The sequence below is a fragment of the Cellulomonas iranensis NBRC 101100 = JCM 18110 genome (assembly GCF_001552375.1).
Classification (GTDB): Bacteria; Actinomycetota; Actinomycetes; order Actinomycetales; family Cellulomonadaceae; genus Cellulomonas; species Cellulomonas iranensis.
Genome location: NZ_BCRB01000017.1, coordinates 1 through 55,610, shown reverse-complemented (window position 1 = coordinate 55,610; position 55,610 = coordinate 1). Strand labels below are relative to the sequence as shown.

Here is a 55,610-nt window from a genome sequence, read left to right as displayed (position 1 = left end):
GGCCCGGCGGGCGCGAAGCCACGACGGTCCGCGTCGATGGTATCCGTGCAGGGCGCCGGACGGGTGCCCGGGCTGCGGGGCGCCTGGTCGCGCCGCCGCGTGTCGGCGCGACGCACCGGGTGACTGGTCGCATATGTGCCCACTTGCGTGCCCGATGGGTCCCTCCGTGTCCAGTTCTCTCGCGTGCGCGCGCGAGAGAACTGGAGTGCGTGGGCGCGCGCGAGGTGGCGGGCCCGGGGCCGGTTCGTCGGTGGGGGCTGCTGCGTGCTAGCGTTCTCCAGCGCGCGCGAGTGGCGGAACGGCAGACGCGCTGGCTTCAGGTGCCAGTGTCCGAAAGGGCGTGCGGGTTCAAATCCCGCCTCGCGCACAGAGACAGGACCCCCGGTCGGAGAACATCCGGCCGGGGGTTCCTGCATCACCCGGTACCCCGCGTCGGTGCGAGACGTTCGTCGCCGTGAACGCGACGCCCATGACGACGGCGGGCTGCCGTTCCTCGTCACCACGCCGCTCCGTCCGCTGTCAGCTCCGGCCAGCGCCGTGCACACCGCACAACTGTCGCGCATCCTCCACCACTCACGGAGCGTGTCGCTGGTCCTTGCTCAGTGCTCGCGTGCTCGCTCGCTGCGAATCAACCGATGAAGTTGTGCAACAGGCAACATATCCACGATCTTCTTGCGTGCGGATGGTGTTCTCATGACAACGCGCGCACACCTACCAGGCGATGTGCCTTGTTGCTCGGTTATGCGTTCATCTTTTCGCGCTACTGACAGGTGGCTCCGAGGTGGGGGATCCTCGGTGCGGGGCAGATGTGAACACCCCACTCTTCAGTGCCTCTGGTGCCCTTTCGAGAGGCGTCGAAGGCATCGCTCGGGAGGAGATCAATCTTGAGAGACCGATCACGGGTCTCAGCAGTGGCGGTTCTCGCCGTCTTGCTGGCGGGCGCGTCACCGGCTGGGGCCAACGCTGATCCCGGCGCGACCAACGAGCAGGCGCTTGCGGTCGCCGAGGGAGTCTTCAGCTCCTTCGATCCGCTGGCTGCTGCGAGCGAGTTGAGCGCTTTCGAGGCGGACTTGCTGATGCAAGGGCTGACTCTCGACGCCGAGACCGTTGCTGTCACGGTCTCGCCGGTCAGTGAGGTCGTCGCGCGAGAGGCCTTCATCGCGGGCGGCCAGCATGCGGCTGCGGCGGCGAGCTATGACGCCTGCTTCTCTCGCGAGGCGGCTGGCGCCGGGAAGAACCTCCTAGGTGGCGTGCTCTACGACTACTACACGACGCTCTACTACTGCTCGAAGGGCGGGAAGATTGCCACGGCAAAGTGGACTCGCCAGACGGGTCAGGTGCGATTCCCAGGTTGGTACTACGATGGTAAGGTCACTGATCAGATCGACTTCTCTGCTCGCAACATCGGTGGTTTCACTCAGTTCAAGTTCCACGCCGGTCCTGTCTCCCAGTTGCCGATCCAGAACGCCTATCCGTGCTTGCGGACCCGAGTGAACAGCTCGGGTGGAGTCTCCACCTCGAGTTCCTGTTCCGTGTGAGGCACGTGGCAGCCCGGTAGCGCAGTCCTTGCCTGCCGGGCTGCCGACGCCCGCTATCGTGAACCCGATGCCGACCGCCACCCGCTCCCAGCATGGGGCCCGATCGATGGGCGCCACGAGCGTCGCATTCGCGGCTGGTTCGCTCGTGCTCGCACTGCTGAACCCCTTGTGGGGTGCCCTGGCAGGTCTCGCGGCGATGGCGTTCGCACTGACGCAGCTGATCGGGTGCACGGGTTCACGTCGATGGCACCTCGTCGGGGTGGCACTTGCTGCCCTCTCGCTCGTCGCAGGCCTGGTGTACGGGTTGACCTCCGTCCCGGTCGATCACGAGACCACGGTGGTCACGAGCCAGGATCTCGGAGCGCCTGGCGTCGGTACGAGCGAGTGAGCAGCCCGACCTCTCGCGCGGCCAGGCGGGTGAGCGGTCCAGGCGCCGGTGCGATCCGGCCGACGTGACCGCCGTCGACGCCGGTTCGCGCCGTCCGGAGGCGTGGTGACTGCGGCGTCTACCGTCTCCGCCGGCCGATCACGACGGGCGCGTCGTATCCTGGAGGCTGATCAGGGGCAGTCTTCCGTGTGTGGGGTGGGGCGCACGGGTTCCCGACGTCCCCGGAGACTGCCGTGTCGTCCCAGATCGTCGCGCCCTCGAGCGCGCCCACCCGCACGCCCGGCCCCGCGCCGCAGCCGTCGCTGATCGCCGTCGGCGGGCTGCCGTTCCTCGTCACCGCGCTGCTCGGCCGGCTGCCGGCCTCGATGATCCAGCTCGGCCTGCTGATGATCGTCGCGTCGTCCGGCCTCGGCGTCGGCCTCGGTGGTGTCACCGTCGCGGTCGTCGGCGTCGGCACCGCGCTCGGGGCGCCGCTCGTCGGGCGTGCCGTCGACAGGTGGGGGCCGCTGCCCGTGGTCGTCGTCGCGACGCTCGTGCAGGTCGGCGCGCTCCTCGGGGTGCTCGCCGCGACCACGGGCTCGACGTGGACGCTGCTGCTGTGCGCGGGGCTCGTCGGTGCGGCGAACCCGCAGGTCGGGTCGATCGCGCGGTCGCGGTGGTCGTTGGTGGCGCGCCGCAGCGGGCAGGAGCGGGTGCTCGGCCGCGCGATGGGCTACGAGGTCGCGGCCGACGAGGTCGGGTTCGTCGTCGGGCCCGTCGTCGCGGGGCTGCTCGTCGCGCTGCTCGGGCCCGTGACCGCGCTGTGGGTCCTCGTCGCGGCGGCCGTCGTCGGGCAGGGCGCCTTCGCGGCGTTCCTGCGCACCGAGCGGCACGCGTGGCCGCGGCACGCCACCCGCGTCGTGACCGACCGACCCGCGCGCCTGCCCATGGGTGCGCTCGTGCTGCCGATGCTCGTCGCCGGCAGCGTCGGCATCGCGTTCGGCTCGACGCAGACCGGTCTCACCGCGGTCAACGCCGCCCGCGGCACCGAGGAGCTCACCGGGCTGATCTACGCGTGCTCCGGTGTCGGCAGCGCGATCGCGAGCGTCGTGGTGTCCCGGCTCCGGGGGGCGAGCGTCGCCGCGCGCGTCGTCGCCGGTGGTGCCGCGCTGCTCACCGGCGCGCTCGGCCTCACGGCCGTCCCCGGCCCGTGGGTCGCCGCGGCCTGCGCGGTCGTGCTCGGCGTCGGTGCCGGCACGCTCCTGGTCAGCGGGTACGCGCGCGCCGAGCAGGTCGCACCCGCCGGGCGCGTCGCGTCGACCATGGCGCTGCTGGCGACGTCGCTCGTGCTGGGGGTTTCGGCCGGTGCGGCCGCCGCCGGGGCGCTCGCGGGCACGCCGGCGCACGCGTTCTGGCCGACCGTCGCGGCCGGTGCTCTGGGGATCGGCGCGGGCGTCGGCCTGCGCGCGCGACGCCGGGCCCCGTCCGCCGTCTGACGCCGAACCGCGCCCGCGGCGCGACGTGGTGCGGCATGCTCGTCCGCATGGCGACGACGCGACCCCCGTCCGAGGCGCCCGGTGCCGCGGCACGCCGGCCGGGCGCCGCCACCCTGGTCGCCGCGGTCGGCGTCCTGCTGCTTGGCGGCTGGGCGTGGTTCGCGCTGCACTGGGCGACCCCGGTGCAGGGCGTGTGCGCCGCGATCTACCCGGCACCCCCCGGGTGCTCGCCGGAGCGGGTCGGCGTGGCACGCGTGTGGTCCGGGGTGCTCGTCGCGGGGGTCGTCGTGGCCGTGCTGCTCGCACGCCGCAGCACGCGGTCGCGGGCGGTGACCGTCGCCGTCGCCTGCGCCGCGCTGCTCGCCCTGGTGCTCGTCGCCGCGGCGGTGCTGCGCGGTGCGCCGGTGTAGCCGGTCGGCCCGGTCACGGCCGCCACGCCGTCCGCACCGCCTGGCCGTCGGCGGCGCCTGGGCGTCGGCGAGGCACCCGCGCGCCCGTGACGGGACCGCACCACCGGCCTAGCGTGGCCGCATGACGCGCGCGCACCGCCTCACGCCCGCCGACGCCCGTCGCGTCGCGGTCCGCGCGCAGCTGCTCACCGCGCCACGGCCCACCGACGTGCTCGACGTCGTGCGGCACCTCGCGGTGCTCCAGCCGGACCCGACGAGCGCGGTCGCGCCGAGCGCCGACGTCGTGCTGTGGAGCCGCATCGGCGTCGGCTACGACCCGCGCGAGCTGCAGGACCTCGTCGACGGGCAGCGCCTCGTGCACCTGCGCGGGTTCCTGCGCCCCGCCGAGGACGTCGCGCTGTTCCGTGCCGAGATGGCGGCCTGGGACGTCACCGCGCGCCCCGGCGTCCGCGAGTGGCTCGCCGACAACTCCGCCGCCCGTGACGACGTGCTGGACGTGCTGCGCGCCGACGGGCCGCTGCCCGCCGCCGCGATCCCCGACACGTGCGCGCGCCCGTGGCGGTCCAGCGGGTGGAACGACGGCCGCAACGTCCGCATGCTGCTCGACGTCCTCGTCGCGCGCGGGGACGTGGCCGTGGCCGGCACCGAGGGCCGCGAGAAGCTCTGGGACCTCGCCGAGCGCGCCGACGTCGAGCAGGAGGTGACCGACCTCGCGACGTGGCTCGAGCTGGACCTCGTCGACCGGCGCTGACGGGTCGGGCGGTCGCACGGCGCACGCCGACGGCCGCCGGTCCGGGAGGACCGACGGCCGTCGTCACCCCGGGGAGCGCCCCGGGTCGTCCCTCAGGAGCAGGCCGCCCCGTTGACCGTGAAGCCCGTCGGTGCGGCGTTGGTGCCGCTGTACGAGCCGTTGAAGCCCAGGCTCGTCGACCCGCCCGGTGCGAGCGCGCCGTTCCAGGCCGCGTTGGTCGCGGTGACCGTGGCGCCCGTCTGGCTCCAGGTCGCGCTCCAGCCCTGCGTCACCTGCTGGTTGCCGGGGAACGTGAACCCGAGCCGCCACGACGTCCACGGGGTCGAGCCCGTGTTGGTCACGGTCACGGCCGCGGTGAGGCCCGAGCCCCACGAGCTCGCTGAGTAGGTGACCTGGCAGGACGCCGACGGGGTCGGGGTGGGGGTCGGGGTCGGCGACACGGTCGGCGTCGGCGTGACCGTGGGGGTCGGGGTGGGGGTCGCCGTGGGGGAGACGGTGGGCGTCGGGGTCGGCGTCGGCTCGGGCGTCGTGCCGCCCGCCTGCTCGGCGGCCCAGGTGCTCAGCCACACCAGCGCCGAGTTCCAGTTGATCGCCACCTCGTTCACCGAGTACGCCTCGATGTGGTCCACGTAGCACTTCTGCGGCGCGCAGCCCGCGAGCTGCGCGGCCGCGAGCGGGTCCTGCAGCTCGCTGTTGGGCCCGCCGGCGAGCGACCCCGGGGGAGCCGTGGGCAGCGACGCGTCGGCCTGGTGCGCCCAGAACCGGTGGTGCACGTTGCGCACCGGGTTCTCGCCGTAGCCCGCGATGTACGACTGGTTGAGCGGGTTGCGGCCCTGCAGGTAGTCCAGCGCGCCGTACACCGCGGTGCGGTACTTCGCCTGGCCCGTGAAGTCGTACGCGAGGGCCAGCGCGTTCGCGTTGTTCACGACCTGGCCGTTCGAGCCCCAGTAGTACACGGTGCCCGCGTTGTTGGGCGCGGGGTACGCCTGGTTCGCGAGCCGGCCCAGCGTCGCGTCGGCGAACGCCACGATCGCGGCGCGCGTCGCGGCCACGTCGGCCGCGGGCAGATCGGTCGGGACGAGCGCGAGCGTCGTGTCGCCCAGCCCGCCGGTCCAGCCCCAGTCGTAGCCGCGCTCCGCGAAGCTCGTGCCCCGGTAGAACGGCGAGCCCGTGACGTCGGCGCGGTACGCGGCCTCGCCCGTGGTCGCGAACAGCTCGGCCGCGGCCCAGTAGAACTCGTCCGTCACCGACGGGTCGCCGTAGGCGCCGCCGCCCGTGCCGTCCGCGTCGGACGCGATGCGGTTCGGGTTCGCCTTGGCCGCGGCGTACGCGGTGCGCGCGGCCGACAGCGCCCGCGCGGAGAACGCCGCGTCGTACGGCGCCCACAGGCGCGACGCCTGCGCCGCGACGGCCGCCATGTTGAGCGTCGCCGCCGTGCTCACGGGCGCGAGGATGCGCCGCTGCGCGTCCTGCGCGGGGATCGTCGGGATGCCCGTCCAGTTCTCGTCGTGCATCTTGTGGTGCACCATGCCGGCGTCGGTGCGGCCCGCGGGGACCTGCATGCGCAGCAGGAACTCGACCTCCCACCGTGCCTCGTCGAGCACGTCCGGGACCCCGTTGGTGCGCTCCGGGATCGCGGCCTTGCCGTCGCCCAGCGCCGCGCGGTCGGCACCCGCGACGTGCAGCGTGCGCTCGTACGTGTTCTGCAGCTGCCACGTCGCGATGCCGCCGTTGACGACGTACTTGCCGTGGTCGCCCGCGTCGTACCAGCCGCCGCGCACGTCCAGGCTGTACCCGCACGACTGCCGGCACGGCACGCTCGTGTCGCCCTGGTTGGGCGCCACGCCCAGGTGCCCGGCGGCGCGTGCGTACGTGCTGCCGACGTACTGCGCCTCGATCGCGATGCCCGAGCGCTGGTGGTAGAAGAACGCGAGCGAGTCGGACCGCAGCTTCTTCACCGGGTCGGCCGAGATGTCGAACGGGTGGCTGCTGGCGCCGCCCGCCGACAGCACGTAGCCGGTGCCGGCGGTGTCGTACGACGAGAAGTCGATGAGGTGCGTGCGGTCGCCCGACAACGCGTCGGCGCCCTTGACGGTCGACGTGCCCTGCGCGACGGTGCGCCCGGACGCGTCCTTCAGGGTCCACGCGACGGGCGTGGTCGACGTGCTCACGAGCGTCGCGACCTTCGCGACGCCGGGCACGTACGCGACCTGGTTGACCTTGACGGGCGTGCCGGGGTCGGGTGCGGCGACGGCCGCGGGGGCGGTGACGCCCGCGACCGTGAGCGCGGTGGCGACCGCGAGGCCCGCGGCCCAGGCGCGGCGCCGCGCGCGCCGTCGGGTGATCGGTGACATGGCTGTCCTCTGGTGGCGACGACGGGTGACGTGCGCGCCGCGGGCCACCCCGACGCTGGGGACTGGCCGTGGCGGGAGCGCTTCGACCACGGTAGGTGGGGGAGCGCGCCGCGCCCGGGGGTCGGTGCGGTCGGAATCGATTAGGCACCGCCGGGCTCGCCCGACGCGCCGACGGCGGGGCTCCTGCCTACCCTGGCCGCATGGCGTGCCGCATCAGCGAGCTGGTCCTCGAGGCGTCCGACCACGAGCGTCTCGCGGCGTTCTGGTCCCAGGTCCTCGGCTACGTCGAGCTGGGGCGGGAGGACGACGACAGCATCGAGATCGGGCCCGCGGACGCCGGGTTCGGGGGGCCGCAGCCCACGATCATCGTCAGCCCCGTCGAGCAGCCCCGGCCCGGGAAGCTGCGGCTGCACGTCGACGTGAGCCCCACCGACCGTGACCAGGCCGCCGAGCTCGAGCGGCTGCTCGCGCTCGGTGCCCGACCGGTCGACGTGGGGCAGGGTCCCGACGCGACGTGGCACGTGCTGGCCGACCCCGAGGGCAACGAGTTCTGCCTGCTGCGGCGGCGGCTCGACCCGGTCTGACCGCGCTACGCGTCCCCGGGCGCGACGGTCCCGTCCGCGAGGACCGACACCTCGTCGTCGTCGACCACGACGAACCCGCCGGTCACCGTGACCTCGACCGGGTCGCCCGTGGCCGGCCGCACCCGCACGACCCCCGCGGCCAGCACGGCCGCGACGGGCTCGTGCCGCGGCAGGATGCCCAGCGACCCGGACACCGACGGCACGGTGACGCCGCGCGCGTTCCCCGACCAGCGCACGCCGTCCGGTGCGACCACCTGCACGGTCAGCAGGCCCGCGGCGCGGTGCTGCGGGGTCGGGGACGGCGAAGCGGCGACGGACACGGGACTCCTCGGTGTTGCACGGGGGCGGAGCCTTCGGAGTCTGCCCCGCGTCCTGGGCCTCGACCTCGTCCTTCGGTCCCAGACGACGCCTGCCGGGGGGTGGGACGCGTCACGTCACCGCCGGAACAGGCCCGCCCACAGGAAGTCCTCGCCGAACGTGTCCCCGGACGTCACCGTGCGCATGCGCCGCAGCTCGACCTCGGTGAGCCCGGCCAGCGAGCGCCGGAGCTCGTCGGCGGTGTACGCGAGCCCGCCGCTGAGGCCGCCCGCGCGGTACAGGTCGAGGTCGTCGGCCTCGGTGCCGCCGCGGCCGTCGTGCCCCGCGGCGAAGCACGCGATGCCCAGGTGCCCACCGGGTGCGAGGGTCCGCTCGAGCAGCGCGCGGTAGGACACGCGGCGGTGCGGCGGCAGGTGGTGGAAGCAGCCGGAGTCGACCACGAGGTCGTAGGGCCGGTCCGTCCGCCACGTGAGGACGTCGGTGCGCACGAACCGCACGTCGACGCCCGCCTGCGTGGCGCGCTCACGGCCCCACGTCACGGCCGTCGCCGAGAGGTCGAGCGCGTCGACCCTGCAGCCCTGCTGCGCGAGCCACACCGCGTTGCGCCCCGGCCCGCACCCGAGCTCCAGCACGCGCGTGCCGGGCCCGAGCGGCAGGCGCCCGTCGGCGTGCCACGCGACGAGGGACTCGTCGGGGACGGCCCGGAAGAAGGGGACCGGTCGGTGCCGGTCGGCGTAGAACCGGTCCCAGAAGTCGGTGCCACCGCGCTCGGACCACCGGTCGGCGCGCTCGTCGAACAGCTGGTCGAGCAGCGCGAGGACGTCGTCGACCGACTGGATCGAGCGGCCGCGGCCGACGGTTCCGGGCATGGCGTGCACCTGCGCTTCCGCGACGACGACCGGGGGTGCGGCGACGCTACCGGTGCGCCCGGGAGGGCCACGGGACCTCGGTCTCGTGACGCGTGACGACCCGCGGTGCGGTGGTGGGCGCCGGCCGGGCCGACACAAAGCGTTCGGGTCCCGACGCGCCCGCCCGGCAGGATGGGGGCATGAGTGCGACCCTGCAGGTCCGTGGCGTCGCCGCGGCGTTCGGCGACCGCGAGCTGTTCTCGGGCCTGGACCTGGTGGTCGCGCCGGGGGACGTCGTGGGGCTCGTCGGGCCCAACGGCGCGGGCAAGACGACGCTGCTGCGGATCCTGGCCGGGCAGCGCGCGCCCGAGGCGGGGTCGGTGCAGCTCTCGCCCGCGACCGCGCAGGTCGGGTACCTCGTGCAGGAGGTCGAGCGACGCGACGACGAGTCCGTGCGGACGTTCCTCGAGCGGCGCACGGGCGTCGCCGCCGCGCAGGCCGCGATGGACGCCGCCGCCGACGCGCTCGCGGCCGACGCGGCCGGTGCGGCCGACGCGTTCACCGACGCGCTCGAGCGCTGGACGTCGCTGGGCGGCGCCGACCTCGACGCGCGGCTCGGCGTCGTCGCCGACGACCTGGGTCTCGCGGTCGACCTCGCCCTGCCGATGACCGCGCTGTCCGGCGGGCAGGCCGCGCGCGTCGGTCTCGCGGCGCTGCTGCTCTCGCGGTTCGACCTGTACCTGCTCGACGAGCCGACCAACGACCTCGACGCCGACGGCCTCGACCGGCTGGAGGAGTTCGTGGAGCGCGCGCAGGCGCCGATCGTGGTGGTCAGCCACGACCGCGAGTTCCTGGCCCGGACCGTGACGACCGTCGTCGAGATCGACCGGTCCCTGCAGCGCGTCGCCACCTACGGCGGCTCGTACGACGCGTACCTCGACGAGCGCTCGACGGCGCGCCGGCACGCACGCGAGGCGTACGAGGACTACGCCGCGCGGCGCGACCAGCTCGCCGCGCGGGCCCGCACGCAGCGCGCGTGGATGGAGAAGGGCGTGCGCAACGCGCGCCGCAAGGCCACCGACGGCGACAAGCACGTCAAGCACCACCGCGGCGAGGTGGCCGAGAAGCAGGCCGCCAAGGCCCGCCAGACCGACCGCCTGATCGAGCGGCTCGAGGTCGTCGACGAGCCGCGCAAGGAGTGGCAGCTGCGCATGACGATCGCGACGGCCCCGCGCTCGGGCGAGGTCGTCGCGACCGCGCGCGGCGCCGTGGTGCGCCGCGGGGACTTCACGCTCGGGCCGGTCGACCTGCAGCTCGACCGGCAGGACCGCGTCGCGGTGACCGGGCCCAACGGGTCGGGCAAGTCGACGCTGCTCGGCCTGCTGCTGGGGCGGCTGGCGCCGGACGAGGGCGCGGCGTCGCTCGGGTCGGGCGTGCTGGTCGGCGAGGTCGACCAGGCCCGCGCGGTGTTCGAGGGCGACGAGCCCGTCGGTGACGCGTTCGCACGCGAGGTCCCCGACTGGCCGACCGCCGACGTGCGCACGCTGCTCGCGAAGTTCGGGCTCACGGGGCACCAGGTGGGGCGGCCCGCGTCGTCGCTGTCGCCGGGCGAGCGCACGCGCGCCGCGCTCGCGCTGCTGCAGGCTCGTGGCGTCAACCTGCTCGTCCTCGACGAGCCGACCAACCACCTGGACCTGCCCGCGATCGAGCAGCTCGAGCAGGCCCTGGAGTCGTTCGACGGCACGGTCCTGCTGGTCACGCACGACCGACGCATGCTCGACACCGTGCGGCTGACGCGCCGCTGGCACGTCGAGGACGGCGTCGTGACCGAGGTCCGGCCGGACTGACCGCGGGCGTCAGGCGGGTGCGCGCACGTCCCCGTCGACGTACTGCCAGCCGTCCGGGCCGCGGCGGAACCGGCTGACCTCGCGCATCGACCCGCGCCCGCCTGGCGAGCGCCAGAACGCCTCGAACTCGACCGTGCCAGTCGTGTCGAAGACGCCGCCGCCGGCGGTCGCGAGCACGTCGAGCCGGTACCAGCGCACGTCGTCGTCGAGGTCGAGGTGCGCCGGGCGCGTGGCCGCGTGCCACGTGCGGCGCAGGTACGCCGCGTCACCGACGGCGAACGCGCTGAACCGCGACCGCATGAGCTGCTCGGCGGTGCCGGCCGTGCGGTCGCCCGCGTGCAGGGGGCCGCAGCACTCGTCGAACGGCAGGCCGCTGGAGCAGGGGCACCGGGTCATCGCCCCAGCATCGCAGGGTCGCGCCGCGCGCAGCCCCGCCCCCCGGGGGAACCCGGCGGGCGGGTCCGCCCGTTGGGAGGGGCGAGACCGCCGGGAGCACGTCACCGGTGGACCCGCCGAGGACCCAGGGAGCCCCCGCATGAGCCCGACGCCCGCCCGCCTGCTCGCCGCGACCGTGGGGGGTGCCGCGACCGCGGCCTACTACGCGACGCCCGACGTGATCCGCTCGCGCACGGCGCGCGGCTGGGCCAAGGCGGCGCTGCTGCTCGTCGCCACGGCGGCCACGCTGCCCGACGCGCGCGCCACGTGGCAGCACAAGCGCACCGCCGAGCCGACGCCGCTCACGTCGCTGACCTGGCAGGACGCCGCCGACGAGGTCGAGGCCCCCGGCGACGGCGCGCCCGCGCCGACGTTCCGCTCGCTGCCCGCCCGCAAGCAGGCCGTGATCGCGGGCGTCGGGGCCGCCGTCATGGCGGGCAGCGTGTGGGCGACCGTGGCGACCGAGCGGTGGCTGTACCGCCGCGCCGAGACGCGTCGCGTCGCGGGTGCCCGCTGGGCGCACACCCGCACGGGACTCGTGATGGGCGGGGTCGCGGCCGCGCTCGCGCTGATCCCGGACCCGCCGGAGGGCTCGGACGCGCCGACGGGCGACGCGACCCGCTGACGGCCGGGCCGGTCCGGGCGGTCGCGCGACGCGTCAGCCGTGCTCGGTCGGCTCCGGGTCGTCGGCCGACGGGGGCGGCGGGACCGGCTCGCGCGGGTCGGGCTCGTCGTTCGTCGGGAGGTCGTCGAAGTTCGGCGCGTCCGGCACGGCGCCGGGGTCGGGGATCGGGCTGCTCATGGCACCTCCTGGTGGGTGCTGCCGACGCTAGCCCGGGCTGCTCGCCGTCGCCGGTCGAGGGGTGCGGACGACGTCAGACCGTCTCGGGTCGCTTCCTGCGCGCGAACCGCGCGGGCGTTCCGGGCCCGTCCCACACCTGCACGGCACCCCAGACCGACGCCGCGATCGGCACGGCCAGCACGGCGCCCGTGATGCCCGCGAGCACGGTGCCCGCGGTCAGCGCGACGAGGATGACCAGGGGGTGCAGCTGCAGCGAGCGGGCCATGACGACGGGCTGCAGCAGGTTGCCCTCGAGCTGGTTGACCGCCACGACCACGGCGACGACGACGAGCGCCTGCACGGGCCCGAGCGCCACGAGCGCGACCAAGGCGGCCAGGGCGCCCGCGAGGGTCGCCCCGACCAGCGGGATGAACGCGAGCAGGAACACGAGCACCGACAGCGGGAGCACGAGCGGCACCCCGACGACCGCGAGGCCGATGCCGATGCCCACGGCGTCGACCGCCGCGACGATCGCGGTGCCCCGCACGTAGCCGCCGAGCGTCTGCACGGTCCGGGTGCCGACCCGCCGCCCGCGCTCGTAGCGCTCGCCCTCGAACGGCCGCAGCAGGAACTCCCAGATGCGCGGGCCGTCCTTGAGGAAGAAGAACAGCACGACGACCATGAGGAAGAACCCGGTGACGAAGTTCGCGGTCGCCGACAGCCCGGCCAGGGCGCCCGCGCCGACGGCGTCGGACGCGAGCAGCCCCTGCAGCGCGTCCTGCGCCTCGCGGACCTGCGCGTCGGTGATCTCGAACGGCAGCCCGGACACGAGCGTCTGGAGCTCGGCGATGCCGTCGACCGCGGAGTCGGCGAGCTCGTCCCACTGCGCGACGACCGCGCGGACGACCGCCCACACGACGAGCGTGAGCACGCCGACGAGCGCCAGGAGCGACACCCACGTCGCGAGCATCGAGGGTGCGCCGCGGCGGCGCAGCCACGACACGAGCGGGCTGATCGCGGCGGCGAGCACGAGCGCGACGAGCACGGGGATGACGATGAGCGTGAGCCGCGTGATCGCGAGGACCGCGACCGCGACGACGGCGACGACCGCGAGCACCTGCAGCGCGCGGGTGCCGGCGCGGCCGAACCCGTCGGCCCACAGCGCGCCGGCGCCGCGGGCCGGTGGCGCCGGGGGAGCCGGTGGCGCTGCCGGGGGTCGGGGGGCGGCCGTCTCGCGGCGTCGTCCGAACAGGCCCATGCGCGTCTCCCGTCGTCGCGGTGCCGGGTGGCACGTGCGCCCGAGGCTACGGTCAGCGGGAGCGGGCGGCGCGGCGACCCGCCTGGTCAGGCGGGTGAGAGCGGGCGGTCAGGCCGCGAGGCCCAGGGCGGCGTCGAGCGAGCGGGCTGCCGCGTCGGGGTCGACGCGCACGACGAGCAGCGCGGCGACGACGAGCGCGGTGCACGCCTCGGCGAGGCGTGCACGCTCGTCGTCCGGCAGGGCGGGGTGCGCGGCGTCGACGCCGCGGCCGATGCCGGCGCGCAGCTCGTCGCGGTAGGCGGCGATGGTCGCGCGCACGTCGGCGTCGTGGGCGACGGGCGCGCCGGACGCGTTGAGCAGCAGGCAGCCGTGCGCGGCGGCCGCCGAGCCGGTGGCGGTGAGCGCGTCGCGCAGGCCGCGCAGGTAGCGCGCCAGCGCGTCGGGGGCGACGGGGTCGGCGGTGAGCACGCGCAGGCGGGGGCGCACGACGTCGGCGAGGTAGCTCGCGACGGCGGCGTCGAAGAGGCCGCGCTTGCTGCCGAACGCGTGGTAGATGCTCGACCGGCTCAGGCCCGTCGCGGCCTCGAGCGCAGGCAGCGACGCGTCCTCGTAGCCGTGCGCCCAGAAGACGTCGCGCGCCGCGCGCACGACGGCGTCGGCGTCGAAGGTCGGTGCGCGTCCCATGACCACCCTCACACTTTCTGTATCGGTCGATCCAGTATAGGTTGTGGAACGTCCGGTACAGAACGGGTCGGCGCCGCCGGCCGGGAGGGGGAGGTCGCCATGGTCGTCCTGGGTCTCGTGCTCGCGGGGGTCGCCGCGCTGCTGCACGTCTACATCTTCTGGCTCGAGTCCGTGGCCTGGACCACGCCCCGCGCCCGCGCGACCTTCGGCACCACCGAGGACGAGGCGCGCCACACCCGCGCGATGGCCTACAACCAGGGCTTCTACAACCTCTTCCTCGCGATCGCCGTCGTCGTCGGCATCGTGCTCGTCGCCGCCGGGTCGACGGGCGCCGGCGCCACCGCCGCGCTCGTCGGCACGGGCTCGATGCTCGCCGCCGCGCTCGTGCTGCTGCTCTCCGACCGCACCAAGGCGTCCGCCGCGATCAAGCAGGGCACGGTCCCGCTGCTCGCCGTCGTCGCGCTCGTGATCGGGCTGCTCGCGGGCTGAGGGCTCAGCCCAGCACCCGCAGCGAGCCCGAGGTCTCGCCCGTCGGGTCGTCGACCACGACGACCAGCAGCCCACCCGTCGTGGTGACCCAGCCGTGCTCCGGCAACGGTGACCGCCACCGCTCGTCCCCGTCGGCCACGTCCAGCGCGACGAGCTCCCCGCCGTCGCCGCGATCGTCGAGCCGTACCAGCAGCACGACCCGGCCGTCCGACAACGGGGACGTCGGCACCAGGTCCGGCGGCGAGCGCCACAGCGTCCGCCCCGTCGCGGCGTCGACGGTCACGACGCGGTCGGACGCGAACAGGTGCACGCGCCCCCGCAGCACGATCGCCGTGTGCACGTCGCGGTCCAGGTCCGCCGTCCACCGTTCCTCACCGGAGCGCGCGTCCCACGCGCGGACGGTGTCGCCGGACGTGAGCACCAGGCCCGGCGCGCTGCCGTCGTCCGCCCACCGAGGGACGGCGCCGCCCTGCACCGTCACCTCGCGCTCGGCGGTGACCAGCGTGGTCACGTCGTTCACGACCGAGACCACCGCACCGTTCGTGCGGTCCGTCAACCACCAGAAGCCGACCCCATCCGCTGTGTCGACGCCCGCGAGCTCGTCGTACCGGCGCAGCACCACGCCGTCGTCCGAGACCAGCGTGATCACCTGCCCGTCGTGCACCGCCACCGTCGACGCGTCGATCGCCTGGACGTCCGCGCGGTCGAGCGCCGAGGACCTGCCGCCGTCGTCGTCCGGCCCGGGCAGGTCGAGCCGCCACCGTGCGGCACCGGTCAGCGGGTCGAGCCCCGCGAGCCGCACCGTCGTCTCGAGCGGGGTGGCCACCACCGCGGTTCCCCCGACCATCGCGAACGCCGTCGGCGCCTCCTCGAGCGCGACGTCCCCGACCACCTCACCCGAGCGGACGTCCACGGTCCACAGGTGCGCCGCCCCGTCCGTCCCGGTGGTCGGCGGACCCGGCTGCCGCCAGCGTCCCGTCCGCAGGCAGCTCAGTCGTCCCGAGCCGTCGGGTGCGGCCTGGCACGTCACGGGCTCGGGCCGCGCCCCGGGCGGGCTGCCACCCGTCCCGCCCGCGAGGACCCGCCGCCAGAGGGTGTCGCCGGTCGCGCTGTCCATGCCCTCCAGCGCCACGCCACCCGGAGCCTCGCGCTCGCTCACGAGCACACGGCCCTCGGGTGTCATGACGTCGACCGACGACCCCGCGTCGGCGCGCTCCCACCGCACCCCCACCCCCGGGTCCAACGGGTCGAGCAGTCCCTCGACGCCCCTGAGGTCGGCGAGCGCCGAGCGCTCCCGGAGGTCGACCACCACCTGCGCAGCGGTGAGCGCGAGCACGACGACGCCGACGACGCCGACGGCCCACCACCGACGGTGTCGCGCGGCCCGCGGAGCGGGCGCGGGCGGGGCGGCATCGCCGTCCCGGCGGTCGTCCCCGTCGTCGTGCAGCTCGACGTCCAGCCGTCCCCCGTGGCGCGCACCTCGCGGCGCGTCCGGACCGGTCACCGGGAGCCCGAACCCAGCACGGTCGCCGGCCCGTCGGCGGGGCCGTCGCCGGTCGTCGCCACCAGCACGCCCCCCGCCGCGGTGACGTCCTGCACGCCCGCGGGGAGCCGCGCCCGCCACGCCACGGCGCCGTCCGCGCGGTCCAGCACGAGCACCTCGCGCCGGCCGTCCGCGAGTGGCCGCAGACCCATCGCCACGAGGTGGGCGCCGTCGGTCACGACCGGGCCCTCGCGCACCTGGTCGGAGCGCCACACGTCGGCGCCCGTGCGGGCGTCGAGCGCGACCATGCCACCACCCGTCCCCGAGTAGACGCGCCCCGCGAGCACGGCCAGGCCGGAGGCCGCGCCCGAGTCGCGCGACCACAGCTCGTCGCCCGCGGCGTCCAGGGCCGTCAGCCGCGTCCCGTCGGGCGACGTGAGGAGCAGCCCCGGCACGCTGCCGTCGTCGAGGGCCAGCTCGACGACCTCCCCGTCGACCGTCTGCTCGCCGTCGGCGCGGACCACCGTGGTCGGTGCGTTCACGTCCGGTCGGGTGTAGTCGCGCAGCAGGACGGCGTCGTCCCCGTGCTGCAGCGCGAGCGCGCTCTCGGGGAACGGCAGCGTGCGGACCGCCGCCCCGGCGTGGTCGAGCACCGTGAGCTGGTCGCCCGCGCCCGCGAGGACGTGGTCGTCCAGGCGCGCGAGGAACGTGCGCGCACCGGCGGTCGAGGACGGCAACGACGCGTCCCACGCCGCCGCACCGTCGGTCGTGACCGCGTCGACGCGCAGCGCGCCGTCGACGGGCGTGCTCGTCACCACCAGGTCACCGACCAGCTCGGACGCGGCGGGAACAGGGTCCGTGCCACTCGTGGTGCGCTCGGCGAGGACCGTCCCGTCGTCCGCGTCGAGCACCACCAGGCGCGAACGCGCCGACACCGGCACGGGCGCGTCGCCCTCGTCGGCGCCGAGCGTCGAGACGGTCTCCACGACCAGGCAGACGACGACGTCCCCGACGTCGCAGCGGCCCGGCGGCAGGTCGAGCACCGTCCCGGCCGGCGGCGCCGACGTCGCGTCGAGCAACGGCACCCGCCAGCGGACCTCACCCGTCGTCGCGGCGCGCGCGGCGACCGCCGGCCCGCGGGGCCCGGGCTCCGTGACGACGACCGCGCCGCCCGCCGTGGTCCCCACCAGGTCGGCCGTCGTCACGCCGTCGGGCAGGGTCCAGAGCGCCTCGGGCGGACCGTCCAGCAGAGGCACCGCGCCCGGGAGCCGCGCGACCGCGTCGAGACGCGCGCGCTCGCGGGCGTCGACGACGAGCTGACCGACGACCGCGCCCGCCACCCCGAGGGTGACGACGAGGGCCAGCACGGCGGCCAGGCGTCGGGGGCGTCGCGGACGCCACCCTCGACCGCTCGCGCCCGTGGTCGTCTGCGCGACCGGGGCCTCGGCCGCGGCCTCGACGACCTCGACGTCCTTCCGTGACGCGTTCCCCATCGCCGCAGGCTAACGAGGCAGCGCCGCGCCGCGGGCGGGTTCGGGGCCCAGGATCAGCCGTCCCCGGCCAGCACGTGGTACGTGGTCGGCCCGTCGTCGGGTGACTCGACCGCGAGCAGGAGCCGCGCCTGCACCATGACCAGATCGGTGCCCACCGGGAGCGGAGCCCGCCACGCGACGGTCCCGTCGTCGCGGCGCAGCGCGACCAGCTCGGGGCCGATGGCGTCGGAGGTCGTGGGATCCGCGAGGCCGAGGAGCAGCCGCCCGTCCGTGACGACGTCCCCCGAGCCCAGCGCGTCCGACCGCCACAGCTCGCGCCCCGTACGGGCGTCGAGCGTGACCAGCAGACCGGGGCCGGCCATGTGCACGCGCCCGTCGAGCACGGTCGTCGAGGTCCGGCTGTCCCGGAACCACGACGCGACGCCGTCGAGGTCCCACGTCCACGACCGCTCGCCGTCGCCGTTCCACGCCTGCAGGGTGCCCGTGTCCACGAGCGTCAGGAGCAGGCCCGGCACGCTGCCGTCGTCCGTGGCCGGGACCAGGGTGCCGTCCAGGGCGACGTCGGAGTCGGCGGTGACGAGTCGGACGCCAGAGGGCGTGGGTGCCGCGCCCTGGAGCGCGCGCACGTGGGCCTCCCACGACGGGACGATCACCACCTGCCCCGTCGTGGTCTGCTGCGCCGACTCCGTGGGAGCCAGCGGTGCCACCCGGAGGTCCGCGCCGTCGGGCCCGACGACGTGCACCGACTGCGGGGTGAGGAGCGCCGTCGTCCGCGTGTCGAGCGGGCCGACCCAGGCCGGCGCGCCCTCGGTCGCGGGTGCCTCGAGCGTGCGCTCCCACTCGACGCCCCCCTCGGGCGTGAGCGCCCGGACCCGCAGCACGTCGTCGGCGTCGTCCCACACCGCGAGGTCGGCGCCGGCCGCCGCGAGGTTCCGCGGCAGCGGGCGCGGCAGCGCGTCGGTGAGGTCGGTGAGCACCCGCCCGTCACGCGCGTCGAGCACGAGCAGACGCGCGACGGTCGGGGGCAGGCTCTGCCACTTCTCGCCGTCCGTGTACCCGGCGGCGTCGGTGGCGAGGCACGCGACGGCGTCCGGGGTCACCGGGTGCGCGACGCACGTCCCCGCGAACCCGAGGATCTCTGCGTCGTCCGGCGCGTCGCGTGCGACCGAGGCGAGCGCCTCGACCCGCCACCGTTCGCTGCCGTCGGTCGCATCGACGGCGACGACGTCGGCGCGCTCGTCGAACCCCGTGCGGATGCTCACGAGGACGTCGCCGACGGGCGCCACGAGCATGTCGAGCCGGCCCTCGGGTGCGGTCCACGCCACGCGGGGCGGACCGTCGAGCGGTGCCGCCACGAACGGCAGGTCGGCGAGCGACGCGAGACGTTGGCGCTCGCGGGCGTCGGCCCGCACGTGGACGACCAGCACCGCCGCGAGGACGGCGAGGGCGGCGAGGGCGGACGTCAGCACCGTGCGACGTCGACGACGTCGGTCGGCGGCGGGTGTCGCGTGTGGTGGCGCCGCGGCGGAGGTCGACAGGTCCGGCGCCGGGGCGGAGCCCGCACGTGTGGTGCCGTCGTCCTCCACGAGGTCGACGTGCTGCATCTGCCCCCTGCGTGCCATGAGGCGCAGGCTAGCGAGCCGGACGCCGCGGCGTGGGTCTTTCGGGATGCCACGTGCGCGGTGCGCGTGCCGGTGCCATGCGCACGGTGCGTCCGGGCGCGCGTCACCCCTCGGCCGGGGGGGGGAGGGCCGAGGGGTGACGGCACCGTGCCGCGCGGGGAAGTGCGGCGGTGCGGACGGGCGCGGGGGCTGCGCCCGTACGGTCAGCGTCCGGCCGGGGAGGGGGAGGCCGGCGCTGAGGTCAGTGCTGCGTCGTCGCTGATCAGTGCTGCGAGCGGTGACGACGGCGAGCCAGGACGAGCGCGGCGCCGCCGGCGATCGCGGCGACCCCGGCGAGCAGACCGAGCGCGGCCTGCGTGCCCGTGGCGGCGAGCGTGTCGTCGTCGGTCGCGGAGAGCACCTCGGCCCGCTCGGTCGGCGTCGGGGAGGCGGCGGGCGTGGGGGTGTCCGCGGGGGCCGGGAGCACCTCGGAGCGCTCGGTCGGCTCGGGGCTGGGCTCGGGGGTCGGCGCGTCGTCGACGTCCTCGGTGGGGGTCGGCTCGGGCGTCGGCTCCTGGCTGGGCTCGGGCTCCGGCACGACGCTCGGCTCGGGCTCCGGCGTGGGCTCCGGGGTCGGCTCGGGCCGCGGCGCCGGCGGCGTGCACAGCGCGGTGACGTCGACGACCTCGGTCAGGTCGTAGTGGCCGTAGGCCGCGAGGTTGTCGGAGGAGAAGCCGCCGTTCGGGGGCGTGATGACGGTCGGCATGACCTGGGTGAGGTCCTTGCGCTCACCGTCCTTGCCGTTGCCGATGAGGTCGACCTGCAGCCCGAACGCGCCGGGTGCGGCGCAGACCGCGGCGGTGTCGGCGGCGTCGAGGACCAGCTCACGGACCTCGGCGTCCTTCGGCAGGAAGCCCGAGGCGCCGTGCCGTGCCGCGTCGTCCGCGGTCGGCCACGCCCACACGTCGTGCAGCGCGACGCGGTGCTGCTGGCCGCTGTTGGACCAGTTCGCGGGCTTCGACGCGTCGAGCTTCTGGTACAGGAAGTACCCGGTCGCGCGGTCGCAGGCGTAGGTGGACCAGTCGATGGCGCCGCGCGCGTTGCGGGAGACGCAGCGGTCGGGCTGCCCGGGCTTGTCCTTCCCCTTCCACCACGACGCGGAGTGGCCGGAGCCGCCGGACCAGTGGTGGCCCCCGGTGGCGGAGGCTGTGGCGGCGGGCAGGACGACGAGCGTGGCGGCGGACAGCAGGACGACGGGAAGACGGCGGTTCACGGGGGAGGACTCCTCGGCCATGGACGGATGGACGGGTACCCGGCACGGCGGACTCGCCATCGGGCGTATCGGACAATAGAGGCAAACGTGAGGCGTTTGGTGAACTTCTGTCCAGGTTGTGCACGAATCATCCGAACGGCGGCGTTGAGGGTGGTTCGAGGCGGGTGAATCATCGCGTCGACCCCCCGACCGTTGCGCTATGCCCACCCTGTAACGCATGCGTTACTGCAGGTCAGCGACGGTTCGCCGCCTCCCGCGCCGCGCCGCCTACCCATATGTTCGTCGCGAAGATATGGTCGTCTCATGTCTCCCGGTCTCCAGCAGCCCGCCTTCCTCGTCCTGAGCGCCCTCGCCGAGGGCCCGCTGCACGGCTACGGCATCGTCCAGGCCGTCGCGGCGGCGTCCGACGGCGCCGTGACGCTCCGGATCGGCACCCTCTACGGCGCGCTCGACCGGCTCGCCGCGCGCGGACTCGTCGTCGTCGACCGCGAAGAGGTCGTCGACTCCCGGCTGCGTCGCACCTACCGCCTGACCGGCGAGGGCGAGCGCGTGCTGCGCGCCGAGGCGCAGACGCTCCGTGCCCGCGCCGAACGGGCGCTCGCGGCGCTCGGACGGCGGAGCGCGCCCGGCGCCGACGCGTCGGACGCGGGAGCCACGGCGTGACCGCCCACGACGCCCCGGTCGAGCTCGCCGAGCGCTACGCGCGGTGGCTGCGGCTCCTGCCGCCCACCGACCGCGCCCGCTCCGCCGACGAGATGCTCGCGACCTACCTCCGCACAGTCCCGCCCGGGCGCCGCCGCCCGACCGTCGCCGACCGCCTCGACGTCGCGCGGTACGCCGCCCGTCGCTGGTGGCACGCGCTCGGGGCACCCGCCGACGTCCGCCCCGAGGCGTCCGCGACGGTCGCGTGGCTCCTGGCCGCGGCGCTCTCGTACGCCGCCGTCCGTGCGCTGGTGCTGGGGGTGGCGTCCGTGCGGGAGGGCTGGTCGCTGAGCGCGCTCGCACCGCTCTCGCCGTCCTGGGCGCTGTGGCCGGTCGTCGTGGTCGCGCTGCTGTGCGGGTCGCGACGCGTCGCGGGGGCGACCGCGGCAGCGGCGGCAGCGCTCGGGGCGGGCGCGCTGGTCGGCGTCGTCGGCGACGGTGAGCGGCTCGTCGCGGTCTACGAGGTCGGCTGGGTCGTCGCGCAGGCCGTCGTCGCCGTCGCGGCGCTGCGGGCCGGTGCGCGCCCGCGGCGCCGCGCGCGGGTCGTCACCGTGCTGGTGCTGGTGGTCGGGAGCGTCCTCGGGCTCGTCACGGCGGCCGACCTCACGGGCGTCCTCCCGTCCGGGCAGCTCGGCCTGCGGCTGGCCGGCGGGCTGGGGGTCTCGGCACTCGTCGGGCCTGCGGCCCTCGCGCTCGTGGCTGTGCTCGGCGGGCGGGTCGAGCGGCACGCGCTGCCGCCGTTCGCCGCGGTGCTCGCGGTCCTGGTCGTGGGTCGCGACGGCGGCCTGCTCCCCGGGTCCACGCGCTGGGTGCCGATGACGGGCCTGCCGCTGGACGCCGCGACGCTGCTGCCGCTCGTCGGCCTTCCCGTGCTCGTGCTCGTCGCCGTCCGCCTCGTCGTCGCGGCCGCGGACCGCGCGGCGCAGCCCCGCCGTGCCGTGCGGCCCGCGGGCCCGCCCGTCTGACGGGCTCGTCGGGCCGCGCCAGGTCCCGTCAGGTCACCGCCGGCCTCGTCGCGCGCCGTCAGGCCGGGCGGGCGAGCGACGCGACGGCGCGCGCCAGCAGGTCGACCGACGTCTCGGCGCGGCGGTCGTCCCTGTCGAGCACCCACGCCTGGATCACGCCGTCCGTCGCGCTGAGGACGAGCGCCGCGACGTCCGCGACGGGCGCCGCCCAGCGGATGCGCGCGTCCCGCGACCAGTCCGTGAGGCGGTGCTCGACCTCGGCGCGGTAGCGGTCCTGCTCCCACAGCGCGGGGCGCGTGTCGGCGTCGTCCTGCGTCGCCCGCACGAGCTCGGTCAGGTACGCGTCGCGCTCGGGGTCGGCGCGCACGACGTCGAGCTGCGCCAGCAGCGCCTGGCGCAGCGCCGTGTGGACGTCGTCGCTCTCGACGGCGGCGCCCCACGCGGCGGCGGCGCCCGTGAGCTCGCGCTCGACGAGCGCCCGGACGAGCGCGGCCTTCGAGCCGAACGCGTAGTGGAAGATCCCGTGGGGCACGCCCGCGCGCGCCGTGACGGCCCGGGTGGTGAGGCCCTTGAGCCCGTGCTCGCGCAGCACGTCGACGGCGGCGTCGAGCAGCTGCGCACGGCGTTCGTCGGCGGGCCGGTGCGTCCCAGCGGTGGGTCCCGTGCTCATCCCGTGAGCGTACCGAGAATCTTGGCCGCACGACTTGGTCATATGGCCAAGATCGACGTACGGTGAGGTTCCGCAGCGCCCGGCACGAGGAGGACCCGTGATCGTCATCGCCCCCGCCGCACCCGGCGACCTGCCCGCCGCCGTCGACCTGCTCGCCGACGTCTTCGTCACCGACCCCGTGATGGCGGTGGTCGTCGGCGGGGCGCCCGACGACCGGGACGCGCGCCTGCGGCACCTGCTCACCGCGCTGCTGGCGCCGGCCGTCGCCGACGGGACGGTCGACCTCGCGCGCCGCACGGGCGACCCCGACGTGCTCGGCGTCGCGTGCTGGGAGGCGCCCGGCGCGCCCGTCAGCACGGCGCGGCTCGCGGCCCGGCTGCCCCGCCTGCTGCGCGCGGGCGGACCGACGGGCCTGCTGCGGGCCGCGCACGCCAAGCGCGTCATGGACCGCCACCGCCCCCGGCGCCCGCACTGGTACCTCGAGTGGATCGGCGTGACCGGCGCCGCCCGCGGCCTCGGCGTCGGCGCCGCGCTGCTGGGCGCACGGCTCGCGCACGCCGACGCGCGCGACGTGCCCGCGTACCTCGAGTCGTCGACCGAGCGGAACCGGCGCCTCTACCGGCGCCACGGGTTCGTCGACGTCGCGCCCGTCCGCGGCCTCGCGGGCGCCGCCCCCATGGCGATGTGGCGCCCGACGGCGTCCGAGCGCGCGGCCGCCGTGGCGGTCACGAGCGGCTGACGTCCGACGCGGGTCGCGGCCGCGTCGGGTCGGCGGCGTGGTGCGTCGGCGTCAGGCGGCGAGGTCGACGACCACGGGTACCGCCGGCGTGAGGGTCGCGGGGGCCGCGGCCGGCAGCGTCACGACGGCGTCCCGCGCCTCCGCCCGCCGGCGCGCGCGCCGCCGCAGCGCGACCACCACGGCGTGCAGTCCGACGACGCCCCACACGAGGTTGGTGACGAACGACGGCCACACGCCGCTCGCGGCCGCGACCGTGCCCATGAGGGCGCCGGACACGACGTTGGCGAGCTGGTAGCGGCCGGAGGACGGTGCCCAGGTGCCGCGCGTGACGAGGACGTAGGCGACGAGGCACGTGACCGCGCCGAGCCAGCCGAGCGCGGTGACGAATGCGGACACGGGCGTACTCCGAGCAACGAGCAGAGGGGTGGGGGAACCGCGTGGTCGGCGTGGCCGTGGCCCGCGCGGTGACTCCAGTGTGGGGCTCTCCGGGGTTCAGCACAATCGAACTGGACTGCACCAGGGGTTCAGTGGAACTGAACTACTCTGACGGTGTGACGACCGACCCCCGCCGCCTCGCCGTCCTCCTCGCCGTGCACCGTGCCGGCGGGGTCCTCGCGGCCGCCGACGTGCTGCACGTGACACCGTCGGCGGTGTCCCAGCAGATCGCCCGGCTCGAGGCCGAGGAGGGCGTCGCCGTGCTCGACCGCGGACCCCGCGGCGCGACGCTCACCGCCGCCGGGCGCGTGCTCGCCGACGCCGCCGAACGCATCGAGGGCGAGCTCGTCGAGGCCCGCAAGGCGCTCGCCGCGCTCGGCGGCGAGCTCGCCGGCCGGGTCACCGTCACCGGCTTCCAGACCGCGCTGCGGGCCGTCGTCGCACCCGCGCTCGCGACCCTCGCCGAGCACCACCCCGGCGTCGACCTGGTCGTCGAGGAGCGTGACGCGACCGACGCGCTGCGCCGTCTGCGCGAGGGCGACGCGGACGTCGTGCTCATCGAGCGCGACGAGGACGCTGACACCCACACGCCCCGCGGGCAGCGCGACGTCGTGCTGCTCGAGGAGCCCTGGCGCGTCGTGCTGCCCCCGCAGGTCGCCGTCCCCACGCAGCTGTCCGACCTCGCGGGCGCGACCTGGCTCGAGTCCGAGCCGGGCACCGCCGCGGCCCGCGCGCTCGCCCGCGTCGCGGCGCAGGTCGGCACGCTCACCACGCGGCACGTCTACTACGACTTCGACGTCGCGCTCGCGCTCGTCGCCGCCGGGCAGGGCATCGGCATGCTGCCCGCGCTCGCGCTGCAGGGCGACCTGCCCGAGGGTGTCACCGTCGCGACCGTCCCCGGGCTCGGCTCGCGCCGCCTCGTCGCACGCCACCGCGCGACCCGGCACGAGCCCCGTCCCACCGTCGCCGCGGTCGTCGACGAGCTGCTCGCGTCCGCGTCCGCCCTCGACCTCGCCTGACCCGCCGTCGCCCACCTACCCCCGGTCCGCTCCTGCCCCGCCGGCCCCCGCCCACCCGCTCACTTCGGCGAGCGCGGTACTCGTGCGTCGAGTGCGGTACCCACGAGTGCCGCGCTCGACGTGCCTCTGCCGCGCTCGGCGGGTGCGTGCCGCGGCCGGTGGGGGTCGAGGTGCGTGGGCACCGGGGGCGGGTGAGGATCGGTGGACCGCCAGCCGTCGAGAAGGAGCTGCTCCGTGGTCAACGTCGCGATCGTCTACTACTCCGCCAGCGGGACCGTCCAGGCCATGGCCGAGCGCCTCGAGCAGGCCGCGACCGCGGCCGGTGCGCAGGTGCGGCGCCGGCACGTCAAGGAGATCGCGCCCACCGAGGCGATCGACGCGAACCCGGCGTGGCGCGCGCACGTCGACGCGACCGCCGACGAGCCCGTCGCGACCCCCGACGACCTCGTGTGGGCCGACGTCGTGCTGCTCGGCAGCCCCACCCGGTTCGGCAACGTCACCAGCCAGTTCCAGCAGTTCGTCGACACGCTCGGGCCGCTGTGGGCCGAGGGGAAGCTCGCCGACAAGGTGTACTCGGCCTTCACCGCGACGCAGACGGCGCACGGCGGCCAGGAGGAGACCCTGCTGTCGATCCACACCGCCGTCATGCACTGGGGCGGGATCGTCGTCGCGCCCGGCTACACCGACCCGCTGAAGTTCGCCGACGGCAACCCGTACGGCGTCTCGCACGTCACCGGCCCCGACAACGACGCACCGCTCGGCGACGCGCAGCTCGACGCGCTCGACCACCTCGCGCAGCGCGCGATCTCCGTCGCGGAGAAGCTCGCGGGCTGACGCCGGGCCTCGACGCTGCGCGTCGCAGCCGCCCGCGGCCGGCGCCGCCGCGTCGCCCGACCACCGGGGTTCACCGTCCCGCGGCGCGGCGGCCACCCGCGTGCCCTACCGTGCGCGCGTGACCAGCCCCGCCCTCGCGCGCCGACTCGGCCTCACCGACGCGGTCGTGATCGGGCTCGCGGCGATGCTCGGTGCCGGCGTGTTCGGCGTGTGGGCGCCGGCCGCGCAGGCGGCGGGTGCGGGGCTGCTCGTGGGCCTGGTGGTGGCGGGCGCGGTCGCGTGGGCCAACGCCACGTCGACGGCGCGGCTCGCGGCCGTGCACCCCGTCGCGGGCGGCGTCTACGCGTACGGGCGTGCCGAGGTCGGACCGTGGTGGGGGTTCGTCGCGGGGTGGTCGTTCGTCGTCGGCAAGACCGCGTCCTGCGCGGCGATGGCGCTCACGTTCGCCGCGTACGCCGCGCCGTCCGCGTGGCAGCGGCCCGTCGCGGTGGGCGCCGTGCTGCTGCTCGTCGCGGTCGACCTGCTGGGGGTGACGCGCACGGCACGGGTCGCGCGCGTGCTCGTCGTCGTCGTGCTCGTGGCCCTCGCGACCGTGGTGGCCGCAGGTGTCGGCGTCGACGCCCCCGCGGGCCTGCCGCCCGTGGCCGACGTGCTCGTGGCGGGGCCCCTCGGCGTGCTCCAGGCCGCGGGGCTGCTGTTCTTCGCGTTCGCGGGGTACGCGCGCGTCGCGACGCTCGGCGAGGAGGTGCGCGACCCGGCCCGCACCATCCCGCGCGCCGTCGCCGTCGCGCTGGTGACCGTCCTCGCGGTCTACGCCGTGCTGGGTGCGGTCGTGCTGCACGCCCTGGGCGCCGACGCGCTCGCGGCCTCGCGCGCCCCGCTCGCGGACGTGGTCGCGGCCGCCGGGTGGGACGCCGCCGCACCGGTCGTGCGGGTCGGCGCCGCCGCCGGCAGCCTCGGCGCGCTGCTGGCGCTGCTCGCGGGGGTCGGACGGACCACGCTGGCCATGGCGCGCGAGCACGACCTGCCCGGGTGGCTCGCGGCCGTCGCACCCGGCCGGGCGACGCCCGCGCGCGCGACCGTCACGGTCGGGCTGGTCGTCGCCGTGCTCGTCGCACTGCTCGACCTGCGCGGCGCGATCGGGTTCTCGTCGGCGGGCGTGCTGCTGTACTACGCCGTCGCGCACGTCGCGGTGCTGCGCGGCCGCACGTGGCGCGGCCCGCCGGCGCGGCGCGGGGCGACCACGGTGTGGTCGGTGCGCGTCCTGCCGGTAGCCGGGCTGGTGGGCTGCCTCCTGCTCGTCGTCACGCTGCCGCCGTCCGCGCTGGTCACGGCGCTGGGCGTCGTCGCCGTCGGCGTCGTCGTGCGCGGGCTGCTGCGTCGTCGCGCGACGACCCCCTGAGCCGCCGTGCCCGAAAGCCCGGAAAACCCGTTGGCGGCCCCGCGGACGCGGCGTAGCGTCGTCGGTACACGGAGAGGAGGTGGTCCGAGACATGAAGTACTTCCGGACGCGTGAGGTGGCTGCCCGCTAGCCGCCCGAGACATCGGACGGACCGCGAAGATCCGCAGGTGCCCCGCCGGACCACCCGGCACGGGCGGCAGCGAATCCCCGCAGTCACCGCAGCCCGTGGGAGCCGCGACCTCGTCCCTCGCGGCAGGGCCCCGTCAGGGGTTCCGGCCCACGGGCTGTTCCCTGCCCGCACACCGGCGGTGGCAGGCTGGGGGCGTGGCCCTCAAGACCCCCGCCGAGATCGAGCAGATGCGTCCCGCCGGGCGGTTCGTCGCGCACGTCCTCACGTCGTTGCGCGCGTACGCCCAGGTCGGCATGACGACGAACGACCTGGACGCGCACGCGCGCGGCCTCATCGAGGAGGCCGGGGCGCGCTCGGTGTACCTCGGCTACCACCCGAGCTTCGGCGCCATGCCGTACCCGGGGGTGCTGTGCACGTCGGTCAACGACCACGCGCTGCACGGCCTGCCGTCGGACCGGGTGCTCGCCGACGGCGACGTCCTGAGCATCGACTTCGCGTGCGACGTCGAGGGCTGGGTCGCGGACTCCGCGCTGACGTTCCAGCTCGGCACGACGACGCCCGAGGCACAGCGCCTCATCGACACGACCGAGCGCGCGCTCGCGGCCGGCATCGCCGCCGCGCAGCCCGGCGCCCGCATGGGGGACGTGTCCGCCGCGATCGGCCGCGTCGGACGGCAGGCCGGGTACGGCATCAACACCGACTTCGGCGGTCACGGCGTGGGCCGCACCATGCACGAGGAGCCGCACGTCCCCAACGACGGCCGCGCCGGCTCCGGCCCGCGCCTCAAGCCGGGCCTCGTCATCGCCATCGAGCCGTGGTTCATGGCCGGCGGCAGCGGCTACGTGATCGACGACGACGGCTGGACCATCCGCAGCGCCGACGGCTCCCCCGCCGCGCACGCCGAGCACACGGTCGCGATCACGAAGCGCGGCCCGCTGGTGCTGACCGCGCGGGACTGACCACGCGGGCCTGACGTCGGGCTCGACGCCGGGTCGCGGATCCGGGCCCGCGCGCCGACGAACTCTGGCAGGGTCGGGTGATGGCCACCGGAGACCTGCCCCACGCCCGCCCCGTCGACCCCGACGCGTGGACCGGTGAGGACACCACGCCCTTCTACCGGGACCGCAGCTGGTGGGTCAGCACGGCGGCCGCCGTCGTGCTGCTGGCAGCGACGTGGGTGACCCCGTTCGGGATCGCGACCGCCGGGGTCCTCGCGGGTATCGGGATCGCGCTCCACCCGGGCAAGGGTCGCGACGACCGGATCGTCCGCGCCGTGTGCGTCGGCGGGTTCGTGCTGCTCGTCGGGCTCATGCCCCTGCTCAGCGCGGGGGCTGCGGGGCTGAGCCTCAACCAGCGGGTCGCCCAGGCCGTCGTCGGCCTGGTCGTCGGGCTCGTCGTCGGCAAGGTCGTGCAGTTCAGGCGGGACGCAGCTCGGCGGGCACGGCGCTCGGCGGTGTGACGCCCACGGGCTCGACGAGCACGAGCGGGTCCGCGTCGAGGTCGAGCACGCGCGAGCGTGCCGGTGCCGTGGTCGCGGTCTCGAAGCGGACGGTCGCCTCGCGGCCCCGCACGTGCACGACCCAGCCGCGCCCGAGCGTCGCGTGCTCGACGTCGAGCCCGGGGCGGGCGTTGGTCTCGTCGAGCGGGCGTCCGACGGGCGACGGGCCCAGCGGGCGGCCGACGACGGCTGCCCCGGACCCGCGGTCGGCGGCGTCCGCAGCGTCGAGGGCGGTGACGTCGGGCAGGTCGGGGTTCGTGACCGGGTCGGTGGTCGCGTCGTCGACCGGGGTGTCGGCGGGGGCGGTGACGTCGACACCCGTGGGACGGTTGTCGGCCGTCGCGACCTCGGGCGGGTCGGCGACCGCGAGCCGGCCGCTGACGTGGTCGTGCTCGGCGACCACGGCGCGACGGGGCGCGTCGAAGAGGTGCGCGTCGAGGTCGAGAGCGAGCTGTGCGTGCGCCGACAGCGCGTGGAACGCGACGCCGAGCAGGCGCACGGGCTCGACCACGCCCGCCGCGAGCACGGCCCGTCGCGCGGCGTCCCGCAGGTCGGCGTCGGACGCCGTGGGGTACGGGAACGTCACCGAGCGGGTCACGGTCGAGAAGTCGGCGTAGCGCACCTTCGCGACGACCGTGCGGGCGGCGCCGCCGTGCCGCTCGAGCCGTTGCAGCGCCTCGTCGACCACGTCGTCGACGGCCGCGAGCACGACGTCGCGGCCCCGCAGGTCGGTCGCGAACGTGCGCTCGGCGCCCGCGGACTTCCGCTCGGTGGACGTGACGACGGGCCGGTCGTCGAGCCCGCGGGACATCAGGTACAGCCCGGTGCCGTGCGCCTCGCCGAGCGTCATCGTCAGCGTGTCGAGGGGCTGGCGGCGCAGGTCGGCGACCGTCCGCACGCCCAGCCGTTCGAGCGCGCCCTGCGTCGCGGGCCCGACGCCGGGGACGGTGCGCACGTCGAGCGGCAGCAGCACGTCGTCCTCGTCCTCGGGTCGCACGACGACGACGCCGCCGGGTTTGCGCAGGTCGGACGCGATCTTCGCGACGAGCTTGGACCGCGCGACGCCCACGGACACCGTCAGACCCGTGAGCTCCGCGACGCGCGCCTGCAACCACGCCGCGGCCTCCTCGGGCTCGGGGACGCCGTCGGGGGCGAGCGCGAGGTCGGCGAACGCCTCGTCGATCGAGAGCGGCTCGACCGCGGGCGTCAGCTCGCGCAGCACCCCCATGATGACCTGCGAGTACGCCGAGTACGCCGCGAACCGCGGCACCAGCACGGCCGCCGCCGGGCTGAGCCGGCGGGCCCGGGCCATGGGCATCGCGGACCGTGCGCCGTCCCGCCGCGCCTCGTACGACGCGGTCGACACGACCCCACGCCCGCCGACCCCCCCGACGAGCACGGGCCGCCCGCGCAGCGACGGCTTGTCGCGCTGCTCGACGGCCGCGAAGAACGCGTCGGCGTCGAGGTGCAGGACCGTCGCGGCGTCGCGCACGCGCACGCCCGCCTCGAGCCGCTGCGCGCGATCACCTCCCCGGTCCACACCCCCATCCTCCGTCGTCCGGCTGACACCCACCCGCCGCGTGCGGCGTCCGGCACCCGTCGTCCGTCACAGGTGCTCGGTGCTACCCCGTCAGGTTCCTCGGCGGGTGTCGTCGTCGGAGGTCACCGCGAGCAGGTCTCGTGGACGGCGGCCGGGTCGGTGCGCGGGGCCAGGTCGTGGTCGCGCAGGATCACCGACAGGCGTGGGTCGTGCGTCGCGGGGTCGGACTGCGCGGCGCACAGACGCTCGAACGGCGCGCGCTCGTACTCGATGTCCAGCACCACGGGGTACACCGCCGTGTACGCGCCGCACTCGTCCCACTGCGCGCACGCCTCGGACACCACGAGGTCGGCGCCGAGGGCCCGGACCGCCTCCGCGAGGTCGGGCGTGTTCTTCTGCGCGTACGCCAGGCCGTGCGCGTGGGTCCGCTCGACCAGCAGCGCCGTAAGCGCGAGCGCGTCGTCGGGCGTCAGCAGGCCGCGCGAGCGCGTGAACGAGTCGAGGTTGTCGACCTCCACGGCGTCGAAGCCGCTGGCGGCGCACGTGTCGATCGACGCGCCGACGCGCTGCGCGACCCGGGCCCGCAGGTCAGGCGTCGACAGGTCGTACAGCACCTCGTCGGGCCACCCCGGGTCGACCACGGGCTCGCCGTCGTCGTGCAGCACCAGGTCGGGCTCGTCGCGCAGCACCGCGGCCGTGTCGCCGGGCTGGGTCTGGAACCCGTTGACGTAGCAGATCGCGTACGGCCCGGCCGGTTGCTCGGTGGAGTCGCGCGCGACAGCGACCGAGCCGGCGTCCGGCTCGTCCGCGCCGCCGAGCTGGTACTCGAACGGCGCACCGGCGGGCGGCAGCGGGACGTCGAGCGTGGCGGTGCCCGACGGTGCGGCGGGTGCCTCGACGCCCGGTGCGGGGACGGACGGGGACCTGCCCGGGACGTCGGCCCGCGCGCACGACGCGAGCGGTACGAGGCACACGACGGCGGCGGCGGCGACGGCCGGGCGCAGACGCCGCCGACGGCTCGGAGCGTCCGGTCGCGGCACGTCGCCACTGTAGGCGGACGCGCGTCGCGGACCCGCGGTCGCGCACGTCGTCGACGCCATCGCCGACGCCGACCCCGTCGACGGACAGGCACCCGGACCCACGGACACCGGCACGCGCCTGTCCGTCGTCCGAGGCGGTGTCCGTCGACGCGTGCGTCGGGTGCCGGAGGCGCCGTCGCCTCTGAGCCGTCTGCACGGCCTGGGAGGATGGACGCGTGAGCCGCCCGTACCGCGTCATGACCGTCTGCACCGGCAACATCTGCCGCTCCCCGATGGCCGAGGTGGTGCTGCGGCAGCGCTTTGCCGACGCGGGCCTCGGCGACGTCGTCGAGGTCGACTCGACGGGCGTCAGCGACGAGGAGCACGGCAACCCGGTGGACCCGCGGGCGCGCGCGGTGCTGCGCCGTCACGGCTACCCGACGGGCGAGGGGCACCGCGCGCGGCAGGTGCGGGCCTCCGAGCTCGCGGAGCGTGACCTCGTGCTGCCGATGACGGCCGCGCACGCGCGGGCGCTGCGTCGGCTCGTGGACGGTGACCCGGCGCTCACGGACCGCATCCGGATGCTCCGCACGTTCGACCCCGCGGCGCCCGCCGAGCCGGGCCAGCCCGAGCACGTGCTCGACGTCGACGACCCCTGGTACGGCCCGGACTCCGGGTTCGAGACGACGCTCGCTGAGATCGAGGCCGCCGCGGACGGGATCGTCGCGCACGTGCGCGCCGCGCTGGACGCACCGGACCGCTGACCCGTCCGCACCCGCGCACCTTCGCCCCGCGTTCTCCTCGTCGACGGACACCGTCGCGGACGACGGACAGCCGCGTGCCCGTGTCCGTGGAGTCGTCAGCCTGTCCGTCGACGGGCCTGGTCGCGAGGAGCCCGCGTCGGTGGCGCCTGTGAGGTGACGCGGGCGGGCGTGTGGCAGCGTTGCCGTCCGTGCCTGCGATCCGTCACGTCCTGTTCCCCGGCCGTCACCACCTGGTCACGGCGTTCCAGGTGGCGTACCTGACCGACCTGCTCGCGGGGCGCGTGCGCGACGCCGCGGGGGAGCCGGTCGAGTGCGCGCCCGACGCGCGCGTGGTGTGGGCGCTGACGTCCGCGACGCACAGCGGCACGCGTCGCAACCCCGTGCCGGCGCACCGGCGCGAGGCGATGGTCGAGGCGGTGACGACGCGCGCGGGGCTGCCGTCGCTCGTCGTGCCCGTGGCTGACGTGCCGCCGAGCCCGCGGTTCGCGCACACCGTCCTCGCGACGTCCGAGCTGGTGCTGGGTGCGCCGCTGACGCCCGCCGACACGGTGGTCGCGTGCTCGACGCCCGAGGTCGCCGCGATGTACGCGGCCGAGGGCTTCCGGATCGCGACGGTCGAGGCGGGTGCGCCCGGCGACCCGGACCGGCCGTGGGTCGTGCTGGAGCGCATGGTCGCGGGCGACGACGCGTGGCGGACGCTCGCGCACCCCGAGGCCGTCGCGTTCTACGAGCGGTACCGGCTGGACGAGCTCGTGCGCCTGGTGCACACCGACCCGACCGTGCAGGACGACGGCGACCTGACCGCGACGCGTGACTACGCGACGTACACGGCGGCGTTCGACGACGCGTCGGACCGCAAGTGGGCGCAGGTCGCGCCGCACGTGCGTCCGGGGCGCGTCGTCGACCTCGGCTGCGCGGCCGGGGGCCTGCTGGAGCGCGCCGCGCGGGACCCGCGCCTCGCGGAGTCCGACCTGTACGGCGTGGACGTGTCGCGGCACCTGGTCGCGGAGGCCGAGCACCGGCGCGCGCAGGGCGTGTTCGCCAACCCCAACGTGTTCTTCGCGCAGCGCAACCTGCTGCTGGGGCCGGTGTTCCCGGACCGCTCGGTCGACACGACGACGACGATCGCGCTCACGCACGAGATCTCCAGCTACGGCGCGGGCCGCGCTGACCTCGAGCTGCTGGCGCGCCGGATCTTCGCGCACACGCGCCCGGGCGGCGTGTGGATCAACTCCGACGTGCTCGGCCCGGCCGACCCCGACCGCGTCGTCGACCTCGTGCTGGACGGCGACGGCGACGTGCCCGCACGCGACCTGGACGCCCTGCCGCGCGCCGAGGCCGCGGCGCAGGTCGCGGGCCTGGCGCCCGCGGCGCGCTTCACGCAGTTCGCGCACGACTTCCCGCGGCTGTCCGGCGCCGACGTCACGTACGCGTGGGTCGAGCGTGCGGACGGCCGCAGCGTCGCGCGCACGTCGCTGCGCACCGCGATGGAGTACCTCTACACGCGCGACTACACGGACTCGTGGCTGTCGGAGTGCCACGAGCGGTTCTGCGACCTCACCGGCGACGACTGGGCGGACCTCCTGACGGGCGTCGGGTTCGAGCTCGAGCCCGGCAGCGGCCCGTGGCGCAACGACTGGCTCGTCGAGCACCGCCTGCGCGTCGGCGCGGCGCTGCGCGACCCGGCGACGGGCGAGCCCGTCGACTGGCCCGACACGCACACCCTCACGGTCGCGCGCCGGCCCCTGGCCTGACACCGGCTGCCGGCGCCCGCCGCCCACCCGGCCGGTCGCACCCGGCCTGTCGACCGACGGGCGCGCTCGGCGCACGGGTCGCGGGTGAGGGCGTGGCACGGGTGCGTGGGCCGCGGGCGCATGGGTGAGGATGGCCGCATGAAGGTCGCCGCCCGCGCGCACGTGCCGCCGTTCGCCGTCATGGAGATCCTCGCCGCCGCGAACGCGCGCCGCGCCGCGGGCGAGCACGTGCTCAACCTGTGCGCGGGCGAGCCGTCGACCGGGGCGTCGGACGTCGTGCGGCAGCGCGCGATCGACCTGCTGACGGCCGGCGACCTGGGGTACACCGAGTCGCTGGGTGCGCCGGGGCTGCGCGCGGCGATCGCGACGCACTACCGGGGCACGCACGGCGTCGACGTCGACCCGGCGCGGGTCGCGGTGACGACGGGGTCGTCGGGCGGGTTCATGCTCGCGTTCCTCGCGGCGTTCGACGTCGGCGACCGCGTGGCCCTCGCGCGCCCCGGGTACCCGGCGTACGCGAACATCCTCACGGCGCTGGGCTGCGAGGTCGTCGACCTGCCGTGCGGGCCCGAGCAGCGGTACCAGCCGACGGTCGCGCAGCTCGAGGCGCTCGACCGGCCCGTCGACGGGCTCGTCGTCGCGTCGCCCGCCAACCCGACGGGCACGATGATCGCCCCGGACGAGCTCGCGGCCCTCGCCGCGTGGTGCGGCGAGCACGGCGTGCGGCTGGTCAGCGACGAGATCTACCACGGCATCACGTACCCGGACGCGTCGGGGGAGACGCCCGCCACCGCGACCGCGGCCCGGTACCTGCGAACCGGCGCGGTCGTCGTCAACTCGTTCTCCAAGTACTGGGCGATGACGGGCTGGCGCCTGGGTTGGCTCGTGCTGCCCGACGACCTCGTGGCACCCGTCGACGCGCTCGCGGGCAACGTCGCGCTGTGCCCGCCGGCGCTCGCGCAGCACGCGGGCGTCGCGGCGTTCAGCGACGCGGGCATGGCCGCCGCGCGCGCCAACGTCGAGCGCTACGCCGAGTCCCGCAGGCTCCTGCTCGACCGCGTGCCCGACCTCGGGTGGGACCCTGTCGCACCCGCCGACGGGGCCTTCTACCTGTACGGCAACGTGGCGTCGACTAGCCTCGACGCCGTGACGTACTGCGCCCGACTGCTCGACGAGGCCGGGGTGGCACTGACCCCCGGCACCGACTTCGACCCCGTGGGCGGCCGTGACTGGGTCCGGCTGTCCTTCGCCTCCTCGCCGGCGGTGGTCGCCGAGGCGGCCGACCGGATCGTCGCGTGGCAGGGCACGCTGTGAGCGCCGTGCGCGCCGCGACCGCGGCCGACGTCCCCGCCGCCGCGCGGGTGCTGGCCGACGCGTTCACGGGCTACGCGTGGACCGACTGGGTGCTCCCGGCCGACGACCACGCCGCGCGGCTCGCCGAGGTGCAGGGCCTGTACCTCGCGCACGCGGTCGAGCACGGCGTCGTCCTGGTGGACGACGACGTGCGGGGCGTGGTCGCGTTCGTGCCCGTCGACGTCCCGCCGCCCGCCGACGAGGTCTGGCACCGCGTGGCGGAGCTGCACGGCGACCGCATCGAGCGCCTGGGTGCCGCGCCGAGCCCCGAGCCGCCCGCCGGGGCGTGGACCCTCGCGACCCTGGGCGTGCTGCCCGCGGCCCGCGGGGCGGGTCTGGGGTCACGCCTCGTGAGCGAGGGGCTCGACCGCGTCGGCGACGTGCCGGTCGTGCTCGACACGTCCGACCCGCGCAACGTGACGCTGTACCGGCGGCACGGGTTCGAGGTCGTCGCGCAGGTCGACGTGCCGGACGGGCCGTCGGTCTGGTCGATGCTGCGCCGGGCGGCCTGACGCACCGACGCGCTGCCGGGCGCGGCGCGCGGGTGGTCCCGCGTACCGGCCCGGCACGTGTCAGGGGCGCAGCCCGTGGAGCAGCACGGACGCGTAGCGCGCGGCCGCGCCGTCGTCGGCCGTGCGTCCCAGCCGGACCGCGACCTGCATGCCGCACACGAGGTGCTGCACGTCGACGGGCGTGAGGTCGGGGCGGACGTCGCCCGCGGCCTGCGCGCGGGCGAGCAGCGTGCCGAACGCGGTGAGCAGTTCGTCGAGCACGGCCCGCAGCTCGGGGCCGGAGTCGTCGGAGTCGCTGACGACCTCGGCGAGGGCGGGGTCGTCGGCGAGCAGGCGCGTCGCGCCCACGACGAGGTCGCCGAACGCGTCGGCCGCGGGGTCGTCGGCGGCCGCGCGCGCGGCCGTGACGAGCGGGTCGAGCGTCTCGAGCGCGAGCGCCTCGACGAGCGCCCGGTGGGACGGGAAGTGCCGGTACGCCGTGCCGACCCCGACGCCCGCGCGCGCGGCGACGTCGGCCAGCGCCGGCGGGTAGCCGCGCTCGTCGCGCGCTGTGCGGGCGGCGTCGAGCAGGGCGGTGCGGTTGCGCGCGGCGTCGGAGCGGAGGGCGACCATGCGACGACCCTATCTTGAAACGGAATCCATATCCGCTTAGAGTCCGCCGGGTCGGAACCGGAGGACGGTTCCGCTTCTGATCGGAGCCGCCATGCCCGCGCCCACCTCACCCCGAGCCACCACCGACGCAGCCGTCACCGCGTGGGACCCGCACCACCTGCCCGACCAGACCGGCCGCACCGTCGTCGTCACGGGCGGCAGCGCGGGCATCGGCTACTTCATCGCCGAGCAGCTCGCCGGCGCCGGAGCGCACGTCGTCATCGCCGCGCGCGACGCCGACCGTGCCGCCGCCGCGCAGGCCGCGATCGCCGCGCAGCACCCCGCCGCCGTCACGAGCGTGCTGCCGCTCGACCTCGCGTCGCTCGACTCGGTGCGCCGCGCGGCCGACGCGCTCGCGGACCTCGAGCGCGTCGACGCGCTCGTGCTCAACGCGGCCGTCATGGTGCTGCGCACGGCCGGTGCCGCCACGGCCGACGGGTTCGACCCCGTCATGGGCACGGGGCACCTCGGCAACGCGGCGCTCGTCGCGCACGCGCTGCCCGTGCTCGCCCGCACGCCCGGCGCGCGCGTGGTCGGCACGACCAGCGGGCTCGTGCGGCGCTTCCACCCCGCGATCGGCGACCTCGCGACGGCGTCCCGCCCGCTGCCGTCGGCACGGCCGCTGACCGTCGGCCGCCGGTACGTGCTGTCCAAGGCCGTGCACGAGGCGTACTTCGCCGAGCTCGACCGGCACCTGCGCGCCACGGGCTCGTCGACGCTCGCGCTGCTCAGCCACCCCGGCGTCGCGATCGGCTCGCGCAGCCCGCTGCGGCCCGGCGTCCTCGACCCCCGCCGCGCCGACCGCGGCGTCGAGCCGCTGTGGGGCCTGGTCGGCGCGGGCAAGGACGCGGGCGCGTGGTCGGCGGTGCGCGCCGCCGCGGACCCGCACGTCGAGAGCGGGCAGTACTGGGGGCCAGCGGGACGCATCACCGGCCTGCCCGTGCTGGGCGCCGGCGACCCGCGCTACCGCGACCCCGCGCTCGGGCGGCGCGTGCGCGAGGAGACCGAGGAGCTGGTCGGCGTGCGGCTGCCGTGATCGCTAGCCGCGGCCTCGAGCGCACGTGACGCCTATTGGTGCGACCTGTAATTCGCTAGGGCGACCCGTCCGAATCCCTCAGAGCAGTGCGCGCGGCCGTCAACTCATCGATGAGCAGTGCATTCGAAACTGAGTCGATTCTCCGCATTCGGCCGAAACGCTCCTGTGCAAGACGATTCAGTGCCTTGAGAACCTGCTTCCCGTGACGGAATCTGGCAGGGTTTGCCTTGTACTCTGCCATGCATGAGTGAGCGATCGCCCCAACGTTCGGCTGTGATTGCCCGTCGCGCCGATTTGCGTACGCCTGCCGAGTTCGCGCGTTAATCAGTTGACTCGTGCTAGCTTCCTCAACAGCGATAGTTGCGTCTTCTAGCAGCGATTCTACAGCCTCTCTCGGTTGGTCTGAGTAGATCGTGAGAAGATGATCGAGACGCAGGAAGCAGGACTCAATATCTGTGCCTGCAGTGGCGAAGGCGTGGAGGCCCGCGTCCCTCAAGTCAGAAAGGTCGGCATCAACGTCTTCATCTGCCCGGTAGTCGCGATCCAAATGAACAAGCACAAGAGTTCCGGGCGCGTGCTCAAGGATGAATCGACCGAGAGCCTTCGCGGCGAAGAGCTTGGTGCAGTTGTTGTAACTCCAAACAGAGTATTCTCGTTCGGCAAAGCCGTTCGCGGCGAGAATTGTCTCGATATAACTAGTGTTGGAGTCTTCTGTGAGCAAGACCAACGGAGTTGCTCCATTGCGCAGTCGATCACTGGCGTCCAGAGCGCCTAGTTCCATCAATGCTTGTGTGGTATCTAGCGGCGCCGCCTCTCGCGAACCGCTGCTCATCCAATGCGTCGTGGCACCTAGGCTCACGCACTCGTCTAGGAGATGTCGAGAATGTGTCGACATCAGAACTTGAAAATCCTCCTCTTCCGCGATTGTGGAGAGAATTCTGGCAAGTTTTCTCTGGTTGTCTGGATGGAGATGGGAGTCGGGCTCATCCAGGATCAGCAATCGTGGTCGGTAGACGCCGATATAAGCAAGCACCTGCGCGGCTTGCAGAATTCCCGTCCCGCTCGAGTCGATTGGAAGCCTGGTTCCAGAACGAGTTACCGTCGCGAGGATGTGCTCGTCGTTTCGTGCATCGAACACCACGTCTATGGCCACATCGGGAAACACCTCAGCTAGTCGACTGCAGAACTGCTCCCACTGAACGGGCTCGCTGCGAAGAATCCATAGGACATTTCGAAACACGTTGTTCGCATCACCTCGTGCGGCGGCTCGTCGAACAATCCCCTCAGATTTGTATTCTTCAAACGATGGGATTCCTGCAAGGCCGGGCGCGATCACGCTAAACGGTTGCTCAAGGCTTTGGAGAGATTGTCCCATCTCCTGCCCGGTGACGACTGCGGAGATATTCCTGTTTTTTCCTCGTCGGACGGCGATAGTTGCCATCGTCGCACCGGCGTTGAAAGACACGCAAATCTGACTTTCAGGCGACTGTCTCAGGGCGCCGCCCCGCGCAAGCGTCTGCACGTCTCGAAGCGGTGTGTAGATTAGCTGGTCCGCAGAGAGCGTTCCAGCAAGAGATTCGCCGTTCCTCCACTGGTTCGTCCCATCGAGGATGATGCTCTGCACCACGGAGACGCCAAACTGGATTGCCTGGAGCACGCTACTCTTGCCAGAATTGTTTGGGCCAACGAGTAGCGTGACGCGACCCAAGGGAATGGTTGTGTCATCAATTGACTTAAAGCGTTCAATTCGGACTGATTCCAACATTACGCCTCTACTCCTTTCGTTGGGCCCCAGGCTAGACTGGTTCGACGAAATCTGGGTCTGATTCGGCTGAGCGATCTTGGGCTTGTGGGCTGAGCACTCGCAGCGTGTGGGTCCGTCAGCGCATCGCGTGGCCGGTTTCCAAGCGTTCGCTGAGCTGTTGGTTGACCCCTCCCTCGCCTGCGCGGTCGCTGGTGGGCGCGTACCGTGTGCCCACGCTGCCGAGAGGAGTCCCGGCATGCTGTGCCCCGTCGACCAGGCGACGCTCGTCATGACCGACCGCCAGGGTGTCGAGATCGACTACTGCCCGGTGTGCCGCGGCATCTGGCTGGACCGCGGCGAGCTCGACAAGATCCTCGACCGCGCCGCACCGGCCGCACCGGGCGCCGACCCGCGCGCCGTCCCGGGCGCCGCGGCGCCCGCGCCCGCGTACGGGACCCCCGAGCCGCGCGGGTACGACGACCGACGTGGTTACGACGACCGACGTGGCGACCCGCGCGGCGGCTACGACGAGCGCCGCGGCTACGACGGCCGCAGGCGCAAGAAGCGCGAGTCGTGGCTCGAGGACCTGTTCGACTTCTGAGGGCCGTCGCCGGGCCCGCCGCGCTGCCCGTGCGCCGGTGGCGGCGGAACGGTCACCGGGACGCCGCGGCGGGGTGCGGGGTCCCGAACAGCGCGAGCAGCTCGTCGACCTCGTGGGGGGCGGTCGACGGGTGCCGGAAGGGTCGGTGCTCGGCGATCGTGTAGTGGGTGCGCCTGCCGGTGCGGTGCCGGTGCAGGTACCCGGCGTCCTCGAGGTCCCGCAGCACGAGCAGCGTGGCGCGCGGCGTGATGCCGACGACGGCGGCGACGTCGGCCACGCGCGCGTCCGGGTCGCGGGCGACGGCGAGCAGCACGTGCGCGTGGTTCGTCAGGAACGTCCACGACGTGCGTGGCCGCCCCGTGTCGGCCCCGGCGGTCACCGGCGCACCGCCGGCCGGCGGAGCACGGGCTCGAGCTCGCGGATCTCGTCCTGCGTCGCGACGCGGAACGGCGGTGCGACGGGTACGGGCGCCGCGCGGCGGCCCTGCCCGCGGGTCGCGTACAGGCTCGCGCCGACGCTGACGGCGAGGATCGTCGCCACGACGGCCAGCGACAGGCTCGTGGGGACGTACAGGACGTCGATCTTCAGCAGCATCTTCACCCCGACCCACATGAGCACCAGCGCGAGGCCGACCTTGAGGTAGACGAACCGGTGCATGAGGTCGGCGAGCAGGAAGTACATGGCGCGCAGGCCGAGGATCGCGAACGCGTTGGCGGTGAAGACGAGGAAGACGTCGTCGGTCACGGCGAAGATCGCGGGGATCGAGTCGACCGCGAAGACGATGTCGGTGACCTCGACGAGCACGAGCACGGCCAGCAGCGGCGTGGCGAGCAGGACGCCGCCGCGGCGCACGAGCAGCCGCTGGCCGTGGAAGGCGTCGGTCATGGGGACGTGCCGGCGGAACAGCCGCCAGGCGCGGGACCGCTCGGGGTCGAGGTGATCGTCACGCTGGCGCAGCATGCGGTACCCGGTCCACAGCAGGAACGCCGCGAAGAGGTAGAGGACCCAGCCGAAGGTCTCGATGAGCGCCGCCCCGCCGGCGATGAACGCGCCGCGGAACACCAGCGCCCCGAGCACGCCGAGGAACAGCACGCGGTGCTGCAGCTCCCGCGGGACGGCGAAGTAGGTGAAGACGATCGCCCAGACGAACACGTTGTCGACGGCGAGCGACTTCTCGATGAGGTAGCCGGCAAAGTACTGCTGCCCCGCGTCGGCGCCCCACACGCGCCAGACCAGCGTGCCGAAGCCCACGCCGCACGCGACCCACACGGCGGACCAGGCGGCCGCCTCCCGCACCCCGATGACGTGGGCGCGGCGGTGCGCCACCAGGTCGATGGCCAGCATGGTCAGGATCGCGGCCAGCACGGCCAGCCACACCCACACGTCGACGTCCACGAGCAGACCTCCGGTCGGACACCGGAGGTCTCTCCCGGCCCGGGCGAGGGCCCGCCGCGCCGGACCACCCGTCCGGGGTGGCCGTGGTGACGACGCGGCGTCGGGGGATACTCCCCTCCACGTGGACAAGTGAACGGCAGTTCACCTGTTGCGTCAACCGCTCGGGACGCACCGACGCCGTCCGGGTCGCGCATCGCGAGGTGGTGGCACGAGGCCCTGCGCGACCGACGACCCACCCGCGGCCCCGCACCCACCGCTAGGGTCGCGCCGACCCCGGTGACAGGAGAGACGTGAGGCTGTTCCGACGCGACCGCACCCCGCCGCCCGAGACGCTCGGTGCAGGCACCGCCCTGACCGTCGACGTGGTCGAGGGGCAGCTCGTCTCCGTGCTGACGTGGACGCGCGAGCTGCGCCGCGTCGTCGACGGCGCCGTGCCCGCGCTCACGGTGCTGCGCGACGCGGGCTTCGAGGGGACCGTGCAGCTGCGCGCCGGTGACGCCTCGGGTGCCGTGCGTGGGGACGTGCGGCTGCGCACCGGCCCCACCCTCGGGATCGAGGTCGAGCCCGGGGGTGGTGAGTTCGTGCTCGTCCTGCGACGAGGTGCGCAGGAGCTGCGGGTCACCGGGGTGTGCACCGAGCTCGAGCCGCTGCCCGGCCTCGGGCTCGAGGACCCGCACTCCATCGCGCTCGCCGAGGTGGTGCTCACCGTCGCCGCGGCCGTCGCCGAGGACGCGGACGACCCCGTCGCGCTGCCGGCGCCGCTGACCGTCACGCGCGCCAACCTGCAGCTCCTCGCGGAGACCGACGACCTGCCCGAGCGCTGGTGCGCGTGCCTCTTCGTCACGCGTCCGCACGACGTGCCGCCGGACGCGGACGAGGAGCTGCGGTCCGCGCTGTGGGTCGAGCACACCGAGGGCGTCAAGGTGAACCTCGACGGGTCGGTCGCCGACGACCCCAGCGAGCGGGACGACCCCGGGGCGGACCCGCACGCGGCGCTCGCGACGCTCGAGGAGTGGGCGGGCACCGAGGTCGACCTCGGCCCGTACGCGCGCTGGCTCGCCGAGCGCACGCAGGAGTGGCTGGGCATGACAGTGCCGGGGCTGTCGCCGACCGGTCGCTGACCGGACCGGGCGGCCGGGGCGAGACCCGCCGGGGCCCGTCGTAGGGCGGGACCGCGCCCCGGGCGGCGCCGCTGCCGGCTCGCTCCTACAGTCGCCGCATGGCAGGCGCGGTGCGCATCGGCATCTCCGGGTGGCGGTACCCGCCGTGGCGGGGCGTGTTCTACCCGCCGGGCCTGCCGCAGCGCAGCGAGCTCGCGTACGCGGCCGCGCACCTGGGGTCCGTCGAGATCAACGGGTCGTTCTACTCGTTGCAGCGCCCGGACTCGTACCGCGCGTGGCGGGCGGACACCCCCGAGGGGTTCGTGTTCTCGGTCAAGGGGCCGCGCTTCGTCACGCACATGAAGAAGCTCGCGGGCGTCGAGACGCCGCTCGCGAACTTCTTCGCGTCGGGCGTGCTGGCGCTGGGGGACCGGCTCGGGCCGCTGCTGTGGCAGCTGCCGCCGAACCTCGGCTTCGACCCCGACCGGCTGGCCCGGTTCTTCGACCTGCTGCCGCGCAGCACCGCGGCGGCGGCGCGCCTCGCGGAGCGGCACGACGACAAGGTCGCCGAGGGGCGCGCGCTGACGACGACGGACGCGGACCGGCCGCTGCGGCACGTGCTGGAGGTCCGGCACGACTCGTTCGTCACGCCAGCGTTCCCGCAGCTGCTGCGCACGCACGACGTCGGCCTGGTCGTCGCCGACACCGCGGGGCGCTGGCCGCACCTCGAGGACGTCACGAGCGACGTCGTCTACGTGCGTCTGCACGGGCACGGCGAGCTGTACGTCTCGGGGTACGACGACGCGCAGCTCGACGCGTGGGCCGCGAAGGTCGCGGCGTGGGCCACGGGGGCGCCGCCGCCGGACGGCCCGCGTCTCACGCCCCCGGCGCCCGACCGCCCGCGTGACGTGCACGTCTACTTCGACAACGACGTGAAGGTGCGCGCCCCGTTCGACGCGGCGGCGCTCGCGGCGCGGCTCGCCGAGCGCGGTCTCGGGGCACCCGTGGGTCGCTGAGGGGCGTTCCGCCGGACGGGTGGAGTCGTGGTCACAGCGCGAGCCCGTCGGTTATGACCGCTTAGTCTTCCCTCCGGCGGGGCCGCGGGGCACGGCCACCAGGGCACGGACACCACGAGCACGGGACGGCACATGATCTTCTTCGGCTGGGGACGACGCGGCAAGACGGCCGAGCTCGACCCGGGGCGCGTCCTGGTGCGCGCGTGGTCGTACTTCCACATCTTCTGGCTGTTCCGCATCTCGTGGCCCAAGGGCTACACGCTCGCCACCGCGACGCCCGACGGCTGGGCGCAGCGCGCGATCTCCGACGAGGAGGGCCGCGCGCTCGACCCGAACGGTGCGACGGACGTCAACGTGTGGTGGCGCTTCGGGCTGCTGCTGCCGCTGATCGGCATCGTCTGCTCGGTCGTCATCGCGTCGCTGTTCCCGTCCGCCTGACGTCGCGGGCCTGACCCCGGCGCCCCGGCGCGGCCCCGCGCAACACCCGCGTCATCCGGCACCCGTAGCGTGACCGGCATGGACGTGGCGGTGCTCGGGGCGACGGGCGACGTGGGCCGGCAGATCTGCACGCAGCTCGTGGAGCGGCAGGTGCTGCCGCCGACGTCGCGGCTGCAGCTCGTCGGGCGGCCCGGCGGGTCGTCGGGGCGCGCGGTGCACGGCCTGCGTACGGACCTCGTCGACGCGTACGACGAGCACGCGCCGCTGCTGGACGTCGCGCTCGACCCGGACGACGTGGTCGCGGACGTGGTCGTCGTGGCGGCCGGGCGCACGCCCCCGCCGACGAGCGACGGCGTGCCCGCGTCGCGCGCCGAGCTCGCGGCCGACAACGCCGCGGTGTTCCGCGCGTACGCCGACGCGCTGGCCGCGCACGGGTCGGGCAGCGAGGTCGTCGTCGTGGTGTCGAACCCGGTCGAGCTGGGAGTCGCGATCCTCGCCGAGCGGCTGGGGCGGCACCGCGTGATCGGCATGGGCGCGTGGCTCGACACGCTGCGGTTCCGCCGCGAGCTCGCGGTGTCCCTGGGGGTGCGTCGGCACCGCGTGGGCGGGTTCGTCGGCGGGCAGCACGGCGAGGACGCGGTGCCGCTGTGGTCGACCGTGCGCATCAGCGGCCTCGACGTCGACGAGCGCGAGCGGGCCGTGGCGCGGCTGCGCGGCGGCCGCACGCTCGCGACGTTCCCCGCGGAGGTCGCGGACGCGAAGGCGCAGCTCATGGCCGTGGCCTCGCGCGACATCGCGGCGGCGTTCGCGCTCATCGACACCTGGCCGCCCGACCTGCGGGTCGTCGCGCGGCCCTGGATGACGCACCAGTCCGGCGCCAAGACGGCCACGGGCACCGCGTCGGCGACGATCGACCTGGTCGAGACGATCCTCGACGGCCGCGAGATCGTCGTGGCCGGTCAGGTCGCGCTCGCGGGCGAGGCACGGGTGGGTGGGGCGCCGGTCGACGGCGTGCTGGGCGTGCCGGTCGTCGTCGGGCCCGAGGGCTGGACGCGCGTGCTGCTGGACCCGCTGCCGCCCGACGAGGACGCGCGCCTCGCGCAGGCGGCCGCGGCGATCGCGGCGGGCACCGCGCCGTGGACGAGCGGCACCCCGGCGACGACGAGCCCCGCGACGCCGAGCCCCGTGACGACGAGCCCGCCGACGACGACCCCTGCGACGACGACCCCGGCGACGACGGACGGAGCGGCCCGGTGACCCACGACGACACGCGCTGGGTCGGGTACGTGCGCGCCGACCACCGCACCGGCAGCATCGCCGCGCTCGCGGGCGTGTTCGCGACGCGCGGCGTCAACGTCGACTCGATGGCGACGGGCGACGTGCACGACGACGCGGGCCTGGTCGTCGTGACGTTCCGCGCGGGCGAGCGGCGCGCGCGGCTGCTCGCGCGCACGGTCGAGCGGCTGCCGCAGGTGCGTGCGGTGCTGCTGCGCCTCGCGGACGACGAGCGCGTGCGCGCCGCCGCGGTGGTCCGGCTGCCCCCGGGCGTCGCGTTCCGGCCGCCGCCCGAGGCGTCGGTGCGCTGGTCGGGCGACACCGCGACGGGCGACCCGCTGCTGGTCGAGGGGCCGCTCGCGGACGTCGAGCTCACGGTCGAGGCGGCGCGCGCGGCCGGTGCGCACGCCGACGCGGCGGTCATCCAGCCGCCGTACGCGTGAGGGTCAGACCCCCGGTACCGAGGTGAGTCGACGATGAGGGCGTACGGGTCGAGCGGCTAGCGGCTGATAGAGCGCCGCGCGCTGGTCAGGGCCAAGCAGGCCACGAGCGCCGATCATGTGCTCAGTGTCCGGCTGCCCTCGGACATCGGGCCGAGGGCGGGGGAGGAGCTGCCGTCCGGACGCGACGGTGGCCGGACGGTCGCCGTCGCGGCACCTGTCCGGCCGCCGGTCATGGTCTTCCGTCGTGACCGGTCCGAGCCCGACGACGCAGCGGCGCGGGAAAGACGCGCACCGTCGCTGTCTTGATCGGACCGCTCACGTTCCCTCGATCACCGTCCGAACGGATGCTCAAGGCCAGGTTGAGGGCGGATTGCCATGCGAGCGCAGCGGGCACCCGGTCGAGCTAGATCCCCAGCCGACGAGGGAACCGCGCGAGTGCTCTGGCTCGAAAGCTCAGGTCGAAGTTCAGTTGCCAGGGGCGCGCCGGATCGAGCCCAGGTGCGGCGGCCGCGGCAAGGATCCGCTCGGTCACGACCTCGTCCGACAGCTCCCGGAGGCCGTGCGCGGGCGAGATCGTGGCGAAGCGACCCCCGCCTTCCTCGAACTCGTGCACCAGCTCGACGTACAGCGACGACGACGGATCGACACATCCACCGTGCCAGGAGGCACCGACACCCAACCCTCACGGAGTGTCGTCGCGCGTCACCTGCGGTCCTGCACCGCCCGGGCGATCGGAGGAGTCATCGCTGCCCCTCGCTTGTGGTGATCGACTCCCCGGGCGGCGGCCGACAGCTCCGCTACCAATTCTCGTAGATGTGCTCCTTCCCGGGTCGCATGGTGAGACAATGGCCTGAGCTGGTGAGTTCAGAACAACACGGCGGCCCGCGACCGGGACCCCTAGCACGTCGATCGCCAGGTAGGTCATGCCCTGCGCGGCCAGGATCGTCGGCACCACCGCACCGACCGCGGCCACCACGGTCGCCTGCATGGCGTGCAGAGGCCGCTGCTCGGCTGGGTGCCCCGTCAGGACCGCGAGCGTGACGCCCCCGGGGAGCGACAGTCTGGGTAGGGTTCACTGCTGTGACGACGACCCGACGCCAGATCCTCGCCACCATCGCCGAGCAGATCCCCGAGCCGGTGAGCGTCGGGCGCCCCGTCCGCGTCGGGATCGACGGCGTCGACGGCTCGGGCAAGACCTGGTTCGCCGACGAGCTCGCGGACGTCGTCCGTGGCTGCGGCAAGGAGGTCGTTCGGGTGTCGATCGACGGCTTCCACCGATCGCGCGCCGAGCGGTACGTGAAGGGCGCGAGGTCGCCAGAGGGCTTCTACCAAGACTCTTACGACTACGACCGCTTCCGCGCCGACGTGCTGGACCCCTTCGGCCCCGGCCGCGGCCGCGTCTACCGCCACACGGCGCACGACGTAGCGACGGACGCGTACCTCGACGTCGAGCCGCGTCGCGCAGGCCCCGAGGCGATCCTGCTCGTCGATGGGATCTTCTTGCACCGTGACGAGCTGCGTCGGTATTGGGACTTCTCCGTCTACCTCTACGTCCCGTTCGAGGTCTCGGTCCCGCGCATGGCATCGCGGGACGGAGGGTCGCCCGACCCCGCCGACGAGCGCAACACCCGCTACGTCGAGGGGCAGCGCATCTACCACCGGGAGTGCGACCCGGCGGCGCGCGCGACCGTCGTCGTCGACAACTCGGACCTCACGGCGCCGGTGATCGTCCGGGCCTGATGCCGTCGTCCCGCCGCAGGACAGCGCGCTGCGGCGGGACGACGGTGGGTCGGACTGTGGGTCAGGCGGCGGCCCGGTGCACGTACCGCGCGAGCTCGTCCTCCGTCACGTCAGAGCAGGGCGCGACGACGCGCGAGCCACCCACAGTCGCTCCCTGCCGCGCGGTCGCCACGGTCGGGCCCGCGGGCAGCCCCAGGCTGTCCCAGACCTGACGGGCGAGGACCGGCAGGATCGGCTCCGCGAGGAGCGCGAGCCCCAGGAGCCAAGCACCGGTGTCGGTGCCTCTAGCAGTCATCCAGCCCTCGAGCACGGCAGTCGCGGCCGGGACGTCCATGGTGTGCAGGTCCAGTGCCTCGTTCTGTGCGTCGAGGGCCTTCTCAATGTCGCCGGACCACGCTGCCGGAGAGCCTGCCGCGCCGTCGAGAGCAGGTACCAGAACGTCTGCGGTCCAGCGTCGCAACGTCCGGGTGCGATCGACCAGGCCACGCAGGCTCAGCAAGGTCTCGGTCGATCATCCGCGCGAGCATCAGACACTGCCGATGGGCTTCCTCCGAGCTCATCCGCCTGTGTCGACCGTTGAGGGGCAACCCGTGGATCAGCGGCTCGTGGTGAGCGACGCGGTTGCGGAGGTCGTTGACGTTCTTGCAGACGCCTTGCACCCATCGTCGGGTGAACGTGGTCTCGGCGGCGGCTGTGCGATCGCCCGTCGGGTCAGCGAGGATGCGGCGACGCTCGATGCGCCCACCGGGGAACGCATGCTTCAGAGTGGCGTGCCAGAGCGCATCGTAGTCGGCGGCGATGCGGCGCGGTGGCTTGCCGACGTGCCCCCGGCATCCAGGAGGTTGGTCCAGAAGCCGAACATGCACTGAGCGACTAGACGGCCGGGTACATCAGGGTCCTGTGCGCGTCGCTTGACGCTGTCAGGCAAGGAGGCCCACGCGCTGGACAGCTGGCGCGTGCTGCGGTCGTCGAGGACGACGGTCGGATCGCTGTACCAGTGCGCTCCCCATGCGGCGGTAGCTGCGTCGCGGATCGCGTTGCGAAGGGCGACCTCCAAGATCGCGATGTCCGCGAGGAACGCGACTGACAGGTCGCGATTCCAGACGTAGAGGTCGCGCGCCAGACCCGGATCGCCCCCTGCAGCGTGCTCGAACGTCGCGAAGCGCGGGGCGGAGATGCCGCGATCGAGACCGCTGTGCCGGTGCGGGACGCCTTGAGCCGGTCCTGTCACGCTGGTAACTTAGCGGGCAGAAGTCCCCCGGATCGCGCTTTGAGGTTCAGCCTCAGGGCACCGGGGGTTTTTCTTTGCCCGGGCCCACCCTGGGGGCGGTTCGGCGGGCCCCCATCAGCGGGTCTGCGCGCGGCGGCCCAACAGCGCGATGGCCAGTGCGACGTGATGCACGCCGATGAGCGCACCCCCACCTCGCAGCACCTTGTCGGACAAGTGACCACTTCGTGTTGTCCTGCCCGCTGCTGCCTGCCTAGCGTGGCGCTCGTCGCACTCCGGGTGCGGCGCGAGTCCTCAACGAAGAGGTGAGCAGCTTGTCCGACATGTTGGCGGGGCAGGACGAGGTCGACGTCCGGCTGGTCGAGCGGATCGTCGAGCTCGGCCTGCGGGTCGGCGAGGTGCTCCCCACGGAGTCGGAGATGGCGGCGGCCATGCACGCGGGCCGTCCGCAGGTCCGCGAGGCGCTGCGCGTCCTCGAGGCGTTCGGCGCGGTCCGGTCACGGCAGGGCGCGCGGCGCGTGTGGCTCGGGTTCCACCCGGACCGGTTCGGCCTGTACCTCGCCGCGGTGCTGGGCGTGTCGGACCGGTCGGTCGAGGAGCTGTTCGAGATCCGGCACGCGTTCGAGATCAGCCACGTCGCCGAGGTGACGGCCCGCATGACGCTCGCCCAGCAGGACGACCTGCGGGCGACCGTCGCGGCGATGACGACCGGGGCACGGCGCGGGCAACCCGTGCACCGGGAGGACGAGGCGTTCCACCGGGCGCTGTTCTCGTCGGTCGAGAACCGCGTGTTCGAGGGCGTCTCGGCCGCGTTCTGGCGCCTGCACGGGCGTCTCGAGGGGGGCGCGCGGCAGCAGGAGGACCTGCTGTCCGTCGCGGCGATGCACGCGCGGATCCTCGAGGCCGTGGTCGCACGTGACGTGCGGCTCGCGACCCACGAGCTCGACGCGCACTTCTGGGGGGTCCGGCGCCGGCTCGACGACCGAGCGGCGACCGTCCCCGCCCTCACCTGACGGGTCGGGCACCCGACCCGCACCACCTGTCCGGGCCCCCGGGCGCAGCGCTGCGCCCCGGCACGCCCGGAGCACCCGACACCACCACTCGTAGGTCATGCACGGCTCAAGGAGGAGCAATGAAGGCACGCAGCAAGGTCGCCGCCGTCGCGCTGTCGATGGCCGCGGTCACCGCGCTCGCGGCGTGCGGGGGCGGCGACGACGCCGCCGAGGGGCCCACCACCGTCGAGTACTGGCTCTGGCAGGACGACGCCACCGACACCACCTGGGACGACCTCGCCAAGGACTTCAACGCGACGCACGACGACGTGCAGGTCAACCTCACGACGATCCCGCTCGAGCAGTACCAGGACCGGCTGCTCACGGCCGCGTCCTCGGGCACCGCGGCGTGCGCGGCGCGCAGCAAGGACTGGTGGCTCGGGCAGTTCGCGCCGCAGGGGATCCTCGCGGACCTCACCGACCAGGTCGAGGCGTGGGACGGCAAGGACGACGTCATCGACTCGCTGTGGGACACGGGCCGCCTGCCGGGCAGCGACGCGGTCTACATGCTGCCGCACCAGTACGTGACGCTGTGGCTCTACTACAACAAGGACCGCTTCGCGGAGGCGGGCCTCGAGCCGCCGACGACGCAGCAGGAGTTCCTCGACGCGGCCGCGGCGCTCACCGACGCGGCGGCCGGCAAGTACGCGTTCGACGTGCGCGGCGGCGCGGGCGGCCAGGACCAGTGGATGGCCTGGATGTTCGCGGGCGGCGCCGACGTCGTCGACTCCGCGGGCGACGTCGTGCTCGACAGCCCGGAGGCCGTGGCCGCGAACGAGCGGTACCTGTCGGTCGTCACCGAGCTGGACGCCGCGCCCCCGGGCTCGGTGACCGCGGCGTTCGCGCCCGTGCAGACCAACTTCGCGGCCGGCACGACCGCGATGATGATCCACCACCCCGGGTCGCTCAACGCGATGCGCGAGGCGCTGGGCGACGCGCTCGGCGTCGTCCCGATCCCCGTCGGCGACGGGGCCGGGCCTTCGACGCTCACGTCGATGAGCGGCAACGTCGTGCTGCAGTCCTGCAAGGACAAGGACGCGGCGTTCGAGTGGATCTCGTGGCTCGCGACCGAGGAGCCGATGCGCACGGTCTCGACGTCGATCCAGGGGCAGCTGCCCGTGCTGGAGTCCGTCGCCGCGTCCGAGCCGTTCTCGACCGACCCCGACCTGCAGCTCGCGGTCGAGGCCGCGCGCACGGCCAAGAGCTGGCCCGCCCTGCCGGGCGTCGCGCAGCTCGCCGCGAAGGAGTTCCAGACGCAGGTGCAGATCGCGCTGCAGGGTCAGCAGTCCAGCGAGGAGATGCTCGCGAAGCTCGTCACGACGCTCGAGCAGGACTGACCATGACCACCGTCACCACCCGAGCGGCCGGTCCCACCGGTACCACCGGCACCGGCCGCTCGGCCACCACCCCCGCGCCGCGGCGTCGCCCGCGGCGCGGGCTGGAGGCCTACGTCTACCTCGCGCCGGCGCTCGTGCTGGTCGGCACGTTCGCCGGGTACCCGCTCGTGCGGTCGGTGTGGTTCGCGTTCAACGACGTCAACCCGTTCGTCGGCGTGCAGGGGTTCGTCGGCCTGCAGAACTTCGTGGACGTCGTCACCGCGCCCGACTTCGGGCTGCTGGCCCGCAACACGCTCGTCTGGACCCTGGGCGCGGTGCTGCTGCAGCTCGTGCTGGGCCTGGTCGGCGCGCACCTGCTGAACGCGAAGTTCCCGCTGCGGGGCGTGTACCGCGGGCTCGCGATGATCCCGTGGGCGACGCCCAGCGTGCTGGTCGCGCTCATGTGGATCTGGATCCTCGACCCCAACCACGGCGTGCTCAACGCGGCGCTGCGCGGGCTGGGCGTGATCGACCGGCCCATCGCGTTCCTGTCGGAGTCGTCGACCGCGCTGCCGACGCTCGTCGCGGTCGACGTGTGGCAGGGCGTGCCGCTGTTCGCCGTCATGATCCTGGCCGCGCTGCAGGGCGTCGCGCCCGAGCTGCGCGAGGCCGCGGGCATGGACGGCTGCGGCCCGGTGGGCGTGTTCCGGCACGTCGTGCTGCCGGCGATCCTGCCGACGATCCTCATCACGACCCTGCTGCGGCTCATCTGGACCGCCAACTACGTGGACCTCGTCCTCATCATGACCGGCGGCGGGCCGGGCCTGGCCTCGACGACCCTGTCGCTGCAGTCGTACGTCACGGCCTACAAGGCCATGGACTTCGGCACCGGCGCCGCGTACGCGGTGCTGCAGGCGGCCGTGCTGTCCGTGCTGGTCGTGGTCTACATCCGCCTCACCTCGAGGAAGGGGGCCGGCCGATGAGCGCCGTCTCCGCGCGGCTGGGCGGCCTGGCGGCCGCGCGCCGCACCGGCCTGTACGTGCTGCTGACTGTCTGGATCGTCACGATCCTCGGGCCCTACGTGATCATGTTCCTCACGTCGCTGACGCCGTCGTCGCAGCTCGCGTCCGCGGGTGCGTCGCTGTGGCCCTCCGAGATCAGCACCGCGGCGTACTCCGAGCTGCTGGGCTCGACGCCGTTCCTCACGTACCTGCGCAACAGCCTCGTGGTCGCGGCGGTCGCCGTGCCGCTGGCGCTGGTGTGCGCGAGCGGCGCCGCGATCGCGCTGTCCCGCTTCGAGTTCGTGGGGCGCCAGGTGTTCATGGTCGCGGTGCTGGTGGCGCAGCTGCTGCCCGCGGTGCTGCTCGTCATCTCGCTGCAGGGCCAGCTGCGGGTGTTCAACCTGCTCGACAACGTGCTGGGCCTCGCGCTCGTGCACGCCGCGTTCGCGACGCCGTTCGCCACGTGGCTGCTCAAGGGCTTCCTCGACTCGATCCCGCGCGAGCTCGAGGAGTCCGGCCGCATCGACGGCGCGAGCTCGTGGCAGGTGGTCCGCATGATCATCGTCCCGTTGCTCGCCCCCGGCATGGTCGCCGCCGGCACGTACATCTTCATCCTGTCGTGGAACGAGTTCCTGTACGCGCTGACCTTCATGCAGTCGACGTCGACGCGGACGCTGCCGATCGGCCTGCACCTGTTCATCGGCGAGTACCAGATCCGCTGGGACCTGCTCACCGCCGGCGGCGTGCTCGCCGTCCTCCCGGTCGTCGCCGGGTTCCTCGTCGTCCAGAAGCGCCTCGTCGCGGGCCTCGCCGCGGGCGCCGTCAAGGGGTGATCGCGCAGCGCAGACCCACCCCGCCGGCACCCGTACGCACCACCCCCGGAAGGACCCCGTCGTGAAGATCGAGAGCATCGAGTACCAGCTGTCCCGCCTGCCCCTGCCGAAGGGCACGTGGGGCGACCAGATCCACGTCGTCACCCACATCGAGATCATCACCGCGCACCTGACGACCGACACGGGCGTCGTGGGCGTGGGCCTGTCCCACACGTCCGGCGTCGGCGGGCGCGCCATGATGGCGATGCTCGAGGAGCTGACGCCGACCCTGCTCGGCCAGGAGGTCGCGGCCGTCCCGCTGTGGCACCGCTCGTGGCAGTACCTGCGCGACAACGGCCCCGGCGGCACGACGACGCTCGCGCTCGCGGCCGTCGACATCGCCGTGTGGGACGCGCTGGCCAAGGAGCGCGGCGTGCCGCTCGCGGACCTGCTGGGCCGCGTGCGCGACCGCGTGCCGCTGTACGGGTCGGGCATCAACCTCAACCTGTCGGCCGAGGAGGTCGTCGAGCAGGTCAAGGGCTGGAAGGCGGACGGCTACTTCGCGGCCAAGGTCAAGGTCGGCAAGCCTGACCTCGAGGAGGACGTCGAGCGGCTCACCAAGATCCGCGAGGCCGTCGGCATGTACCCGCTCATGGTCGACGCGAACCAGGGCTGGACCCTCGGGCAGGCCGTGCAGGCCATGTCCCGGTTCGAGCACCTGGGCCTGTACTGGGTCGAGGAGCCGCTGCGCGTCGACGACGTCGTGGCGCACCAGCGGCTGCGGGCGCGCTCGACCACGCCGATCGGCCTGGGCGAGAACGTGTACACGCTGCAGCAGTTCAACCAGTACCTCGCGAACGACGCGTGCGACTTCGTGCAGGCCGACCTCGGGCGCGTCGGCGGCATCACGCCGTACCTCGACATCGCGGCGCTCGCCCGCGCGTACTGCGCGCCCATGGCCCCGCACTTCGTCGTCGAGCTGTCCGCGCACGTCCTGTGCTCGGTGCCCAACGCGCTGTGCGGCGAGATGACCGACGGCGGCACGCTCACCGAGCTCGGCGCGATCCTCCCGCAGCCGCCGCAGCGCGGGTTCTTCGTGCCGCGCGACGTGCCCGGCCACGGCCTCGAGCTCGACACCGAGCACCTCGCGGCGCACCGGGTGGAGGTGTGACCGTGACCGACCACCTCTTCGGCCTCGAGGGCCGCACGATCGTCGTCACCGGGGCGCTGGGTCAGCTCGGCTCGGCCCTCACCCGCGAGCTGCTGGCGCGCGGCGCGCGCGTCGCCGCGGTCTCGCGCGAGGCCGCGCCCGGCCCGGATCACGCGCTCGCGGACCTCGTGGACCACCCGCACCTGCGGTTCGCGGCGCTCGACATCGCCGACCAGGCCAGCATCGAGGCGGGTCTCGACGCCGTGCTCGAGCCGTGGGGCGCCCCCGACGGCCTGGTCAACACCGCGGGCATCGACACGCAGCCCAGCGCACCGCCCGAGGTCTCGGGCCCGTTCGAGCACTTCCCGGTCGAGGTGTTCCGGCAGGTCGTGGACGTCAACCTCACGGGCACGTTCCTCATCACGCAGGCCGTGGGGCGGCGCATCCGCGAGGCCGGCAAGCCCGGCTCGATCGTCGCGGTCGGCTCGATCTACGGCATGGTCTCGCCGGTCCAGGACATCTACGCGTACCAGGAGGAGCGCACGGGCGTCCCGTTCGTGAAGCCCGTCGCGTACTCGGCGTCGAAGTCCGGGATCTACAACCTCACGCGGTACTGCGCGACGTACTGGGGCCGGCACGGCATCCGCGTCAACACGCTCACGCCGTCGGGCATCGAGCGGGACACGCAGGACGCGACGTTCCAGGCCAACTACACGAGCCGCATCCCGATCGGCCGCATGGCCACGACGGACGACTTCCTGGCGCCCGTCGTCTACCTGCTCAGCGACGGCTCGCGCTACATGACGGGCGCGAACCTGGTCGTCGACGGCGGGTGGACGGCGTGGTGAGCGACCTCGAGCGCATCTTCTCGGCGCTCGTCACCCCCACGCGCGCGGACGACTCGATCGACCTCGACGCGCTGGGCGAGGTCGTCGAGGAGCAGCTCGCACGCGGCGTCGAGGGGTTCTACTGCTGCGGCTCGTCGGGCGAGGCGCTGCTGCTCTCGCTCGACGAGCGGCAGCAGGTCGTCGAGCGCGTGACCCGGCAGGTCGCCGGGCGCGTGCCGGTCGTCGCGCACGTCGGCACCGCGAGCACCGCGCAGACGGTCGCGCTCGCGCGGGCCGCGCAGGAGTCCGGCGTCGCGGCGATCTCGATGATCCCGCCGTACTACTACGCGTTCACGCCCGACGAGATCGAGCGGTACTACCTCGAGGTCGTCGAGGCGGTGGACGTGCCGGTGCTGCTCTACAACATCCCGCAGTTCACGCGCGTCGCGTTCGACAAGTCCAACGCCTCGACGCTGCTGACGCACCCGCGCGTGGTCGGCATGAAGCACACCGACCACAACCTGTACTCGCTCGAGCGGCTCGTGCAGGCGTTCCCCGACAAGGTGTTCGTCAACGGGTTCGACGAGCAGTACCTGTCCGCCCTGGCGGTCGGTGCGCGCGCGACGATCGGCACGACCGTCAACATCCAGCCCGAGCTGTTCGCGCGCGTGCGCGACCGGTTCGCCGCGGGCGACCTCGCGGGCGCGCGGCGCACGCAGTCGCAGATCAACGAGGTCGTCGAGACGCTCGTCGCGCACGGCGTGTTCCAGTCCGCGAAGTACCTGGCGTGCGCGCGCGGCGACGTCACGGGCAACTGCCGGCGGCCGTTCCGTCCGCTCGACGACGACGACCGGGCCGCGCTCGACGCGCTGCGGGGCCGCATCGCGACGTTCGTCGCCGAGGACGCCGCGTGACGGGCCAGGCCGTGCCCACGCAGCGACGGGGGTCGGCCGACGCGCCGCCCACCCCCACCCCCGTCCACCCTGCCCCCGCGCACCGTCGCGCACCGGGCCCCGACCGACCAGGAGAGGTCGCCATGTCCACGTACGTCTTTCCCGACGTCGCCCCCGAGCCCGTCGCCCCGCCGCGTACTGCGTACCTGGTGGCGTCGGGCGACCTGCGGGAGTCGGCCAACACCGCCGGCTGGGCCACGCAGGTCGAGCTGGAGCACGTCGTCACGGCGGCGTTCGCGGAGCACGGGTGGGACGTGGTCCGTGCCAACGGGGTCGACCCCGTCACGGGCCACGGGTTCATCAGCTCGCAGCGCATGGGGTTGGAGGTGTTCGCGAGCATCCCGCCCGACGCGCCGTTGGTGGTGGCCGAGGCGGTGTGGCAGTACAGCCACCACGTGCTCGCGGGGTTGCGCACGCACCGCGGCCCGGTCCTGACCGTCGCGAACTTCGCGGGGGACTGGCCAGGGCTGGTCGGCCTGCTGGGCC

58 protein-coding genes, 1 tRNA gene and 1 pseudogene are annotated in these 55,610 nt (G+C 74.4%); 38 read left to right on the top strand and 22 right to left on the bottom strand.

The window, feature by feature from the left end; genetic code table 11:
• The first annotated feature begins 284 nt into the window (after positions 1-284).
• The 6 genes from CS2_RS05560 (at position 285) to CS2_RS05535 (ending at position 4,562) form a co-directional block, all read left to right on the top strand.
• Positions 285-367: transfer RNA gene (locus CS2_RS05560), tRNA-Leu, on the top strand.
• Between the two features lie 544 nt (positions 368-911).
• Positions 912-1,538 (top strand): hypothetical protein, encoded by a 627-nt coding sequence (locus CS2_RS05555; protein ID WP_070319219.1) that lies wholly within the window; start codon positions 912-914, stop codon positions 1,536-1,538.
• Between the two features lie 67 nt (positions 1,539-1,605).
• Positions 1,606-1,926, top strand: a complete 321-nt coding sequence (locus tag CS2_RS05550) for a hypothetical protein (protein WP_070319218.1) — start codon at positions 1,606-1,608, stop codon at positions 1,924-1,926.
• A gap of 233 nt (positions 1,927-2,159) precedes the next feature.
• Positions 2,160-3,401: an MFS transporter gene (locus CS2_RS05545; protein WP_156442010.1), complete on the top strand. Its 1,242-nt coding sequence runs from the start codon at positions 2,160-2,162 to the stop codon at positions 3,399-3,401.
• 47 nt (positions 3,402-3,448) lie between these two features.
• The gene (locus CS2_RS05540) at positions 3,449-3,811 is read left to right on the top strand and encodes a hypothetical protein (RefSeq protein WP_134851638.1); all 363 of its coding nucleotides are present in this window, start codon (positions 3,449-3,451) and stop codon (positions 3,809-3,811) included.
• A 121-nt stretch (positions 3,812-3,932) separates the two neighbouring features.
• Positions 3,933-4,562: a winged helix DNA-binding domain-containing protein gene (locus tag CS2_RS05535; protein WP_070319216.1), complete on the top strand. Its 630-nt coding sequence runs from the start codon at positions 3,933-3,935 to the stop codon at positions 4,560-4,562.
• Positions 4,563-4,654: 92 nt separating this feature from the next.
• Here CS2_RS05535 and CS2_RS05530 read toward each other — a convergent pair whose 3' ends face one another.
• A complete protein-coding gene (locus tag CS2_RS05530) occupies positions 4,655-6,916 on the bottom strand; it encodes a glycoside hydrolase family 9 protein (protein WP_070319215.1) in 2,262 nt (753 codons plus the stop codon).
• 200 nt (positions 6,917-7,116) lie between these two features.
• Here CS2_RS05530 and CS2_RS05525 point away from each other — a divergent pair, with 200 nt between their 5' ends.
• A complete protein-coding gene (locus CS2_RS05525) occupies positions 7,117-7,500 on the top strand; it encodes a VOC family protein (protein WP_070319214.1) in 384 nt (127 codons plus the stop codon).
• 5 nt (positions 7,501-7,505) lie between these two features.
• On the opposite strand, the gene atpC is transcribed toward CS2_RS05525, so the two are convergent.
• Complete coding sequence (gene atpC / locus CS2_RS05520) at positions 7,506-7,820, bottom strand: ATP synthase F1 subunit epsilon (protein ID WP_082739905.1); 315 nt, start codon at positions 7,818-7,820, stop codon at positions 7,506-7,508.
• Between the two features lie 114 nt (positions 7,821-7,934).
• Positions 7,935-8,687, bottom strand: coding sequence for a class I SAM-dependent methyltransferase (locus CS2_RS05515; protein ID WP_070319213.1), 753 nt, complete (start codon positions 8,685-8,687; stop codon positions 7,935-7,937).
• Positions 8,688-8,866: 179 nt separating this feature from the next.
• Here CS2_RS05515 and CS2_RS05510 point away from each other — a divergent pair, with 179 nt between their 5' ends.
• Positions 8,867-10,513, top strand: a complete 1,647-nt coding sequence (locus CS2_RS05510; protein WP_070319212.1) for an ABC-F family ATP-binding cassette domain-containing protein — start codon at positions 8,867-8,869, stop codon at positions 10,511-10,513.
• Between the two features lie 9 nt (positions 10,514-10,522).
• Here CS2_RS05510 and CS2_RS05505 read toward each other — a convergent pair whose 3' ends face one another.
• Positions 10,523-10,909 (bottom strand): YchJ family protein, encoded by a 387-nt coding sequence (locus CS2_RS05505; RefSeq protein WP_052748391.1) that lies wholly within the window; start codon positions 10,907-10,909, stop codon positions 10,523-10,525.
• Between the two features lie 139 nt (positions 10,910-11,048).
• On the opposite strand from CS2_RS05505, the gene CS2_RS05500 reads away from it, so the two are divergent.
• Positions 11,049-11,573, top strand: a complete 525-nt coding sequence (locus CS2_RS05500; protein WP_070319211.1) for a hypothetical protein — start codon at positions 11,049-11,051, stop codon at positions 11,571-11,573.
• Positions 11,574-11,606: 33 nt separating this feature from the next.
• Here the strand turns inward: CS2_RS05500 and CS2_RS18765 are convergent, their stop codons facing one another.
• The 3 genes from CS2_RS18765 to CS2_RS05490 form a co-directional block, all read right to left on the bottom strand.
• Positions 11,607-11,750, bottom strand: a complete 144-nt coding sequence (locus CS2_RS18765; RefSeq protein ID WP_156442009.1) for a hypothetical protein — start codon at positions 11,748-11,750, stop codon at positions 11,607-11,609.
• Between the two features lie 73 nt (positions 11,751-11,823).
• Positions 11,824-12,987 (bottom strand): AI-2E family transporter, encoded by a 1,164-nt coding sequence (locus CS2_RS05495; RefSeq protein WP_070319210.1) that lies wholly within the window; start codon positions 12,985-12,987, stop codon positions 11,824-11,826.
• Positions 12,988-13,095: 108 nt separating this feature from the next.
• Complete coding sequence (locus tag CS2_RS05490) at positions 13,096-13,671, bottom strand: TetR/AcrR family transcriptional regulator (RefSeq protein ID WP_070319209.1); 576 nt, start codon at positions 13,669-13,671, stop codon at positions 13,096-13,098.
• Positions 13,672-13,770: 99 nt separating this feature from the next.
• On the opposite strand from CS2_RS05490, the gene CS2_RS05485 reads away from it, so the two are divergent.
• Positions 13,771-14,160, top strand: coding sequence for a DUF1304 domain-containing protein (locus tag CS2_RS05485; RefSeq protein WP_070319208.1), 390 nt, complete (start codon positions 13,771-13,773; stop codon positions 14,158-14,160).
• Between the two features lie 4 nt (positions 14,161-14,164).
• On the opposite strand, the gene CS2_RS05480 is transcribed toward CS2_RS05485, so the two are convergent.
• From CS2_RS05480 to CS2_RS05465, 4 genes are all read right to left on the bottom strand, one after another.
• Positions 14,165-15,472: an outer membrane protein assembly factor BamB family protein gene (locus CS2_RS05480; RefSeq protein WP_156442008.1), complete on the bottom strand. Its 1,308-nt coding sequence runs from the start codon at positions 15,470-15,472 to the stop codon at positions 14,165-14,167.
• Positions 15,473-15,660: 188 nt separating this feature from the next.
• The gene (locus CS2_RS05475) at positions 15,661-17,136 is read right to left on the bottom strand and encodes an outer membrane protein assembly factor BamB family protein (protein ID WP_070319206.1); all 1,476 of its coding nucleotides are present in this window, start codon (positions 17,134-17,136) and stop codon (positions 15,661-15,663) included.
• A 53-nt stretch (positions 17,137-17,189) separates the two neighbouring features.
• A complete protein-coding gene (locus CS2_RS05470; RefSeq protein WP_070319205.1) occupies positions 17,190-18,758 on the bottom strand; it encodes an outer membrane protein assembly factor BamB family protein in 1,569 nt (522 codons plus the stop codon).
• A gap of 262 nt (positions 18,759-19,020) precedes the next feature.
• Complete coding sequence (locus CS2_RS05465; RefSeq protein WP_156442007.1) at positions 19,021-20,031, bottom strand: LPXTG cell wall anchor domain-containing protein; 1,011 nt, start codon at positions 20,029-20,031, stop codon at positions 19,021-19,023.
• Between the two features lie 282 nt (positions 20,032-20,313).
• On the opposite strand from CS2_RS05465, the gene CS2_RS05460 reads away from it, so the two are divergent.
• Entirely contained in the window at positions 20,314-20,673 is a 360-nt protein-coding gene (locus CS2_RS05460; RefSeq protein ID WP_070319203.1) for a PadR family transcriptional regulator, read from the top strand.
• Complete coding sequence (locus CS2_RS05455; protein WP_070319202.1) at positions 20,670-21,677, top strand: hypothetical protein; 1,008 nt, start codon at positions 20,670-20,672, stop codon at positions 21,675-21,677. Before CS2_RS05460 ends, CS2_RS05455 begins: the two co-directional genes overlap by 4 nt.
• 58 nt (positions 21,678-21,735) lie before the next feature.
• Here CS2_RS05455 and CS2_RS05450 read toward each other — a convergent pair whose 3' ends face one another.
• Positions 21,736-22,347, bottom strand: a complete 612-nt coding sequence (locus CS2_RS05450) for a TetR/AcrR family transcriptional regulator (protein WP_070319201.1) — start codon at positions 22,345-22,347, stop codon at positions 21,736-21,738.
• A gap of 97 nt (positions 22,348-22,444) precedes the next feature.
• Here CS2_RS05450 and CS2_RS05445 point away from each other — a divergent pair, with 97 nt between their 5' ends.
• Positions 22,445-23,086, top strand: coding sequence for a GNAT family N-acetyltransferase (locus CS2_RS05445; protein WP_070319200.1), 642 nt, complete (start codon positions 22,445-22,447; stop codon positions 23,084-23,086).
• Between the two features lie 51 nt (positions 23,087-23,137).
• Here CS2_RS05445 and CS2_RS05440 read toward each other — a convergent pair whose 3' ends face one another.
• On the bottom strand, positions 23,138-23,482 hold the full coding sequence (locus CS2_RS05440; protein ID WP_070319199.1) for a CBU_0592 family membrane protein: 345 nt from the start codon (positions 23,480-23,482) through the stop codon (positions 23,138-23,140).
• Positions 23,483-23,637: 155 nt separating this feature from the next.
• Between CS2_RS05440 and CS2_RS05435 the strand changes: the two genes are divergently transcribed.
• The 5 genes from CS2_RS05435 to CS2_RS05415 all read left to right on the top strand — a co-directional run bounded on the left by CS2_RS05435 (position 23,638) and on the right by CS2_RS05415 (position 28,365).
• Positions 23,638-24,540, top strand: coding sequence for a LysR family transcriptional regulator (locus tag CS2_RS05435; protein ID WP_070319198.1), 903 nt, complete (start codon positions 23,638-23,640; stop codon positions 24,538-24,540).
• A 234-nt stretch (positions 24,541-24,774) separates the two neighbouring features.
• A complete protein-coding gene (gene wrbA / locus CS2_RS05430) occupies positions 24,775-25,374 on the top strand; it encodes an NAD(P)H:quinone oxidoreductase (protein WP_082131552.1) in 600 nt (199 codons plus the stop codon).
• Between the two features lie 118 nt (positions 25,375-25,492).
• Positions 25,493-26,776 carry an APC family permease gene (locus CS2_RS05425; protein WP_070319226.1) on the top strand — a complete coding sequence of 428 codons (1,284 nt, stop codon included), beginning with the start codon at positions 25,493-25,495 and terminating at the stop codon, positions 26,774-26,776.
• A gap of 324 nt (positions 26,777-27,100) precedes the next feature.
• A complete protein-coding gene (gene map, locus CS2_RS05420) occupies positions 27,101-27,865 on the top strand; it encodes a type I methionyl aminopeptidase (RefSeq protein WP_082739902.1) in 765 nt (254 codons plus the stop codon).
• An 80-nt stretch (positions 27,866-27,945) separates the two neighbouring features.
• Positions 27,946-28,365 carry a hypothetical protein gene (locus CS2_RS05415; protein ID WP_070319197.1) on the top strand — a complete coding sequence of 140 codons (420 nt, stop codon included), beginning with the start codon at positions 27,946-27,948 and terminating at the stop codon, positions 28,363-28,365.
• Here CS2_RS05415 and CS2_RS05410 read toward each other — a convergent pair.
• Both CS2_RS05410 and CS2_RS05405 read right to left on the bottom strand, forming a co-directional pair.
• Complete coding sequence (locus tag CS2_RS05410) at positions 28,322-29,944, bottom strand: DNA polymerase IV (RefSeq protein ID WP_070319196.1); 1,623 nt, start codon at positions 29,942-29,944, stop codon at positions 28,322-28,324. The genes CS2_RS05415 and CS2_RS05410 overlap by 44 nt on opposite strands.
• Positions 29,945-30,066: 122 nt before the next feature.
• A complete protein-coding gene (locus CS2_RS05405) occupies positions 30,067-30,984 on the bottom strand; it encodes an endo alpha-1,4 polygalactosaminidase (RefSeq protein WP_169798626.1) in 918 nt (305 codons plus the stop codon).
• A 215-nt stretch (positions 30,985-31,199) separates the two neighbouring features.
• Between CS2_RS05405 and CS2_RS05400 the strand changes: the two genes are divergently transcribed.
• The 4 genes from CS2_RS05400 (at position 31,200) to CS2_RS05385 (ending at position 35,346) form a co-directional block, all read left to right on the top strand.
• Positions 31,200-31,727, top strand: coding sequence for a low molecular weight protein-tyrosine-phosphatase (locus CS2_RS05400; protein WP_305038347.1), 528 nt, complete (start codon positions 31,200-31,202; stop codon positions 31,725-31,727).
• Positions 31,728-31,915: 188 nt separating this feature from the next.
• On the top strand, positions 31,916-33,481 hold the full coding sequence (locus CS2_RS05395) for a class I SAM-dependent methyltransferase (RefSeq protein WP_233421081.1): 1,566 nt from the start codon (positions 31,916-31,918) through the stop codon (positions 33,479-33,481).
• Positions 33,482-33,619: 138 nt separating this feature from the next.
• The gene (locus CS2_RS05390; protein WP_070319194.1) at positions 33,620-34,795 is read left to right on the top strand and encodes an aminotransferase class I/II-fold pyridoxal phosphate-dependent enzyme; all 1,176 of its coding nucleotides are present in this window, start codon (positions 33,620-33,622) and stop codon (positions 34,793-34,795) included.
• The gene (locus CS2_RS05385) at positions 34,777-35,346 is read left to right on the top strand and encodes a GNAT family N-acetyltransferase (RefSeq protein WP_082739900.1); all 570 of its coding nucleotides are present in this window, start codon (positions 34,777-34,779) and stop codon (positions 35,344-35,346) included. Before CS2_RS05390 ends, CS2_RS05385 begins: the two co-directional genes overlap by 19 nt.
• A 60-nt stretch (positions 35,347-35,406) precedes the next feature.
• Here CS2_RS05385 and CS2_RS05380 read toward each other — a convergent pair whose 3' ends face one another.
• Positions 35,407-35,958, bottom strand: a complete 552-nt coding sequence (locus tag CS2_RS05380; protein WP_070319192.1) for a TetR/AcrR family transcriptional regulator — start codon at positions 35,956-35,958, stop codon at positions 35,407-35,409.
• Between the two features lie 91 nt (positions 35,959-36,049).
• Here CS2_RS05380 and CS2_RS05375 point away from each other — a divergent pair, with 91 nt between their 5' ends.
• Positions 36,050-37,033, top strand: coding sequence for an SDR family NAD(P)-dependent oxidoreductase (locus tag CS2_RS05375; RefSeq protein WP_070319191.1), 984 nt, complete (start codon positions 36,050-36,052; stop codon positions 37,031-37,033).
• A 55-nt stretch (positions 37,034-37,088) separates the two neighbouring features.
• On the opposite strand, the gene CS2_RS18465 is transcribed toward CS2_RS05375, so the two are convergent.
• Entirely contained in the window at positions 37,089-38,798 is a 1,710-nt protein-coding gene (locus tag CS2_RS18465) for an AAA family ATPase (RefSeq protein ID WP_082739899.1), read from the bottom strand.
• Between the two features lie 235 nt (positions 38,799-39,033).
• On the opposite strand from CS2_RS18465, the gene CS2_RS05370 reads away from it, so the two are divergent.
• Complete coding sequence (locus CS2_RS05370) at positions 39,034-39,378, top strand: TFIIB-type zinc ribbon-containing protein (protein WP_070319190.1); 345 nt, start codon at positions 39,034-39,036, stop codon at positions 39,376-39,378.
• A 52-nt stretch (positions 39,379-39,430) separates the two neighbouring features.
• Here CS2_RS05370 and CS2_RS05365 read toward each other — a convergent pair whose 3' ends face one another.
• Together CS2_RS05365 and CS2_RS05360 are read right to left on the bottom strand one after the other, a co-directional pair.
• The gene (locus tag CS2_RS05365; RefSeq protein ID WP_070319189.1) at positions 39,431-39,757 is read right to left on the bottom strand and encodes a hypothetical protein; all 327 of its coding nucleotides are present in this window, start codon (positions 39,755-39,757) and stop codon (positions 39,431-39,433) included.
• Positions 39,754-40,773, bottom strand: coding sequence for a TerC family protein (locus CS2_RS05360; protein WP_070319188.1), 1,020 nt, complete (start codon positions 40,771-40,773; stop codon positions 39,754-39,756). Before CS2_RS05360 ends, CS2_RS05365 begins: the two co-directional genes overlap by 4 nt.
• Before the next feature lie 290 nt (positions 40,774-41,063).
• Between CS2_RS05360 and CS2_RS05355 the strand changes: the two genes are divergently transcribed.
• From CS2_RS05355 to CS2_RS18760, 5 genes are all read left to right on the top strand, one after another.
• Complete coding sequence (locus CS2_RS05355) at positions 41,064-41,894, top strand: hypothetical protein (protein ID WP_070319187.1); 831 nt, start codon at positions 41,064-41,066, stop codon at positions 41,892-41,894.
• Positions 41,895-41,992: 98 nt separating this feature from the next.
• On the top strand, positions 41,993-42,889 hold the full coding sequence (locus CS2_RS05350) for a DUF72 domain-containing protein (RefSeq protein ID WP_070319186.1): 897 nt from the start codon (positions 41,993-41,995) through the stop codon (positions 42,887-42,889).
• Between the two features lie 132 nt (positions 42,890-43,021).
• On the top strand, positions 43,022-43,327 hold the full coding sequence (locus tag CS2_RS05345; RefSeq protein ID WP_070319185.1) for a hypothetical protein: 306 nt from the start codon (positions 43,022-43,024) through the stop codon (positions 43,325-43,327).
• A gap of 78 nt (positions 43,328-43,405) precedes the next feature.
• Complete coding sequence (locus CS2_RS05340) at positions 43,406-44,584, top strand: lactate/malate family dehydrogenase (RefSeq protein WP_082739898.1); 1,179 nt, start codon at positions 43,406-43,408, stop codon at positions 44,582-44,584.
• A complete protein-coding gene (locus CS2_RS18760) occupies positions 44,581-45,045 on the top strand; it encodes an ACT domain-containing protein (protein ID WP_169798625.1) in 465 nt (154 codons plus the stop codon). The genes CS2_RS05340 and CS2_RS18760 overlap by 4 nt, the downstream gene beginning before the upstream one ends.
• A 403-nt stretch (positions 45,046-45,448) precedes the next feature.
• On the opposite strand, the gene CS2_RS05330 is transcribed toward CS2_RS18760, so the two are convergent.
• A complete protein-coding gene (locus CS2_RS05330; RefSeq protein ID WP_070319183.1) occupies positions 45,449-45,658 on the bottom strand; it encodes a hypothetical protein in 210 nt (69 codons plus the stop codon).
• 467 nt (positions 45,659-46,125) lie between these two features.
• Here CS2_RS05330 and CS2_RS05325 point away from each other — a divergent pair, with 467 nt between their 5' ends.
• Positions 46,126-46,785 carry a nucleoside/nucleotide kinase family protein gene (locus CS2_RS05325; protein ID WP_070319182.1) on the top strand — a complete coding sequence of 220 codons (660 nt, stop codon included), beginning with the start codon at positions 46,126-46,128 and terminating at the stop codon, positions 46,783-46,785.
• 61 nt (positions 46,786-46,846) lie between these two features.
• On the opposite strand, the gene CS2_RS18460 is transcribed toward CS2_RS05325, so the two are convergent.
• Together CS2_RS18460 and CS2_RS19405 are read right to left on the bottom strand one after the other, a co-directional pair.
• Complete coding sequence (locus tag CS2_RS18460) at positions 46,847-47,119, bottom strand: hypothetical protein (protein ID WP_082739897.1); 273 nt, start codon at positions 47,117-47,119, stop codon at positions 46,847-46,849.
• A gap of 426 nt (positions 47,120-47,545) precedes the next feature.
• Complete coding sequence (locus CS2_RS19405; protein ID WP_217997365.1) at positions 47,546-48,016, bottom strand: Abi family protein; 471 nt, start codon at positions 48,014-48,016, stop codon at positions 47,546-47,548.
• A 320-nt stretch (positions 48,017-48,336) separates the two neighbouring features.
• Between CS2_RS19405 and CS2_RS05310 the strand changes: the two genes are divergently transcribed.
• The 8 genes and pseudogenes from CS2_RS05310 to CS2_RS05275 form a co-directional block, all read left to right on the top strand.
• A complete protein-coding gene (locus CS2_RS05310; protein WP_046529732.1) occupies positions 48,337-49,026 on the top strand; it encodes a FadR/GntR family transcriptional regulator in 690 nt (229 codons plus the stop codon).
• Positions 49,027-49,145: 119 nt separating this feature from the next.
• Positions 49,146-50,402 (top strand): ABC transporter substrate-binding protein, encoded by a 1,257-nt coding sequence (locus CS2_RS05305; protein WP_070319179.1) that lies wholly within the window; start codon positions 49,146-49,148, stop codon positions 50,400-50,402.
• 2 nt (positions 50,403-50,404) lie between these two features.
• The gene (locus CS2_RS05300; protein WP_052748396.1) at positions 50,405-51,364 is read left to right on the top strand and encodes a carbohydrate ABC transporter permease; all 960 of its coding nucleotides are present in this window, start codon (positions 50,405-50,407) and stop codon (positions 51,362-51,364) included.
• Positions 51,361-52,215: a carbohydrate ABC transporter permease gene (locus tag CS2_RS05295; protein WP_070319178.1), complete on the top strand. Its 855-nt coding sequence runs from the start codon at positions 51,361-51,363 to the stop codon at positions 52,213-52,215. The genes CS2_RS05300 and CS2_RS05295 overlap by 4 nt, the downstream gene beginning before the upstream one ends.
• A gap of 61 nt (positions 52,216-52,276) precedes the next feature.
• Entirely contained in the window at positions 52,277-53,365 is a 1,089-nt protein-coding gene (locus tag CS2_RS05290; protein ID WP_070319177.1) for a mandelate racemase/muconate lactonizing enzyme family protein, read from the top strand.
• A gap of 2 nt (positions 53,366-53,367) precedes the next feature.
• The gene (locus CS2_RS05285; protein ID WP_070319176.1) at positions 53,368-54,192 is read left to right on the top strand and encodes an SDR family oxidoreductase; all 825 of its coding nucleotides are present in this window, start codon (positions 53,368-53,370) and stop codon (positions 54,190-54,192) included.
• Complete coding sequence (locus tag CS2_RS05280; RefSeq protein ID WP_217997364.1) at positions 54,189-55,085, top strand: dihydrodipicolinate synthase family protein; 897 nt, start codon at positions 54,189-54,191, stop codon at positions 55,083-55,085. The genes CS2_RS05285 and CS2_RS05280 overlap by 4 nt, the downstream gene beginning before the upstream one ends.
• A 122-nt stretch (positions 55,086-55,207) precedes the next feature.
• Positions 55,208-55,610: pseudogene (locus tag CS2_RS05275) on the top strand (fucose isomerase); the annotation flags it as partial.

Coding starts and splice junctions, on each gene's coding strand:
- CS2_RS05375 (WP_070319191.1), top strand. CDS start 36,050: ATGCCCGCGCCCACCTCACCCCGAGCCACCACCGACGCAGCCGTCACC.
- CS2_RS05470 (WP_070319205.1), bottom strand. CDS start 18,758: ATGGCACGCAGGGGGCAGATGCAGCACGTCGACCTCGTGGAGGACGAC.
- CS2_RS05530 (WP_070319215.1), bottom strand. CDS start 6,916: ATGTCACCGATCACCCGACGGCGCGCGCGGCGCCGCGCCTGGGCCGCG.
- CS2_RS05350 (WP_070319186.1), top strand. CDS start 41,993: ATGGCAGGCGCGGTGCGCATCGGCATCTCCGGGTGGCGGTACCCGCCG.
- CS2_RS05460 (WP_070319203.1), top strand. CDS start 20,314: ATGTCTCCCGGTCTCCAGCAGCCCGCCTTCCTCGTCCTGAGCGCCCTC.
- CS2_RS05535 (WP_070319216.1), top strand. CDS start 3,933: ATGACGCGCGCGCACCGCCTCACGCCCGCCGACGCCCGTCGCGTCGCG.
- CS2_RS18765 (WP_156442009.1), bottom strand. CDS start 11,750: ATGAGCAGCCCGATCCCCGACCCCGGCGCCGTGCCGGACGCGCCGAAC.
- CS2_RS18460 (WP_082739897.1), bottom strand. CDS start 47,119: ATGGACGTCCCGGCCGCGACTGCCGTGCTCGAGGGCTGGATGACTGCT.
- CS2_RS05540 (WP_134851638.1), top strand. CDS start 3,449: ATGGCGACGACGCGACCCCCGTCCGAGGCGCCCGGTGCCGCGGCACGC.
- CS2_RS05495 (WP_070319210.1), bottom strand. CDS start 12,987: ATGGGCCTGTTCGGACGACGCCGCGAGACGGCCGCCCCCCGACCCCCG.
- CS2_RS05515 (WP_070319213.1), bottom strand. CDS start 8,687: ATGCCCGGAACCGTCGGCCGCGGCCGCTCGATCCAGTCGGTCGACGAC.
- CS2_RS05500 (WP_070319211.1), top strand. CDS start 11,049: ATGAGCCCGACGCCCGCCCGCCTGCTCGCCGCGACCGTGGGGGGTGCC.
- CS2_RS05465 (WP_156442007.1), bottom strand. CDS start 20,031: ATGGCCGAGGAGTCCTCCCCCGTGAACCGCCGTCTTCCCGTCGTCCTG.
- CS2_RS05390 (WP_070319194.1), top strand. CDS start 33,620: ATGAAGGTCGCCGCCCGCGCGCACGTGCCGCCGTTCGCCGTCATGGAG.
- CS2_RS05490 (WP_070319209.1), bottom strand. CDS start 13,671: ATGGGACGCGCACCGACCTTCGACGCCGACGCCGTCGTGCGCGCGGCG.
- CS2_RS05305 (WP_070319179.1), top strand. CDS start 49,146: ATGAAGGCACGCAGCAAGGTCGCCGCCGTCGCGCTGTCGATGGCCGCG.
- CS2_RS05485 (WP_070319208.1), top strand. CDS start 13,771: ATGGTCGTCCTGGGTCTCGTGCTCGCGGGGGTCGCCGCGCTGCTGCAC.
- CS2_RS18465 (WP_082739899.1), bottom strand. CDS start 38,798: ATGTTGGAATCAGTCCGAATTGAACGCTTTAAGTCAATTGATGACACA.
- CS2_RS05525 (WP_070319214.1), top strand. CDS start 7,117: ATGGCGTGCCGCATCAGCGAGCTGGTCCTCGAGGCGTCCGACCACGAG.
- CS2_RS05295 (WP_070319178.1), top strand. CDS start 51,361: ATGAGCGCCGTCTCCGCGCGGCTGGGCGGCCTGGCGGCCGCGCGCCGC.
- CS2_RS05505 (WP_052748391.1), bottom strand. CDS start 10,909: ATGACCCGGTGCCCCTGCTCCAGCGGCCTGCCGTTCGACGAGTGCTGC.
- CS2_RS05380 (WP_070319192.1), bottom strand. CDS start 35,958: ATGGTCGCCCTCCGCTCCGACGCCGCGCGCAACCGCACCGCCCTGCTC.
- CS2_RS05345 (WP_070319185.1), top strand. CDS start 43,022: ATGATCTTCTTCGGCTGGGGACGACGCGGCAAGACGGCCGAGCTCGAC.
- CS2_RS05550 (WP_070319218.1), top strand. CDS start 1,606: ATGCCGACCGCCACCCGCTCCCAGCATGGGGCCCGATCGATGGGCGCC.
- CS2_RS05340 (WP_082739898.1), top strand. CDS start 43,406: ATGGACGTGGCGGTGCTCGGGGCGACGGGCGACGTGGGCCGGCAGATC.
- CS2_RS05475 (WP_070319206.1), bottom strand. CDS start 17,136: ATGGGGAACGCGTCACGGAAGGACGTCGAGGTCGTCGAGGCCGCGGCC.
- CS2_RS05510 (WP_070319212.1), top strand. CDS start 8,867: ATGAGTGCGACCCTGCAGGTCCGTGGCGTCGCCGCGGCGTTCGGCGAC.
- CS2_RS05370 (WP_070319190.1), top strand. CDS start 39,034: ATGCTGTGCCCCGTCGACCAGGCGACGCTCGTCATGACCGACCGCCAG.
- CS2_RS05310 (WP_046529732.1), top strand. CDS start 48,337: ATGTTGGCGGGGCAGGACGAGGTCGACGTCCGGCTGGTCGAGCGGATC.
- CS2_RS05415 (WP_070319197.1), top strand. CDS start 27,946: ATGGCCACCGGAGACCTGCCCCACGCCCGCCCCGTCGACCCCGACGCG.
- CS2_RS05450 (WP_070319201.1), bottom strand. CDS start 22,347: ATGAGCACGGGACCCACCGCTGGGACGCACCGGCCCGCCGACGAACGC.
- CS2_RS05300 (WP_052748396.1), top strand. CDS start 50,405: ATGACCACCGTCACCACCCGAGCGGCCGGTCCCACCGGTACCACCGGC.